General features: G+C 35.8%; 45 protein-coding genes, 7 tRNA genes, 1 rRNA gene and 1 pseudogene (1 of these 54 running past the window's edge). 13 read left to right on the top strand and 41 right to left on the bottom strand.

What is annotated here, in order from left to right; translation table 11 throughout:
- The 3 genes from AC3HD6_RS15150 to AC3HD6_RS15140 all read left to right on the top strand — a co-directional run.
- Positions 1–138, top strand: partial view of a DUF2461 domain-containing protein gene (locus AC3HD6_RS15150; RefSeq protein ID WP_488897100.1) — the end only. Its footprint begins 531 nt before the window's first position; the window shows 138 of its 669 coding nt (coding positions 532–669); the start codon falls outside the window, past its left edge; the stop codon is at positions 136–138.
- Positions 139–443: 305 nt separating this feature from the next.
- Positions 444–1,238 (top strand): FkbM family methyltransferase, encoded by a 795-nt coding sequence (locus AC3HD6_RS15145; RefSeq protein WP_488897099.1) that lies wholly within the window; start codon positions 444–446, stop codon positions 1,236–1,238.
- A 9-nt stretch (positions 1,239–1,247) separates the two neighbouring features.
- A complete protein-coding gene (locus tag AC3HD6_RS15140) occupies positions 1,248–2,726 on the top strand; it encodes a lipopolysaccharide biosynthesis protein (protein ID WP_488897098.1) in 1,479 nt (492 codons plus the stop codon).
- A gap of 36 nt (positions 2,727–2,762) precedes the next feature.
- Here the strand turns inward: AC3HD6_RS15140 and AC3HD6_RS15135 are convergent, their stop codons facing one another.
- The 4 genes from AC3HD6_RS15135 to AC3HD6_RS15120 all read right to left on the bottom strand — a co-directional run bounded on the left by AC3HD6_RS15135 (position 2,763) and on the right by AC3HD6_RS15120 (position 7,343).
- On the bottom strand, positions 2,763–3,809 hold the full coding sequence (locus tag AC3HD6_RS15135) for a hypothetical protein (RefSeq protein WP_488897097.1): 1,047 nt from the start codon (positions 3,807–3,809) through the stop codon (positions 2,763–2,765).
- A gap of 108 nt (positions 3,810–3,917) precedes the next feature.
- A complete protein-coding gene (locus AC3HD6_RS15130; RefSeq protein WP_488897096.1) occupies positions 3,918–4,772 on the bottom strand; it encodes a glycosyltransferase family 2 protein in 855 nt (284 codons plus the stop codon).
- A 72-nt stretch (positions 4,773–4,844) separates the two neighbouring features.
- Complete coding sequence (gene aspA, locus AC3HD6_RS15125) at positions 4,845–6,245, bottom strand: aspartate ammonia-lyase (RefSeq protein ID WP_068941568.1); 1,401 nt, start codon at positions 6,243–6,245, stop codon at positions 4,845–4,847.
- Positions 6,246–6,317: 72 nt separating this feature from the next.
- Positions 6,318–7,343, bottom strand: a complete 1,026-nt coding sequence (locus AC3HD6_RS15120; RefSeq protein WP_488897095.1) for an N-acetylmuramoyl-L-alanine amidase — start codon at positions 7,341–7,343, stop codon at positions 6,318–6,320.
- 136 nt (positions 7,344–7,479) lie between these two features.
- Here AC3HD6_RS15120 and AC3HD6_RS15115 point away from each other — a divergent pair.
- From AC3HD6_RS15115 to AC3HD6_RS15105, 3 genes are all read left to right on the top strand, one after another.
- A tRNA-Ser gene (locus AC3HD6_RS15115) sits at positions 7,480–7,564 on the top strand.
- A gap of 14 nt (positions 7,565–7,578) precedes the next feature.
- Positions 7,579–7,653, top strand: a tRNA-Pro gene (locus tag AC3HD6_RS15110).
- A gap of 42 nt (positions 7,654–7,695) precedes the next feature.
- Positions 7,696–7,769: transfer RNA gene (locus tag AC3HD6_RS15105), tRNA-Arg, on the top strand.
- A gap of 216 nt (positions 7,770–7,985) precedes the next feature.
- Here the strand turns inward: AC3HD6_RS15105 and AC3HD6_RS15100 are convergent.
- From AC3HD6_RS15100 to AC3HD6_RS15045, 12 genes are all read right to left on the bottom strand, one after another.
- A complete protein-coding gene (locus AC3HD6_RS15100) occupies positions 7,986–8,477 on the bottom strand; it encodes a hypothetical protein (protein ID WP_488897094.1) in 492 nt (163 codons plus the stop codon).
- Positions 8,478–8,481: 4 nt separating this feature from the next.
- Positions 8,482–9,306 (bottom strand): helix-turn-helix domain-containing protein, encoded by an 825-nt coding sequence (locus AC3HD6_RS15095; RefSeq protein WP_488897093.1) that lies wholly within the window; start codon positions 9,304–9,306, stop codon positions 8,482–8,484.
- 24 nt (positions 9,307–9,330) lie between these two features.
- A complete protein-coding gene (locus AC3HD6_RS15090) occupies positions 9,331–9,726 on the bottom strand; it encodes a GlcG/HbpS family heme-binding protein (RefSeq protein WP_488897092.1) in 396 nt (131 codons plus the stop codon).
- A 67-nt stretch (positions 9,727–9,793) separates the two neighbouring features.
- A complete protein-coding gene (locus AC3HD6_RS15085) occupies positions 9,794–10,585 on the bottom strand; it encodes an SDR family oxidoreductase (RefSeq protein WP_347216337.1) in 792 nt (263 codons plus the stop codon).
- Between the two features lie 147 nt (positions 10,586–10,732).
- Complete coding sequence (locus AC3HD6_RS15080) at positions 10,733–11,641, bottom strand: hypothetical protein (RefSeq protein WP_488897091.1); 909 nt, start codon at positions 11,639–11,641, stop codon at positions 10,733–10,735.
- A gap of 10 nt (positions 11,642–11,651) precedes the next feature.
- The gene (locus AC3HD6_RS15075) at positions 11,652–12,500 is read right to left on the bottom strand and encodes a hypothetical protein (protein ID WP_488897090.1); all 849 of its coding nucleotides are present in this window, start codon (positions 12,498–12,500) and stop codon (positions 11,652–11,654) included.
- A 13-nt stretch (positions 12,501–12,513) separates the two neighbouring features.
- Positions 12,514–13,419 carry a hypothetical protein gene (locus AC3HD6_RS15070; protein ID WP_488897089.1) on the bottom strand — a complete coding sequence of 302 codons (906 nt, stop codon included), beginning with the start codon at positions 13,417–13,419 and terminating at the stop codon, positions 12,514–12,516.
- A 63-nt stretch (positions 13,420–13,482) separates the two neighbouring features.
- Positions 13,483–13,806, bottom strand: coding sequence for a helix-turn-helix domain-containing protein (locus AC3HD6_RS15065; RefSeq protein ID WP_488897088.1), 324 nt, complete (start codon positions 13,804–13,806; stop codon positions 13,483–13,485).
- Positions 13,807–13,918: 112 nt separating this feature from the next.
- Complete coding sequence (locus AC3HD6_RS15060; protein WP_488897087.1) at positions 13,919–14,239, bottom strand: hypothetical protein; 321 nt, start codon at positions 14,237–14,239, stop codon at positions 13,919–13,921.
- An 811-nt stretch (positions 14,240–15,050) separates the two neighbouring features.
- Positions 15,051–16,364 carry a hypothetical protein gene (locus AC3HD6_RS15055; protein WP_488897086.1) on the bottom strand — a complete coding sequence of 438 codons (1,314 nt, stop codon included), beginning with the start codon at positions 16,362–16,364 and terminating at the stop codon, positions 15,051–15,053.
- Between the two features lie 147 nt (positions 16,365–16,511).
- The gene (locus AC3HD6_RS15050) at positions 16,512–17,036 is read right to left on the bottom strand and encodes a thermonuclease family protein (RefSeq protein WP_488897085.1); all 525 of its coding nucleotides are present in this window, start codon (positions 17,034–17,036) and stop codon (positions 16,512–16,514) included.
- 199 nt (positions 17,037–17,235) lie between these two features.
- Positions 17,236–17,733, bottom strand: coding sequence for a hypothetical protein (locus AC3HD6_RS15045; RefSeq protein ID WP_488897084.1), 498 nt, complete (start codon positions 17,731–17,733; stop codon positions 17,236–17,238).
- Between the two features lie 378 nt (positions 17,734–18,111).
- Between AC3HD6_RS15045 and AC3HD6_RS15040 the strand changes: the two genes are divergently transcribed.
- The 4 genes from AC3HD6_RS15040 to AC3HD6_RS15025 all read left to right on the top strand — a co-directional run bounded on the left by AC3HD6_RS15040 (position 18,112) and on the right by AC3HD6_RS15025 (position 18,540).
- Positions 18,112–18,186: transfer RNA gene (locus tag AC3HD6_RS15040), tRNA-Pro, on the top strand.
- 13 nt (positions 18,187–18,199) lie between these two features.
- Positions 18,200–18,273 (top strand) — tRNA-Arg (locus tag AC3HD6_RS15035).
- Positions 18,274–18,378: 105 nt separating this feature from the next.
- Positions 18,379–18,453: transfer RNA gene (locus AC3HD6_RS15030), tRNA-Pro, on the top strand.
- 13 nt (positions 18,454–18,466) lie between these two features.
- Positions 18,467–18,540: transfer RNA gene (locus tag AC3HD6_RS15025), tRNA-Arg, on the top strand.
- A 132-nt stretch (positions 18,541–18,672) separates the two neighbouring features.
- Here the strand turns inward: AC3HD6_RS15025 and AC3HD6_RS15020 are convergent.
- From AC3HD6_RS15020 to AC3HD6_RS15000, 5 genes and pseudogenes are all read right to left on the bottom strand, one after another.
- Complete coding sequence (locus AC3HD6_RS15020; protein ID WP_488897083.1) at positions 18,673–19,590, bottom strand: helix-turn-helix domain-containing protein; 918 nt, start codon at positions 19,588–19,590, stop codon at positions 18,673–18,675.
- A gap of 55 nt (positions 19,591–19,645) precedes the next feature.
- Positions 19,646–20,365, bottom strand: a pseudogene (locus tag AC3HD6_RS15015) (SDR family NAD(P)-dependent oxidoreductase).
- 48 nt (positions 20,366–20,413) lie between these two features.
- Positions 20,414–21,289: an SDR family oxidoreductase gene (locus tag AC3HD6_RS15010; RefSeq protein ID WP_488897082.1), complete on the bottom strand. Its 876-nt coding sequence runs from the start codon at positions 21,287–21,289 to the stop codon at positions 20,414–20,416.
- 752 nt (positions 21,290–22,041) lie between these two features.
- A complete protein-coding gene (locus AC3HD6_RS15005; RefSeq protein WP_488897081.1) occupies positions 22,042–22,725 on the bottom strand; it encodes an MBL fold metallo-hydrolase in 684 nt (227 codons plus the stop codon).
- 54 nt (positions 22,726–22,779) lie between these two features.
- Positions 22,780–23,367: a Crp/Fnr family transcriptional regulator gene (locus tag AC3HD6_RS15000; RefSeq protein WP_488897080.1), complete on the bottom strand. Its 588-nt coding sequence runs from the start codon at positions 23,365–23,367 to the stop codon at positions 22,780–22,782.
- Positions 23,368–23,530: 163 nt separating this feature from the next.
- Here AC3HD6_RS15000 and AC3HD6_RS14995 point away from each other — a divergent pair, with 163 nt between their 5' ends.
- Positions 23,531–24,355, top strand: coding sequence for a 5'-nucleotidase, lipoprotein e(P4) family (locus tag AC3HD6_RS14995; RefSeq protein ID WP_488897079.1), 825 nt, complete (start codon positions 23,531–23,533; stop codon positions 24,353–24,355).
- Positions 24,356–24,778: 423 nt separating this feature from the next.
- Here the strand turns inward: AC3HD6_RS14995 and AC3HD6_RS14990 are convergent, their stop codons facing one another.
- From AC3HD6_RS14990 to AC3HD6_RS14950, 9 genes are all read right to left on the bottom strand, one after another.
- On the bottom strand, positions 24,779–25,411 hold the full coding sequence (locus AC3HD6_RS14990; protein ID WP_488897078.1) for an MgtC/SapB family protein: 633 nt from the start codon (positions 25,409–25,411) through the stop codon (positions 24,779–24,781).
- Positions 25,412–25,527: 116 nt separating this feature from the next.
- A complete protein-coding gene (locus AC3HD6_RS14985; protein WP_488897077.1) occupies positions 25,528–26,373 on the bottom strand; it encodes an SH3 domain-containing protein in 846 nt (281 codons plus the stop codon).
- Positions 26,374–26,392: 19 nt separating this feature from the next.
- Positions 26,393–27,220: a 50S ribosomal protein L11 methyltransferase gene (gene prmA, locus AC3HD6_RS14980; RefSeq protein ID WP_488897076.1), complete on the bottom strand. Its 828-nt coding sequence runs from the start codon at positions 27,218–27,220 to the stop codon at positions 26,393–26,395.
- A 291-nt stretch (positions 27,221–27,511) separates the two neighbouring features.
- Positions 27,512–28,225, bottom strand: a complete 714-nt coding sequence (locus AC3HD6_RS14975) for a 3-ketoacyl-ACP reductase (RefSeq protein ID WP_488897075.1) — start codon at positions 28,223–28,225, stop codon at positions 27,512–27,514.
- Between the two features lie 325 nt (positions 28,226–28,550).
- Entirely contained in the window at positions 28,551–30,116 is a 1,566-nt protein-coding gene (locus AC3HD6_RS14970) for a calcineurin-like phosphoesterase C-terminal domain-containing protein (RefSeq protein WP_488897301.1), read from the bottom strand.
- Between the two features lie 49 nt (positions 30,117–30,165).
- Entirely contained in the window at positions 30,166–31,620 is a 1,455-nt protein-coding gene (locus AC3HD6_RS14965; protein WP_488897074.1) for a SusD/RagB family nutrient-binding outer membrane lipoprotein, read from the bottom strand.
- A gap of 11 nt (positions 31,621–31,631) precedes the next feature.
- On the bottom strand, positions 31,632–34,607 hold the full coding sequence (locus AC3HD6_RS14960) for a SusC/RagA family TonB-linked outer membrane protein (protein ID WP_488897073.1): 2,976 nt from the start codon (positions 34,605–34,607) through the stop codon (positions 31,632–31,634).
- A 1,131-nt stretch (positions 34,608–35,738) separates the two neighbouring features.
- Entirely contained in the window at positions 35,739–36,485 is a 747-nt protein-coding gene (locus AC3HD6_RS14955) for a glycerophosphodiester phosphodiesterase family protein (RefSeq protein ID WP_488897072.1), read from the bottom strand.
- Positions 36,486–36,652: 167 nt separating this feature from the next.
- Positions 36,653–39,748, bottom strand: a complete 3,096-nt coding sequence (locus tag AC3HD6_RS14950; protein WP_488897071.1) for a TonB-dependent receptor — start codon at positions 39,746–39,748, stop codon at positions 36,653–36,655.
- 436 nt (positions 39,749–40,184) lie between these two features.
- On the opposite strand from AC3HD6_RS14950, the gene ligA reads away from it, so the two are divergent.
- Entirely contained in the window at positions 40,185–42,191 is a 2,007-nt protein-coding gene (gene ligA / locus AC3HD6_RS14945; protein ID WP_488897070.1) for an NAD-dependent DNA ligase LigA, read from the top strand.
- 165 nt (positions 42,192–42,356) lie between these two features.
- Positions 42,357–44,672, top strand: coding sequence for a DUF7619 domain-containing protein (locus tag AC3HD6_RS14940; protein ID WP_488897069.1), 2,316 nt, complete (start codon positions 42,357–42,359; stop codon positions 44,670–44,672).
- Between the two features lie 74 nt (positions 44,673–44,746).
- Here AC3HD6_RS14940 and AC3HD6_RS14935 read toward each other — a convergent pair whose 3' ends face one another.
- The 11 genes from AC3HD6_RS14935 to rrf all read right to left on the bottom strand — a co-directional run bounded on the left by AC3HD6_RS14935 (position 44,747) and on the right by rrf (position 57,666).
- A complete protein-coding gene (locus AC3HD6_RS14935; protein ID WP_488897068.1) occupies positions 44,747–45,208 on the bottom strand; it encodes a hypothetical protein in 462 nt (153 codons plus the stop codon).
- Positions 45,209–45,259: 51 nt separating this feature from the next.
- On the bottom strand, positions 45,260–45,490 hold the full coding sequence (locus tag AC3HD6_RS14930; RefSeq protein ID WP_488897067.1) for a hypothetical protein: 231 nt from the start codon (positions 45,488–45,490) through the stop codon (positions 45,260–45,262).
- Positions 45,491–45,563: 73 nt separating this feature from the next.
- Entirely contained in the window at positions 45,564–46,070 is a 507-nt protein-coding gene (locus AC3HD6_RS14925) for an STM3941 family protein (protein ID WP_488897066.1), read from the bottom strand.
- A gap of 46 nt (positions 46,071–46,116) precedes the next feature.
- On the bottom strand, positions 46,117–47,832 hold the full coding sequence (locus AC3HD6_RS14920; RefSeq protein ID WP_488897065.1) for an ATP-binding protein: 1,716 nt from the start codon (positions 47,830–47,832) through the stop codon (positions 46,117–46,119).
- Positions 47,833–47,923: 91 nt separating this feature from the next.
- A complete protein-coding gene (locus tag AC3HD6_RS14915) occupies positions 47,924–49,033 on the bottom strand; it encodes a sensor protein KdpD (RefSeq protein WP_488897064.1) in 1,110 nt (369 codons plus the stop codon).
- A gap of 45 nt (positions 49,034–49,078) precedes the next feature.
- Positions 49,079–50,164: a porin gene (locus AC3HD6_RS14910; protein ID WP_488897063.1), complete on the bottom strand. Its 1,086-nt coding sequence runs from the start codon at positions 50,162–50,164 to the stop codon at positions 49,079–49,081.
- 278 nt (positions 50,165–50,442) lie between these two features.
- Positions 50,443–51,000 carry a K(+)-transporting ATPase subunit C gene (kdpC, locus tag AC3HD6_RS14905; protein WP_488897062.1) on the bottom strand — a complete coding sequence of 186 codons (558 nt, stop codon included), beginning with the start codon at positions 50,998–51,000 and terminating at the stop codon, positions 50,443–50,445.
- Between the two features lie 10 nt (positions 51,001–51,010).
- Positions 51,011–53,050 (bottom strand): potassium-transporting ATPase subunit KdpB, encoded by a 2,040-nt coding sequence (gene kdpB, locus AC3HD6_RS14900; protein WP_488897061.1) that lies wholly within the window; start codon positions 53,048–53,050, stop codon positions 51,011–51,013.
- 178 nt (positions 53,051–53,228) lie between these two features.
- Entirely contained in the window at positions 53,229–54,923 is a 1,695-nt protein-coding gene (gene kdpA, locus AC3HD6_RS14895) for a potassium-transporting ATPase subunit KdpA (RefSeq protein WP_488897060.1), read from the bottom strand.
- A gap of 438 nt (positions 54,924–55,361) precedes the next feature.
- Positions 55,362–56,687, bottom strand: a complete 1,326-nt coding sequence (locus AC3HD6_RS14890) for a sigma-54-dependent transcriptional regulator (protein WP_488897059.1) — start codon at positions 56,685–56,687, stop codon at positions 55,362–55,364.
- An 871-nt stretch (positions 56,688–57,558) separates the two neighbouring features.
- Positions 57,559–57,666: ribosomal RNA gene (gene rrf / locus AC3HD6_RS14885) — 5S ribosomal RNA — on the bottom strand.
- Positions 57,667–57,671 lie beyond the last annotated feature (5 nt).

The following is a 57,671-nucleotide window of genomic DNA, read 5'->3' as shown; positions in this document are numbered from 1 at the left end:
AAGCTTAAAAACTTTATTGTAGTATACCCGCTTAAAGATGAAGAGGTTTTAGATAAAAATGCGGTAAAGAATCTCACTAAGATTTTCAAGCTTATCAAACCATTTAATGATTTTCTAAATACGCCTTTCCAGGATTAAAGCTTGCTGAATAATATTCCCCACAGATTTTCAAGATATTCTTGGATGAAGAAAAGTAAGTTGTATTATTTGTGAAAAACATTAGTGTTTTAAATTCTGCTCAGTTCGCTGTTCTATTTAATACTTGCAATAAAAAGCCTACCCCATAAGGCGTTTCTGTTACAACCTCAAAATAGAGTACCACTCAGGTTCCTACAAAACAACACACAAAGTCTACCAATTGAAAATCAATCCATTATATTTAACATTTTTTAAGAAAAGTTTTACATTTTTGCTTATCTTTGCTGTTCGTCAAAAAGCTAAGGATGTCTTTATACCAAAAAATTGCAGAAAAGCTACAATATATAAGTCCGGATTTTTATAAAAAAAGATATTTTAAGACTCTAAACAATCTTAATAAAGATAATTTTTCGGAACGCAATGTAGAACCGGAACTGGTATGGATCAAAGAATACCTTCCCAAAAACGCTGTGATATTGGATATTGGTGCCAATGTAGGAACTTTTCTATATCAATTGGAGAACAAGTTGAATCATGAGCATATTTATGCTTTTGAGCCTAATAAAAAGCTTTATCTCAGGTTAAAAAGACTATTTCCAGGGATGCGTGTGCTTCCTTTAGCACTTTCTGACGAAAATACGATAGCGGAATTCAAAGTTCCTATTATCAACGGAAAAACCATTGCTTCCCGCGGTACTTTAAATACTTCTTATAAAGAAAAAGGCGAAGAGAAAAGCTATACTGAGAAGGTTAAGGTTATCAAACTAGACGAATGGGCAGCCATAGAACACTTCAGCAGACTGGATTTTATTAAGATAGATGTTGAAGGCAATGAAATAAAGACTCTTTCGGGAGCCAAAGAAACCATCAAACAATTTATGCCTACCTTAATGGTTGAGATGGAACAAAGGCATCACCAAACACCCATATGGAATGAAATCTCTGAAGTGAAAAGCTGGGGATATGAAGTAAAGTATTTGAACAGGAACAGCTTTACCCTGGAAAACCTTACAGAAGATATTCTATTACAAAATACAAACGACGAAAAAAATAAAACTCAGTACATCAACAATATTATTTTTATACCTAAAAACCCTTAAAACAACTTTATGAGTGTAGTAGCGAGACAAGGCTTCAAATATTCCATTATCGGCTATATTGGTTTTTTGCTGGGCACAGTTTCTGCAATTTTTATCTTTCCCAATGACTTTGAATTTTATGGAAAACTCCGCTACATTCTTCCTACTGCTGAAATGCTGGTTCCTTTTGTAGTTCTGGGAATCTCCTATTCCAATGTAAAGTTTTTTCACAAGGTAGAAAAAGATGGTAAAAAACAGAATATGCTTTCTCTGTCATTGCTTACTGTTTTTATCAATTTCCTTATTTTCACTGTTGTATTTTTTATACTTCCGTTTTTCTATCCTAAGTTCAGACATTCGGAAGCCTGGAAAATAAAGGAAATGATTCTTCCCTTAATTTTAATCCTTTCGTTTTGTGCCATTTTCAACAAATACACCTCCAATTACAAAAGGATTGTTGTTTCTAATATTTTTGATAATCTGCTTCCTAAAATTGCCAATCTGGGGGCCTTTTGTTTATTCTATTATTTTGCTTTATCCCAGAAAATCGCCTTTGCATTCTTCTTCGGAACCTTCACTTTAATGCTTTTTGGATATATTTATTACAGCAATAAACTGGAAAAGATCCAACTTGATTTTAATACGGACTATTTTAAAAAGAATGGTTTCTGGAAAGAGTTTTTCAACTATAGCTTCTTTGGTTTTTTAGGAACTTTTGGAAATTACCTGGCCATCAACAGCTTTATGATCGGAGAATTTATGGGAATGGAAGAGGTAGGAATCTACTCTGTTTTATACGCCTTAATTTCATTGATCTCTATTCCTCAATTGGGATTATTTAATATTTCTGCGCCTATCATCAATAAAACACTTGCTGACGGAGATATGGAAGAATTAGACCGATTCCATAAGAAAACTTCTCTATCACTCTATTTTCTAGGAGCTGTTTTATTTTCATGCATTATGGTAGGGTTCCCTTATCTTACAGAGTTTATGCCCAAAAACGGAACCATGCTTAGAGAATATGAACCTGTAATCTGGATCTGGGGCTCTGCAGTTTTAATTGATCTCGCAACAGGGTTTAATGGTAATATCATTTCACTTTCAAAATATTACAGATTCAACATTCTGGTTATGCTTTTATTAGCTGGATTAACAATCGGACTAAACTATTATTTCATTAAAAACACAGATTTGAAATTGATTGGTATTGCCTTATCGACGGCAATTTCACTCACGATCTACAATATCATTAAAATCGCATTCAATTATATTGTATTCAAAGTTTCACCATTAACCATTGAAATGATCTTCGTTTCAATTATCTGTACATTGGCTATTACTGTAGCTATTGTTCTTCCTAATTTCAACAGCAATTTTATCAACCTGGTTTATAAACCGGCTGTAGTTTTAGCATTAATCTATATTGGAAATTATTTCACAAAGATCTTTCCGATAGAGGATTATCTGAATGTGAAGTTTATTAAGAGTATTTTTAAGTTTAAATAGATTTAGAAGATAAAAACCATAGAAAGGTACCTCCTTTTACTTCGTAATAAGACTGTTTAATAACTGTTCTAATCTTTTTTGCACCTCTGTCCTACTGTATCTTTTTTGGAAATCAAAATGGGTATTTGCAAGTGCGTTCAACTGTTCAAGAATATTTTCTTTTTCAGGGAAAATGAAATCCAGTTTTGAGGGATAGTTGTTTGGAAAAATAGTGAGTTTGGCATAGGTAATTGCGTCTCCCAGATTTCCTGTCATCTTGGTTTTGCCATACACTTCTTTTAGGCTGAAAAATTCTGTTTCCTGCTGAATCGGGCACCAGAGTACATCTGCCCTCTGCATCCATTTCTCAAAATCTTCAACAGACGCTCTTTCTGAAAAATAGGTTACAGAAATATTTTCCGGTAAATTTGAAGACAACTGTTCAAGCTGTTTCAACTCATGATCCTTTGCTTTTCCAAGGAATATAAATTCACATGCTTTATCTGCATTCATCTCCCGAATCTTTTTAAAAAGGTGATGATAATCTCTCCTCTTCTGAGAAACTCCACCAGGAATAACAACTGTCAGGCATTTATTTTCTGTTTTATCAAAGTTTCTGGCATAAAAAAGAGGTAGAAACTTATATCTGTCGGAAATCAATGCTTCATCCAATACTACCAGTGATTTTGATTGTTGATATACTTTACCGGCATACAATAATCCTTCTTTCCACCACAGCTTTACTCTGTAAATGAAATCTCCTTTGAACACACTTTTTATTAAATCAAACCTTGATGCTTGGGTAAAATTGAGATTGTGTGTAATGACAGCCGTGTTGTATTTCTTTGTTATTACTAAAAACGTGTTGAAAAAACGATGAACAGTTCCGATAATCACAAGATCATATTCTTTGGCTTTCAGCTGATCTAAAATCATAGAACTATCAGACAGAAAAACTTTTGATCCAGTTTCATTGACCTGATCCTTAATTCTTTTTGAAAAATAATAATCTACATTGAAATGTTGGGATCCTTCCATGATATTCATGAAAGCCTGTGCTATTTCTGCATGGGTATCTATTTCTATGTAAGCTATTTTTTTCACTGACTGATTGGGGTATTTTAGGTTTTGGCTAAAGCCAATTGAATTTTTATTTTTTCATTGCAAATGGGCTAAAGCCCATCCCTATTGATGTTTATTGGGTGTATACCATTACATTTTCAACCATTTCTTCTTCAGCATTCTCCAGCGCTGATCATTGACAACTTTTTGTTCTTCCTTTGAAATTTTAAGTTCTAATTTTTTTGACTTACAATTTTCATAGGATTTCACAATATCAAAGAAAAATGATGGAGATTTGCTTTTCATGGCTTCCTTTGAAGAGGCAATATAAGCCAGGAATCTGTTTAATCCTAGAAAATAGAAATAACGGCCATAATAATCTGCCGGTCTTATGGTATAATCAGCTCCTTTTACTTTAATAAGCTTTACATGAAGCTCAGGCAGGACTATTTCTTTCCATCCTAAATGTTCTAACAAAATAGAATCAATATTGTCCCATCCTAATGTTTCCCTTAAGCCTCCCATCTGAATAAAGCATTCTTTCCGGTACGCTTTCATAGGGCCTCTTACATGATGCTTATTAGAATTCCCTTCATATACCCAGTTCCCGGCTTTCTCTACATAGAGTAAACCTCCTACCAATCCATAGTCAGGATTATTGATGAAAGCTTTTTCTACGGTTTTCAGATAGTTTTCAGGAAGAATAATATCGGCATCGAACTTACAAATGATATCAAATTCATCTGTTGATTGTGTTTGCAAGCCATTTTTAAAGGCATGAACCACCTTTGATCCCGGCTGATGTTCAGATTTTTGAAGATTAATGGCTTCAAAACGAGAATCAGCAGCTGTATATTTCCTGATAATGTCAGGCGTACTGTCTATGGAACCGTCATTAACGACTACCACTTTAAAATCCTTACTACTTTGCTGCTGTAAAGAATCCAGAGTGAATGAGAGGTTCTGCTCTTCGTTATGGGCAGGAATAATAATTAAAAACCTCACGGAGTAATTTATAGATGATGAATGATAAGTGATAAATGATGACGAGCATCATTTATCACTTATTGTATTATATTATTTATTGTGTGGCTTCAGCATGTTTTTCGGATCAAGGATTTCATCCAGTTTTTCCTGAGAAAGAATTCCTTTCTCTAAAACAAGATTATATACACTTTTTCCTGTCTCTAAAGCTTCTTTTGCAATCTGTGTAGATTGTTTGTAACCGATATAAGGGTTTAATGCTGTTACAATTCCGATGCTATGTTTTACCATGTTCAGACATACTTCTTTGTTGGCAGTAATTCCTACTACACACTTATCACGAAGAGTATCTAATGCATTGCAAAGGAAATTGATATTTTCCATGATCGCATGAGAAAGTACCGGCTCCATTACATTAAGCTGTAACTGTCCTGCTTCTGCGGCAAAAGTAACTGTTAAATCATTTCCAAATACTTTAAAGCAAACCTGGTTAACCACTTCCGGGATCACAGGATTTACTTTACCAGGCATAATAGATGATCCCGGCTGCATTGGTGGAAGGTTGATTTCAAAAAGTCCCGCTCTCGGCCCTGATGAAAGCAATCTTAAATCATTACAGATCTTTGATAATTTTACTGCAAGACGCTTCGTTGCCGAAGAATAGATCACATAAGATCCGGTATCCGGAGTAGCTTCTACCAAGTCAGGTGCTGAAACAATTGGAAATCCTGTGATCTGAGCTAAGTTTTTAGCACAAAGCGTAGCATATCCAACCGGAGCATTTAAACCTGTTCCAATGGCTGTAGCTCCCATATTTACTTCTACAAAAAGACTTGCATTATTGTTCAGTTTAGAAATATCTTCTTCCAGGGTAGCAGCATATGCCTCAAATTCCTGTCCTAGGGTCATAGGAACAGCATCCTGAAGCTGAGTACGTCCCATTTTGATCACATCATGAAACTCTTGTCCTTTGGCACGAAAAGCAGCTATAATTTTCTCCAGTCTTTCTACCAACCCGATATTCATCTGCAACAGTCCCATTTTAATGGCTGTAGGATAAGCATCGTTAGTTGATTGTGAAAGGTTGATATGATCATTTGGTGAACAAAATTCGTATTCGCCTTTGTTTTTTCCTAATTTTTCCAATACGATATTCGCAATCACTTCATTCGCATTCATGTTGATTGAAGTTCCTGCACCACCCTGGATCATATCTACCGGAAACTGGTCATGATATTTTCCTGCTACAATCTCATCACATGCTTCTGCTATCTTGAAATATAGGTTTTCGTCAAGAAGTCCTAATTCATAATTGGTCTTTGCGGCGGCTTTTTTTACGAAAGCCAGTCCCTTGATAAAATCCGGATATGAAGACAAAAGCTGTCCCGAGATTTTGAAGTTGTTGATTGCTCTTTGCGTCTGCACTCCATAATAAGCATCTAAAGGCACGTTCAATTCGCCTAATAGATCACTTTCTTTTCTGAAATTTTCCATTACAGATATTTTACTGTTTTTGATCGTTTAAAGATAGCAAAAACGCATCGATCCGATGCGCTTTAATTTGAATTATTTTGCTGAATATTTTAGGTTCAAAGCTTGCAGTATAGCCCATGTTTCGGCATCCATAATTCCGTCATAATTTTGTGGACGGAAATGATACTGGAAAGCTTCAATTGTTTTCTTTGTAGCATCATCCCATTTTCCGCTAGGATCTATTCCATATCCGAATTTCTGTAAAGCAGTCTGGATAGAAAAGATAAATGATGGGTCATTATATTTCACCACAATGGTTTCTTCTGCAACAGTCTGATAGTTTGATTTAAGGGCTTCATCATACCACATTCCTATCTGGTATTCATCATATAATTTTTTCCATGGGAACATAGGCCCAGGGTCTTGCTTTCTTGTAGGAGCAATATCTGCATGACCAATAACATTGGTTGCCGGAATCTGGTATCTTGTAACAATATCTTTCGCCAGCGCTGCTACTTTTCTTATCTGTGCATCACTGAAAGGAACAAAAACTCTTTTACCTGTAGAATCAGTAGTAAAGCCCGGATTCACAATTTCAATTCCTATAGAAGTATCATTAAGGTTTTTGTCTGCCCTCCATGAACTTACACCAGCATGATATGCTCTTTTGTTTTCATCTACTAATTGATAGATTTCATTATCTCCGGTATTATTTACCAAATAATGAGCACTTACTCCAGGCTGAGTAAGAACGGTAATAGACTTGTCATCAGGAAGCACTGTATAATGCATGATCAAATAACGCTGTCTGAAATTCTGTGCCATGGCTGGGAAATATGTTTTCACCACTTTATATCCTGCAGGTTTTGCGGATACAATAGAACCATAACTTGCCGTATTATCATTTTTTGCAGGGTCTGCTATATTAGTAGTAAAAAAGTCTACTCCATGATCGCTCACCACTTTTGGTTTTGGAGCTTCCGATGTTTGAGTTTTAGCTACTGGTTTTGGCTGTACCACGGGAGTTTTCGGTTGGTACGTATTTTTTTTCACATTTTTTTGAGGAGCACATGAAAAAACAAAAGCACTTAAGCCGATGATATATAATGTCTTACGCATCAGTTTGGTTTTTTATCAATTTATTAGCTCAAAAATACGTTAAAATTTTCTTGAATTTTATTTGGTAAATAAAGAAATCTGTTCTATATTTGCACTCGCAATAACGGAACAACGATCATTAAAAAATAAACAAAAAGGAGGGTTGCCGGAGTGGTTAACGGAGCAGTTTGCTAAACTGTCGACGCGAAAGTGTCGCAAGGGTTCGAATCCCTTACCCTCCGCTCTCTTATATATTCGGGGCGTAGCGTAGTCCGGTCATCGCGCCTGGTTTGGGACCAGGAGGTCGCAGGTTCGAATCCTGCCGCCCCGACTTTTTTAATGCGCTTATTATAAAGCGAGAATCAACTTCTAAGGGTGCGTAGCTCAGCTGGATAGAGCATCTGCCTTCTAAGCAGACGGTCAAAGGTTCGAATCCTTTCGCGCTCACAAAAACCTCATCATTTTTATGGTGAGGTTTTTTGTTTTTATTCCCATTTTTTAATTTTAAGATTTAGATTATCAAGAATAGAGCATCCCGATTTTTTTAATCGGGACGGTCAAAGGTTCGAATCCTTTTGAATTCACAAAACCTTATCATTTTTATAGTGAGGTTTTTTGTTTTTATTTTTCTTTCTAATTAACCTTCCTAAGAAAATAAAAAACTCAAGTTATCATACTTTGTAAATCTGAAATATAAAGCGACAGACGATAGTGCAGAAAGGTATCAATACACAATAAGCCAAAGAATAAACCCGTAAATCCTAATGACAACCCCCTATAATAATCTGCTGTAAAAATGAAAAAGAGAATGATAGAAATAACGATGAGTATAGTCCATACAATCCTAAATACAGTGTAAGACTTTTCATCATTTTTTATTTTACTATATTCTGCTGCAATTGTTTTCGGGGCATCCTTTTTAAACTGTTGGTTTATTTCTTCTGCGTATTTCATCCTGTTCGTTACAAGGTATGTACCATAACCGGTATTCAATACCAACAACAATGAAATTGGGATCAGCATACCACGTAAGACTGTATTTTCACTCCTTACAATCAAAATAATAACCAGAAGGAGTAATACTGAAACTGAAAGCATCCATTTTCCTTGCTCAGCATCTCCTTTTGCCCAAGCTTGCAGTTGAATAAAATCCATAATATTAGGTTTTAGAATATTGTACTTCGGTAGTTGTTTTGCCAAATTTTTGTTTGAAAGAGTAGTAGAAATGTGATAAGTTTTCAAAACCAAGGTCTAAATAAAAATCTGTTGGCTTTTTTCGCTTGTATTTGATTAAATAATAAGCTTCTTCCAAACGTTTTTCTCTAAGCCATTGTTGTGGCGGGCAGTTGAAAACTTTCCCAAAATCTCGCTTAAACCCAGAAATGCTTCGTCCTGTCAGTTTAGCAAATGCGTCTATACTGATATTAAACATGAAATTATTATTCATGAATTCTTTGAGATCAACAAGGTGGGGTTTGGCGAAATCAAATAAAACATATTTAAGATCCGGATTGCTATCCAACAGAAGTTCTATAGCTTCTCTGATCTTCAACTCCGCCAGCTTTGGGGTTGCCTCTTTAGTTTTGTTGATATATGGAGCCAACGAAATAAAATAGCTGTGTAAGAATTCATTAGGTTCAAAAAAAAGTTTCTGTTTTCCCTGATAACCTTCCTTGATCTTAATTTTATTTTCTAAAGCATAATGCTGGAGTGTCTTACTATCCAATGTAATAGCAATAAACTTATAGTTGCCGGATTTTGAAGGATACTTTATTGTGCGGATCAGCTGGTTTCTCTTGACTAATACTACGGTATTTTCCTTAATAACTGTATTGGTATTATTATCATAAAAAGCGTGAGTCTCTCCAGCCAGCTGAAATCCTAAAAAATGATCAGGATAATATTCTTCGGCTCCTCTCTGCATTTCAAAAATGCAAGAGTATACCAGCTTATCAAATATTATTTCATACACAGGTTCCATCATATGAATTGTAAAGAATTAAATATTTTATTTATCAGCTCCCGCAGCAGCAATTTCTTTATCCTGCTCTGCTGTTCCGCCCGAGCAGCCAATAGCGCCTATCATATTCCCCTCCTTATTCTTTAGGACTACTCCTCCCGGAATGGTAAGCAGACCATCATTAGAATTAATCATCCCGTAGGCATGCATCTCAGCACCAGAGATAATAGATCCCATGATATCGCTGTCAACGCCGAACATCGCTGCTGTTCTGGCTTTTTTTAAAGCAAAGTCTATCACTCCATATAAACTATCCAACCTTGCAAAGGCAACCAGATGCCCGCCTGTATCTACAACTGCTATACTAACTGCTATTCCTAAATGCTTAGCCTTTTCTATCGATGCTTCTAATGCCTGAGTCGCCTCATTATATGTAATATTCATGTTATTTTTTTAAATTTTAAATAAAAGAAGCATGGGCAGGAAATTGCCCATGCTGTTATAAAACCAATTAGCTTTTTGCTGTCCAAGCTTCTGCCTGCAGCTGCTTAACAAAATCCTCAGTTTCTTTAGGATGTACATTTCTAAAGTTGGAATTATCGTCCAAAGCTACATTTACAATACAATCAGCCATTGATTGTGGATCTAGCTGATGTTTTAAAGATTCTGCGGCTCCATCAAAAGCAGACGACGGAGTGAAATTTGTCTCAGGATTATACCATCTGAAAATTGAATCTACACCACGATCATTAAAACCTGTGCCAAAAACACCAGGGTTGCAGGTTGCAATCTTGATATTAAAATCAGCAAGTTCTGTTCTCAGCCCCTCAGCAATAGCCCCCATGGCGTGTTTTGATGAGCAATAAGCTGCCACATATGGAACAGTCCATAATTCTCCCATAGAAGTTGTAAACACAATCTTTGCCGCTTTCTTCTGCTCCACCCATTTCTTAATGAAACCCTGAGCCAGCTCCAGACCTCCGAAAACATTCACATCAAACATGGAACGAATAAGTTCTAAAGGCTGTTCAGCAATTGGCCCTCCTTCCATAATTCCTGCATTGCTTATCAGAATATCTACATCGTACTTGTCTACAACGTATTTGATATCGCGAGAATTGGAGACGTCTAACTTATCAGCGATCAATTCAACACCCAATTCCTTTGCTTCACGGATAAGGTCACTCATTTGGGGATAGACCTGTGCCGTAGCAATTACTTTATACCCTTTTCGGGCTAGATCAAATGCAGCGATTTTTCCAAAACCACTTGCAGCTCCTGTAATTAAAATTGTCTTGCTCATTTAATGTTTGTTTAAATTCTATAACAAAGTTGCTTAAATTATGCAAAGCCAATATTGCCCTACAGCTCTATTTTATATTGTCTGAAAGTCCAATACCATAGATGAATTATTTAATATTTAAAAAGTATAAAGTTTAGTTAAAAGAGATTACTGTTCCACAATGGTAAGTGAATTATAAGCTCCGCTATCTGAAATATCGAATTGGCTGATTGTGCCATCAAATGCTACGGTAACCCATGTAAATGGTCTTAATTTATCTCCTTTATTTAAGTAAACACTCACTGTACATGCTGAACCAACAGGTACTGCATTTGGAGCAGCACCTGTATCGGACGCGTATCCATTATTTGTTTTTACTCTCTGAGTAATGGTACCTGCCTGATTTCTAACCTCCCAGATCGCTTCTGTTTGATTATTTCCTCCCGTGTTGACCTGGCTGGATTGTAATGCAAATGTAAAAGTGGCAAAGTATACGCCGGTTCGGGGAGCGATAAACTCACCAGTGACTGGGTTAAAGTTATCGGTGGGAACACCTGAATCAGAATCTAGCTTTTCTCCCCAATTGGTCAGATATGAGGATCTCCTTTGCATAATGCCAGATTTAGGACCAATCTCTGAAGGGGTACCACTTTCAAATACATACGTATCCTGACTGGTCTTACTCGCCATTACAATAATACGCGGTTTTCCTTTTGGAAAAAAACTAACCCAATTGGTCCCATCTGAAAATTCTAAATAACCTTTCACACCTATAGCAGGGCTTGCAACATATCTTAATGCTCCAGCACCAGCCTGCACCGCCGTTTTATTGGTATTTCCCACTGCCACTGCTCCATTATTTCCGCTGCGTAAATCTACGGCAACTTTTGGGTTGGCAACCAAAACACCAAGCTTTCCGGTGTTATCAACAATAATCTTCCCAGCATCAGTTTTAATTTCAACAGGGTTGGTAGGATTTTCTATTCCTAACCCTATTTGTGCATTGCCCTGCCCTGCCCAGAAAAGCATTAGTACGGATACTCTGATTAAATTCTTTATATTATTTTGCATCATCATTATTTGTTTTTTATAGTTCACTAATACTTAGGTTATTTAGTTTACCATCATTTAAGGTATTTCTTTCGGAACTTATATTGTGCTTTACACTGAATTTAATAGTGTTGCCTGTTTTAAGATTAAAAATAGCATTGCAATTTCCACTTATATAATTACTTACAGCTCCAGCCTGAAATGCAGGGTAAGAATTGATTGTTTTGAATGTTTGAATATTCTCAACATTCCGGCTGCTTTCTATTGCTGTCTCTATATAAGTGTTCTTTGGAATATTGCCATTAGCTAAGGTAATATTGAAAGATACCAGATAAAATCCGTCACGGGGAGCTGTAAAAACACCTGTAGAAGGATCAAAATCACCATTCGGAGTAGTACCCAGATCTACCGTTTCAGTCCATCCGGATATATAGGTTGTACTATTAGCTCCTATACTTTGGGCAGAACTTTTATTGGCGTTGACAAGTGCTTTGGTAGGCGGGTTAAGAGGCAAGGCGATCCATTGTTCACCATCAGAATATTCCAAAAAGCCGCCTGTATTATAGCGTATGGCCCCTGCACCTGCTTCAGCGGGTGTTTGTGTACCGGTTCCTAGACCAATAAGCCCCTTATTGTCCGTTGAACGAAGATCTACTTTGGTTATAGGATTTAAAACACCAATTCCCAAATTACCATTAGCATCTACAACTACGTCATTGGAAAGCTTTGCTGCATCAGGATTTGCCCCATTGTCTTTTGCTGCATCTATTTGTAAAGGCTGTGAGGGGCTAGAGGTAAAAAATCCTACTTGTGCAGCTGTCTTAGATGAGTAAAAAAATAGAATACAGGCAAGTACCTGATATACAATATTGATTTTATTCTTCATAGTAATCTATCTTTTAATGTTCTATAATGGTTAAGTTATTGAATCCGTCATCCGGATTAGTTGGATCTGCAGAATTACTGGTCACTCTGAGCGCTATCGCACCACTTGAAACCAGATTGTGCCATAGTCTTGTTACAACCGTTGTACCAGCGGTCAAAGTAAGTGTAACTGTACTAGAGCCTCCGGCCTGTGTAGATCGGGTAGAATTCGCATCATCTGAAGTCCCTGTCATGGATTGCCCGAAGGTTTTGTAAACACTCGCCAGCACCGTGTTGGTTGTTGTATTATAAAATTGAGATTCTACTCTGCTGCCATCATTAATCACAGCTCCATTAAAATTAAAGGTTAGCAAAAAAGTATATGTACCATTACGGGGAGCAGTGAACACCCCTGTTGTTCCATCAAAATTACTGCTCATATCACGTACCACATTCCAATTGCTGATATTGGTAGCTGTATTTTGCGTTATTGACTGGCTGCTCACTTTACGGGCAACAATCACCACTTTTTGAGGAGCTATATATGCTTTGTGCCATACCGAACCATCTGACACTTCAATTTTTGCTCCTATAGGAACATTTACTACATCATACCTTACAGCTCCGGCACCCGCACCAGCTGCAGTCATGGTAGTAGTACTGAGACCTAAGGCATTTTCTGTTCCCTGTGATCTCATGTCAAGTTTTACAAGAGGTTTTAAAACTCCTACTCCAATAAAACCTGTTGTTTTGTTCACCACAACATCATTGGATATCTGTACTGCAGATAATGTTTCACTGGTTGAATTGTCTTTAGCTCCATCTATATGTAAAGCTGCCTGAGGATTAGATGTCCCTATCCCAATTTGGGCATTCACAAGGTCAGTACATGGATAAATTACTCCTAAGACGAGTATTAGAAAACGAATTTTCTTTTTCATTTGTATAATTGGATTGAATTTTATAAAAATTCAGGTGATTGACTGAAGTAAGATTGGAGTTCTTTACAACAGAACCTGGCTTTTCCATTTGGTTATGGTATTTCTGCTTAACTTAAAATGTTTAGCAAGCTGAGAATTATTTAGCTGATGTTTTTTCTGATAATCCAACATATGAGATATTGTTGATACATCATAAAAACGGTGTCTTTGGTTGAATTGAGTACTTTCTCTGGAATTGGTATTAAACAGAACTTTATTGATGTGTATAACATCCAATACCGATAAATTTTCTTTAGATAAAAAAATCTTACATACCTCTTCTTTTTCAGGATACTTTATATTGATAATATCACTGTATATTTTTTTATAATCAGGTGTGTTTTTCATAATTTTTTTCACATAATTCTGCGGTCAAAAATACTGCATTTACAAGATATAAAGCGACTTAGCGCCATAGATATAATTCGATAACCGAAATGTATTTTCTCTGTATATAAGACTATCTATTGGCTTTTTTTGCTTGTTGATATTTGTTTTGCCATTTATAGAGTGTAGATTTAGGAATTCTGTATTCTTCTATAATTTGTACTTTTGTTTTATTCCCATTTTCGATCTGTTCAAGAATAAAATCCACCAATTCGCGTGTATAAATGTTTTTTCTGTATTGAGGAAGCTTGCTTTTTGTGTTTTCATTACGGATATAATCAGCTCTGGCTGGCGGGGCATAAAGAATCAAATATTGGGAATAGAGCCGAAAAAAATCATACTCCAGCAATATGCTAAATTTCAATAGTATTTCAGTATCTAAGTTCTTTTTCAAAAGCATTGAATTCAATTCATCTTTAGTACATTTTAAAAAATTGCAGATTCTAAATACTTCCATCTTACATTCTTCAATACGTAAACTAATCAAAGAGCCAATATGTATATTTTTTAGATCAACATTCATAGATTAAGCTCATTTTACGGTTATCTTTTTTCATCACTTGTGTTTTTTATTATGTTTTTATCAATAGTTTGACCTTAAGTATTCTTCGGAGTTTTTATCAAAAATTCTATATTTGATTCCTTAATTTCTTTTCGTTATATAAATTTTGTTTTTAGCGTAATATTAAAGTCTTTCTTTGCTTAAAGTGGCCATTCCTGAAATTAGAATCATCATCAAAACAATATTGTACAGTATAGATAATTACTGACTATGCATTTTATTGATGGTATGAAGAGTATAATGTGTGTTTGGATGCAGGCATTACCTCTATGATTACAATTGTTTTACTCATTTCGTTTTTAATTTGTTGACAAATTTGCTTCAAATACCCAAAACCAATATTGCCATAAGGTTTTATTTTATATTTCTGAAAGGTTCATAAGCAATTAAACAGCCTTATCTATTAGCTCAACAGCAAGGTAATCCCGATAAGATTGCTAATGCTTTCATTATCCTTAAAAATACATCCTATCCTTCTATACATATTTTCTTAAGAATTGATGCCTAATAAAACCACTCAACAAACAGAGGAAATGGAGGTATGGAAAAACCTCTCAGAATCAACATATTTTTAGTCTGTTTTTAAGTTTAATTCAAAAAACTCACCATAAAAATGATGAGTTTTTCGTTTATAGATTGCAGTTTATTTCTTCTGAAGATCTTTCTTTTTTACCAGCATAAAGTTAGCATTTGCTTCATTTTTCTCGATGCTATATCTCTCAGTCAATTCCAGGATCCAGCCATCACCTGATATTTTTCCCTCTTCTATCTTTATAGGATTAGAAATTGAGATCTTATCCCAGTTTGAACTCATCAATGCTCCATTTTCAACAGTCAGAATTCCCCATTGATCTGTGACTCTGATATTAGGATAAACGGTTCCTTTATCTTCAATTGGTACTATATTTCTCGGATCAAAAGAGACATTCATCTTTTCGAACTTTATTTCAAGATGAGGCTGGTCAATAAATTTGGATTTATATTCAGCAATACGTTTTTTGGTTTTTTCTTCTCTTTTTGTTTCTTCTTCAATGATTGTTGAACCGTTGTAATGATCAGTTAATCTGCTTACCATTTCTTTTAAATCAGAAGAGAGTTTAATATTGAATGCTTTACTAAAATAATCTGTCAAATCAGTTTTTCCCGTGATTTTTTTATTCCAGCTTTTATCTTTATTATAAAGTAAATACCCATAAACAGGTACTGTGTGGTAAGCAAATGAGCGCACAAATGTTGCATTCTTAAAAAAATCATTAATCCCCTCTACTAAAAAAGCAGCTGTTTGTGTCTTATTTCTACCACTCACTATCACTCCGGTAAATTCCGCCATACCTTCATTAAGTTCCAAAAGGTTTTCACTGCCTTGAGAACCATCATAAATGCTATGTCTGTATTTCCTGAAAGTAAGTGCATTCGTAAGGTGTTCCTGTAATTCTTTTTTTGAAACAGATTGTACTGCTTTTTTCAAGGCTTCAAGTTCTAAACGAAGATAAATTCTACCTTCTTTCTGATCCAGATGATTGTTTTCAACATTGTTTAATTCAAAACCTAATGATGGCTGTATACGATGAAAAGACTCATGGGCCAGTAAACCGATTCTGCTATATTTATTTTTAGGAAGCGGCAGCATAATCATCGCCCACCGTTTCCCATTACAGTCTACAGCGGTATTTGCAATATTAATTTTATCAGGTAAAACTCCCATATAGACATTTCTATCTGCTTTTAAAACATCATTGACATCAGATTCATTGGCAAAAATCTCTCTTGTCTTTGAATCAATTAAAAGGATTGGGCCATAGAGATCTTTATTCCAAAGTCCTATATTCTTTTCAGACTCTGTTTTAAATTCATTATAAAAAGTTGAAATACTATCAATAGAAATCCTCTTTACCTGCCCAGCTAAACTTTGTATACAAAAAAAGAACGATAGGATGAAAATAGCAGTCTGTCTCATGGTTTAATTTTTCAATTGTACAGATCACCAATCTATTAAGTATTATAAGTATCTGTGTCACAAATATAATAAATTAGACTTGTGTTCAGTTCAGCTATTTTATGAACATAAAAAAGCCTCAGAATAATTTCCAAGGCCATTTCTATTTTAAACTGTTTCTTTTATTTTTGATTGGGTTTTAGCAGCTTGTATCTTTTTATTTTTCGATTGCTCCCGTTTCATTTTTCTGTATTCCCAAGGAGCAACGGCTTTTACATCCTGCCAAAGCCCAATCTTATTTTGTTGAGCCTTTTCCTGCAATTTCCCTAAAGAATCATCTTTGGAGTAAGAAAAGTACCACCACCCCATTCCAGCTTTGATAACCTCTTTGGAAAGGTATTTATCATTATCATAATAAATTTTGGCAATAGAACGCCCGTAACGGTCTGTACTGGTCTCTTTGAACTTAACCGTTTTTCCAAATACCTGTGAAGAGGTGAATTGCTTGGCATTTTTTCCAAAGGCCTGCCCGTTTTCCGGACAATCTACTTCTGCCAATCTAAGTTTCTTTTGTGTATTGCCTTTTAAAAGTACTGTAATGGTATCTCCATCTGAGATTTTGATTACTTTTCCGCTTGTTTGTGAAAATAGGATTGCCGGGAAAAGCAAGTTCATCAACATTAATCGTTTCATGTGGCAAATATAGGGATTAAAGGGAAAGTATTGAGACTTTATCAGGAATCTAAATTAAGATTTGATTGAAGCCAACAGATTTTTCTAGCAAAATTAAAACCCCTCGTTATTGAGGGGTTTGGTTTATTTATCATATGATAAAATAGTGCGGGAGAGGAAAAACTAAAACTAATTAGACTCCTCTTAATTTTTTATAAATTTAAAATCCGGAAATCCATAACAAATTGTTTAAAGTAAACCGTCCCACTATAAAATCATCCGGATAATTTTTAAATCCATCTTTCTTTTTACAATTATTAACAGCATCATTTGCGTGGTTTTCATCTAAAAAAACACCAATAATCCTCTCATCATCTAAAAAAGTATTGATAGTATAAGTATGACTAACTTGAAAAATATATTGTAAATTCAATTCTTTTATTGATTTACTCTCTTCATTAATTACATCTTCTTCATTTAAATAATCCCGTCCAATTTCTCCGACAACGCTATTAAAGCCATTTTGCCAATGAATTTTATTTAATTCATATTTTCTAATAGTAAGTCCATCAGGATATTTTCTAAATCCAGGTAAAGTTAACGCTTTTTCTTTTGCTTTTTCGAGCAGTTCTGTATCATCAAAATATCCTAGAAATTTACAAGCTGCGTGAGCTTCATCTGTATAAATATGCTCAAGTGCATATACAAAGTAATTCATATAATTATTAAGTTTTTTTTAAAAAATATGGCATCAATTTATTCCTTCTGTTTCTTTATAAATTTCATAGTTGATGTCACCATTTTAAAATACTTTTTCAAGAATGGAAAGATCTATTTTATGAAAATCATGAGTTCTTATATTTTTAAATTTTAAAAATTATAATGACAAAATTTGTGGATACGCTATTGAACCATAAAAAAATGTAAAATTCCTCTGACAACCTAAATCCATGGTTATTAATCAAGTAAAGTTAACAAAAAAAATTCTGAGAAATTTAATTAAAAATTATCCTGAAATTTATTTTTTTATTTCAAAAAGTATTGTACCTTTGCAACCGCAAAAACGAAGTAAAACTCGTTAATGATGATCTTTAATCGGGGCGTAGCGTAGTCCGGTCATCGCGCCTGGTTTGGGACCAGGAGGTCGCAGGTTCGAATCCTGCCGCCCCGACTTTTTAAACTAAGGGTGCGTAGCTCAGCTGGATAGAGCATCTGCCTTCTAAGCAGACGGTCAAAGGTTCGAATCCTTTCGCGCTCACAAAAAGACTCATAATTTATGTGGGTTTATTAATTTTAATTCCTGAAAGCATTTTGCTTTTTTCAATTAAAACAATGAAGTAAAATTCATTAAAGATGACCTTATCGGGGCGTAGCGTAGTCCGGTCATCGCGCCTGGTTTGGGACCAGGAGGTCGCAGGTTCGAATCCTGCCGCCCCGACTTTTTAAACTAAGGGTGCGTAGCTCAGCTGGATAGAGCATCTGCCTTCTAAGCAGACGGTCAAAGGTTCGAATCCTTTCGCGCTCACTTAAAGAGACAGCTTTTAAAAAGTTGTCTCTTTTTTTATACCCATGAAAGTATATAACCCAAACTTTTACACCTTAGATATTTAGAGTTCATTTGAATACTAATTTTAATGATTAAGTTATGATAAAACAATCAGTTGAAACTTCCTCTGAATTCCAGCGGACTTTGGGCTGTCTTGCTTTTAAACAACTTGCTGAATGACTGAGAATGTTCAAATCCCATTTCATAAGCAATTTCACTGACAGATAAATTTGTGGTGGATAATTTTTCTTTGGCTACTTCTATCAATTTGTTGTGTATATGCTGTTGTGTATTTTGTCCAGTAAGTGTTTTCAGTAAAGTGCTTAAATATTTAGGGGAAATATTGAGCTCATCTGCAATAAACTGTACTGAAAGCAATCCTTTCTCTGCAATCTTATGTTCAAAATATTCATCAAGTAGTTTCTCTAGCTTTTCAAGAATCTGATGATTGCTTTTTTCCCTTGTTATGAACTGACGATTGTAAAATCTTTCTGAATAATTAAGCAGGCTTTCAATCTGTGAAATGATAATCTGCTTACTGAACCGGTCTATATTCGTTTGATATTCCTGTTTAATGTTATCAATAATGCTATTCAACGTTTTTTGTTCCTTTTCGGAAAGAAACAGTGCTTCATTCACTGAATAATCAAAATACTCATATCTCCTGATGCCTTTAGCAAGTGCCGTATTCCACAAAAAATCAGGATGAATAAGCAACAGCCAGCCTGAACGCTCTTCTTTGCTGGTAGGATCAGATTGAATTCTGAAAACCTGGTTGGGCTCCATAAATGCCATGAGCCCGTCATCAAAATCAAACTCCTGTTGTCCATAAAACATTTTACCACCAATTCCTCTCTTTAAGGAAATCATATAGAAATCTAAAATCAGATTTACTTCATCAATGTTAGCGGGCCTTTTGATAGAAGAATAATCAATAATACTGACAAGCGGATGCTCAGGATTTGGTAAACCACGCAATCTGTGGAATTCGCTAATTGTTTTTATTCTTTGTGTCTCTCTTTGCTCCATAACACAAATTTAATTTTATTTTTCTTGTTAATTGCTTATACATTCAATGTTTGTTCTACCAAGGCAATTCATCTCCATTTCTGTCAAAAAATTTACCGGTTGGTACGTCAGATAAAGTGGAAAATTTCACAATTATACCTGCTGCCTGTTCTGCTGTTTGTGTCCCCTGATACTGATTAAGGTTAGTGGCTGTGTAGCCTGGTTCAACGCTTAATATTTTAAAATGGGTATCTTGAAATTCTTTGGCCAGCAACAGGGTAAAAGCATTCAATGCTGTTTTAGAAGAGCTGTATGCATCGTATATCCTATAATTAAGATTTTGAGAATTGCTTTGAACGGACAGGGAACCTAAAGGACTTGAAACATTAATAATCCGTGGTTCATCTGACTTTTCCAGCAAATCAATAAACTGTTGGGTGGTCTGCACAGCACCAAAAAAATTGGTTTCGAAAACATTTCTTAAATTATTGAGATTATTTGCAGACATATTCTGCGGCTGTTCGCCTACAATAGCCGCATTGTTGATCAACACATCCTACTGCTGTTCTTTAGCCTCCAGTTTTTCTTTGGCAGATCTTACCGAATCAATATCCGTAACATCCAATTGAATAAACTCTACATTATCCAATCCCAGTTCGTTTAATTTATCCCGGGCTTCAATTCCATTGGCTTCATTACGGCTTCCGAGATAGACATAATAGCCTAATTGTGCTAACTGTTTGGCGGTTTCAAAACCAATCCCCTGATTAGCTCCTGTAATAAGTACTTTTTTCATTTTTTGATTTTTAAAATGGTTCCACATTGCTCCGACACGCGCAAATGGTTAAAAATAATTTTGTTTCATGTCATCCATAAGTCCGACATGTTCAGGTTTCCAGCCCAAGAGTTCCTTCGTTTTAAAATGGGTTGCAGGGCTGTCAAAAGCTATAAATCTACTCAGCCATTCAAAATGCTTTGCTGTTTCTTCTTCAGACAGGGATGCAACAGGTAAATTCAGTTCTGAGCCAATCAGTTCAGCAATTTCTTTCATTTTAATTCCTGTTTCACTCACACCATTATATACTGCTCCTTTGATTCCTTTTTCAAATGCCAGACGGAATAATCTTGCTGCATCCAAACGATGAACAGCCGTCCACCGATTCAATCCTTCACCAGGGTAGCCTGATAAGCTGTTGATACGAGCCTGCCCGATTATAAACGGAACAAAACCTTTGTCACCCTTATCATGAACCGACGGTGCTAAGCGGATAACGGAAGCATTTACGCCTTTTTCAGCCAATGCCAAAGCTGTAGTTTCGGAAGATCTCGGAAAACCAGCTGAAAGGCTCTCCTCTGTAATATTTCCTTCAATAAGGGGTAATCCTAAGATTCCTGCTGTTACTACAATAGGTTTGTCTGTTCCTATCAATGCCTCTCCCATTGCATTGATCGCATTTTTGTCAATTTCCGCAGCCTTTGCAAATTGAGTAAAATCATGGAAAAAACCCGCGTGAATAATACCGTCTGAATCTTTGGCACCCTGCTTTAAAACTTCCCAGTCTTCAAGATTTCCCCTTAACACTTCTGCACCTTCCTTGCGAATTACTTCTGCTGATTGTTCTGAACGTGCCAGGCCTACGACCTGATGTCCTGAAGCCATTAATTCTTTAACAATCGCAGAACCAATGAAGCCCGAAGCTCCTGTTACAAATACTTTCATTTTATGATTATTTTTATTAGTACAAAGTTCCAGCGAATAAAAAAAACAGGTGTAATCAAATGTCAGATTATTGTATCCAAAAAGGAAAAACTCATAAAATGTAATAGATTTTCATTGATGATATTGTGCAAAAATCTCAAGACAAAAAACAATACCATACAATATTTCAATTAGTTACCATACTCTGATATTTTTATTCCAGATAAAAATCCAACTTCGTTCGTCTAATATGAGGGTTAATAACAAGAGGTTTTCTTACAATAATTATAAAAAGTATCAAGGAACCGATATGTTTGACAATAATTAATGCAATTCCTTATAACTTAATACGGCAGACCAATAATCCGCAGTATTCTAATTTATCAATTGAGTTCATTGTCATACTATATATCTTCGGTGAAAATAAAAACTCAAAAATCTAAAACTTATAAAATCTGCTCTAAAAAGGGCTCATTTTACCCATACATATGATAATCAATAAAATACTAGTAAAATCCAATTAAGATCAACAACCAAAGAGTTCGAAGATAATCCTGCCAAGTTCCCAAAGACCTCGTCATTTTATGGTGAGGTTTTTTGTTTTATTACATTCCGCTTACTTAATTCTAAAACTTAAATCAATAAGGATAGAGTATCCCGATTTTTTTATCGGGATGACAAAGGTTCGAATCCTTCTGCGGTCACAAAGTCTATAGTTCAAGAAAAGTATAAAATATTTCTTCTTTTAAGCATAATTACTCTAAGGTCAAATTTTAAATAATATCACTGCATTTAGCTACAAATCTTTCAAACTTCTGATCTGTATTTTTCAATACGGGTCCGTGACCGAAACAAATAACGGAAGGGTTCAACTCTGCCAGCTTCTTGAGTGATTTGATATTGCGTTGCTGATCCGAGGTAAACATATTTGGAGGAAGCCTCAGGCCTGTTACTGTAGTAAGAATATTCATATTGGTTGCCGCATCTCCGATAATCAGCACTCCATCCCATTCACGAAATAAAGAGATATGCCCAGCCGAATGTCCGGGAGTTTCTATTACCCGAAAATTTCCGATCCTATCATTTTCTGCAATTGTCCTGTCAACTTTATGTCCCTGCCCTGCCCAATACTTTTGCTGAAGCATTGCTACCCAATGTTCCGGGACTGGATAGTCATGAGTTACCATACCTGTTTCGGTCCTAAAAACTTCGTTGGGATGACAGAGTAAAGGAATGTCGAACTCCGTGCATATCTGATCGCTGCACCCCTGGTGATCTGCATGAGCATGCGTCAACACATGCTGATAAACGGGGATTTTCTGGAGAACTTTCTTTATAGTGGTATATGAACTCCTTATTCCGGAGTCAACCAGTACACCTTCAATAATATAGCTGTTGATACTGTTTCGCGGCATCAGTGGAATCTGAAATACTTCAGGAGCAATTTGACGTAACATAGTTTTTTTGTGCAAATCTACAGCACCGATCAGGACGACATAAGGACATTTGTCCTATAACACGTTAGGTTTATGGATTTGTCCCTTAGCCCGTGTAAGTGATCGCTGCGTGATGCCCAAATACGATGCCAGATCCTGCGTTGTTACACGCTGAACAAGCATTGGCTCATCAGAAAGGACGTGACGATATTTATCTACAGCCGATCTATTATTGTAATTCAGCAGATAAAGTTCTTTTTGAATATACTCCTTTTCCATCACCAATTTTATAACTTCATTCCATGCACCCACCTTATCCAGTAAATGTTGATAATCCGGGAAATTTATTCTATAGACTATACTATCTTCTATAGCCCTGATACATCTTCTGGACTTCTCCTGCTTCACAAACTCCTGAAATGAGGTGACAAATTCATTTTCAAACTTAAAGCAGGTTATATTTTCATTTCCTTCTTTATCAATAGCATATGCTTTTACAGCCCCGCCAGCTATAAATCCTATATAACGACAAGGTTCATCTTCTTGAATAAAAAATTCTCCTTTTTTTAGGCGGATTAGCTTAAAGAACTGCGCAGAAAAATTAATTTCTTCTGCTGATAATCTATTTGTTAAGGATAGATAATTTTCAAATATATCGGTCATTTTGCAATTTTTCCGTTTTTTTATTTCTCTTAGCCATCAATGAATCTTATATAAATCCAATATCCAAATCTAATGATTATTATACCTTCTAAAAAAGCAAACGTGAGAAATAGTTGTCACACCAATCAAATTGTTATAATTTTGTTTTCTCTATTTTAATTCAATGAAAAATTTTAAGTTCATTATCGCAAGCTGTGCCTTTGCTTTGACACTGTCATGCAAAACAGCGACTCCCGTTACAACAAGTTCAATTCAGGATGCACCTTATCAGAATCTTGGACGTGACGGAAAAATATATGCTGCGTTTTATCAGCAAAGAGCAGCAGAATATGAAGCATTATGCCTACAGGCTTATAATATTGCAAAACTTCGTCTGGATGAAGCTTTAGCACAAAAATCGGATAAACCATTAGCCATTGTTTCGGATATTGACGAGACCTTTTTAGATAATTCCTATTATGCTGTTGAGCGTTCAAAAATGGGAAAAGATTATGATCAAAAAACATGGGAAGAATGGACGGCTAAAGGGATCGCAACGCCACTTACCGGTTCTCAGGATTTCTATCAATATGCCGCCAGTAAAGGAGTGCAAGTATTTTATGTTACCAATCGTGTAGAACAGGAACGTGCAGGAACTTTGAAGAATCTCAAAAAATACAATTATCCTATTCAAAGTGAAAGCCATCTTATTCTTCGATCTAAAGAAAGCAGTAAAGAAAACAGACGATTAGATATCTCCAAAAATTATAATATCGTTCTTCTGCTAGGTGATAATCTTGCCGATTTCTCTACTCTATTTGATAAAAAAACAGAAGCAGAACGATCTGCTGCTGTGAAAAATTCCGCGAATGAGTTTGGTAAAAAATTCATTATTATTCCTAATGTTGGATATGGAGACTGGGAATCCTCATTCTATCAGTACAAGTATGATTATACCCATCAGAAAAAAGATTCAATGATGTATAATGCAGTAAAAGCAACTCCATAATCTAAGAAACTGTATCTAATCAATTCAAAAGAATATCCAAACCCTCACAATTTTTATTGTGAGGGTTTGGATTACTTTCTAATCAAGAATGTCATACGCTTCACTGGATGAAAATTACGTTTCACCAGCTTATTTTGCAGAATGGGCTTAACTTTTCTCATGATGAACTTCAATTCGTGGTATTTTTACAGGGTAAGCTTTAATCGGGAGACCCTTATAAAAGTTAGTTTTAATTATTATTTAAAGAAACATTGATTAAGCATCAATAAAAATCTTTTTGTGCAAATATTCCTTGTAGCCATTTATGGCTAAACTATACACTTAATCATGTTTGGGTAGGACTGGGTTTTCCAGTCCTATTTTATTTTGTATACTTTAATGTTAAAATAAAGCCCTTACACTGATGTAAAGGCTATTTTATTTTTAAAACTTGAATTCATCTATTCCCGGATCATTCAGAAGAAGTTTTGTACAAACTTTATGATTTCTTGCTGCACCCTGTACCCGCCAGATTGCTGTATATTTATCTCCACTTCTCACCTGCTTTCCCCTGATTGATTTTAAGCCGTTTTCTTTAAAGATATTTTCATATTTTTCTGTTACACCATCTTCATACGTAAGGGTAATCTGATAGATATAGCGGGTACTAATCCTATCGATAATATCCTGAACATATTTGAACATGATAAGTAATAGAAAAACAACAATGGAGCCTATGGTAGCCTCTTGGTAATATCCCGCTCCTATTGTCATCCCCAAAGCAGCACAGATCCAAATGGTAACAGCCGTTGTAAGGCCTGAAACTCTATTATCTTCCTTAAAGATGACCCCAGCTCCCACAAAACCTATTCCTGTGATAATATTGGCTGCAATACGGTCCGGACTTCCTGTCTCTCCCAGATTCATAGAAAGCATGGTAAAAATACAGGCTCCCAATGTCACCAGTATCATGGTTCGAAGCCCTGCTGACTTCAATTGATATTCTCTTTCAATCCCAATAATTCCACCAACAATCACCGAAAATAAAATAGGAAGGATATCATCTAACACGTTCATTGGCTCTGTTTTTTATATGGATAAATGTATTTGATTTTTTTCAATTGGGAAAGAGACATTTTGAACAAAAAAACCGCTGTATAATGACAACGGTTTCATTTATTTTAATCAAAAGATTATTTAAGTTTATAAGAGCTCCCATTCCAAAGATAGGTTTTGGAAGATCGTTTTTTCTTCTCACGGTCTTTATCATCAGTTTCCATATCCTCTACTTTCAGGATAAATGTATTAGGAATTCCTCCTTTATCATTTGGAAAAACATACTCTTCACTATGGTAGTAAGCTCCGGCATCTCCTACATTCATCAATTGTGGAAGCAAAATAAGTTTCTTATCTTTATAGAGAACATATTGATCATAGGCTGCAATACCGCATGCTTCACCAGAAACCATTGCTTTTAAAGTAAATTCTACATCCTGCAACTTATGGCTGCTTTCAATAGCAAAAGAAGCTGTGCTTAACTCTTCTCCTTTACCCGTATCAAAGGTAACCTCATCAATCAAAACATTTCCTTCCATTACTTTTATTCCGGCAATATTCTGTTTATCGAATTCATTCAAATCCTTGATTTTTTTATTTACCGTCTTTGATAATCCGAAAAGAAAATCATATCCATTTTTATTACGATAGCCTACACAAAGATTAGCTCCCCAGACATAGCCTTCAGCAACTGCATCTCCTTTCTGATAGGAGATTTTATACCAATTGGCATTTCTTTCTCCCAATTTCAGGACCGGAATCTCTTCTTCTTTTTTAAGGATCATAATCTGCTGATTAGTCTGTAGTGAATCCAAAATTGGAGCATTAACAGCCGGTTCTTTTCTTACTCTTGTCCAATCTGTAAAGATCTTCTGATTCTTGTTTTCAGTAAAATTAAAAACACCATCTGCATATACTTCATTTTCCTGAGCAGCCAAAAGCTGCATTGTCAGAAAAAATAAAGCAGTCAATAAAGTTTTCATATTTTGTTATTTCGTTTTTTTATTTTTCAAGCAGTAAGCTTACCCATTCTTCTCTCTGCAGCTGCTTCTTCAGGGTAAGACCACTTTCTTTGCATACTTCCAGAATATCATCTACATCAAAGAAACAAAGTCCGGAAAGCAATAATTTCCCACCTTCATTCAATACAGACACATATGTTGGAATATCTGAAATCAGGATATTTCTGTTGATATTAGCCAAAATGATATCGAAATTCTCACTTCCTAAGTTTTCTGCTGTTCCCTGCTCAATATCTAATTCTACACTGTTTCTAACTGCATTTTCTTTTGAGTTTTCTACAGACCATTCATCAATATCAATCGCTTTGGTATCTCCGGCTCCCTGTTGTTTTGCATAGATTGCCAATACAGAAGTTCCACATCCCATGTCTAACACTTTCTTTCCATTGAAATCAATATCCATCATCTGCTGGATCATCAGGTGTGTGGTAGGGTGATGCCCTGTTCCGAATGACATTTTAGGCTGAATGATAATTTCGTGCATTCCCGGTACAGACTCGTGGAATTCTGCTCTGATCAATACTTTATCATCAATGTTAATGGGTGAGAAGTTTTTTTCCCACTCTTCATTCCAGTTGATGTTGGGCATTTCTTCAAAAGAATATTCAATTTGTACATTTTCATTTTCAAAGATCGGAAGTGCTTTAAGCTGATCTTCATTAAATAAATCGGTCTGGATATATCCTAAAATTCCGTGAATTTCCTCTGTAAAGCTGTCAAAACCTATTTCTATAAGCTCTGCCATTAATATCTCGTTCCAAGGTTGCAATGGAGAAATCTTGAAATTGAATTCTAAATAATTTTGCATGTGAATAATTTGCTGCAAAAATACTAATGTTATTACGGTTAAAAAAATAGAAAGGGTAAGTTTTGGATAAAGTGAAAGGATTTTGTGCTGTATTGAAAGGCTAAAGCTCGCTTCAATTCATTTTTATCTCTCGCGGATTTCGCTGATAACGCAGATTTTTAGGCTTTGGCTAAAACCGTTGGAATGGCAACATTATTAAGAAAGCGGGCTAAAGCCCGCTCCTATTGAATTTTTAACTATCATTTAAAATTGAAACAGTTGTATTATGACAGCTTTAAACCTTAAACTATCTTATGGATTCGTAGAGAAAATAGAACCATTAGCGATTAATGCTCTTCTGTTCATTTTCAGGATATCTCTTACCCATTCTGCAAAGTCTTCAGGTTGTAATACTTTATCGGGATTTCCATCTGTAAGTCCACCTTGGATGCTCATATCAGAAGCAATCGTGCTTGGCGTCAATGTAATGACACGGATGTTTTGTTTTCTCCATTCTGCCATCATAGACTGAGATAAAGAAACTACTGCTGCTTTTGAAGCAGCATATGCTGACATATTCGGACCTCCTTTTAATCCTGCAGTAGAAGCAACGTTTATAATATCTCCTTCTCCTTTAGCTTTCATAAATGGATGAACAGCTTTAGCAGCATAATAAACTCCAAATAAATTGGTTTTGATCACCTGTTCCCAAGTTTCAGACGGCATCTCTTCAATCGTACCGAAATCTCCGATTCCTGCATTATTGACAAGGATATCTACTCCGCCTAATTGCTCAGCTAAAGTTTCAATTCCTGTTTTTACAGCGGCTTCGTCATCAATAGAGAATATCGCATACGCTGATTTTACTCCTAGTTTCTGAATTTCTTCAACTGTATTTTTAAGATTTTCTTCGTTTCTTCCTGTAATGGCAACGTTCACTCCTTCATTAGCTAAAGCTAGTGCTACAGCTTTTCCCAGTCCTCTTCCACCACCTGTTACAATGGCATTTTTTCCGTTTATATTCATAGTGTAATACTTTTCGTAGGACAAAGTTACGAAAGAACATTTTTATGGAATGGAAAGAAAGGATATTTAATAGTTTTTTAATGGTTTGGATAGATATTGCTCCTTTTGACTTCTACCAACTTAATGAAAAAGGATAAGTTTAGGCTAAAGCCTTTGGAATGTGGTATTATTAAGAAAGCGGGCTAAAGCCCGCTTCTATTGAATTTTTACTTAAAACATATATTCAGGTATTTTTTAACAACTTTAAACCTCAGCAAAAAAATAAAACCGGCTCATCATGAGCCGGTTTATCAATCTAAAAAAAGTATAGTAAAAAATGAAAGGCTTAAGGAATCTGGATGGCGTTCTGTACTTCAAATTCTTCTGAAGCTGAGAACTGATTTCCATACATATCAACCGCTCTAACCTCAACTTTATGTTTTCCTAAGGCTAATTTTTTAGGGAAATCTGCTTCCCAGATGTGTTTTGACATTTCAGGATTGGAAGGTCTTCTTCCCTGTAAAATTTTCTCTGTGGTATCCCATTTGAAAACGGAAAGAGCAAAGTTTGGATCTATGGTTTCATCATATTCCATTTCTTCCCATTTCCCATTGTCTATTCTGTACTCTACTTTGTCTTTTTTACTTCCCATAAAGAAGTTGGCCAAGACTTTTGCAGAGGTTTTTGATGGGAACGGAATCACTTTCGGAACGTATAATTTGATCTGATAATCTTCCGGTTTTCCGGCTGTTTTGTATTTTACTTTGTATTGATTATCAGCAAAACTGATGAAAGAATAGCCTTTTGCTGTTCCGTCTCTCATAGTTGAAGTAGGAAGTCCTGCTTCATCAGCGGTTCCGGAGTACCAGTCTCCACAAGTGGTTCCTACGTTGTATTCATGCAATTCTTTAATGCCATTCCAACCTGCTTTTTTTCCATAGAAAATCTGCTGTTGGATATGGGTATGCGCCGATAAAAGCAATACATTCTGGAAAGGATTCAGGAAATCGAATAATTTCTGACGGTCTGCATTTCTAAAGCTGTCTTCGTTGTTATGCTCCAACGGAATATGAAAAGAAACTACGATCAGTTTGTTTTTATCAACCAATTTCAGATCGTTTTCAATAAACTGAAGCTGATCTTCACGGAACCCGCCCCAATATCCTTTTCCATCTCTTGGATCGGGATAAAGAATATCATCAAGGATGATGAAGTGTACATTTCCGTAGTTGAATGAGTAATTGGCAGGTCCGAAATTAGATTCAAAGGTTTCATCTGAAAGCTTATCGTCTTTGGCATCGTAATTCATGTCATGGTTTCCCATCACATTATACCAAGGCAATCCTACTTCTTTCATTACATCAGCATAAGGTTTTTGAAGGCTTAGATTATCTCCAACCAAGTCTCCCAAACTGATTCCCAACACCGCATTTTTCTTGGTATTTTTCACTTCATTAACAATTCCTCTTTTGAAATAATCCAGTTCTTTCTCTGTATAAGGCTGAGGATCTCCAAAAACCAGAATATCAAAATTTTTGTTTTCGTTCTGCTGGTAAAGTGGAAAATTCAATTCTTTGGGAAGTTCACCTGTTGGAGCAACTCCTTTATATTTAAAATCAGCCGGAGAACCTTTTGGTTTATGGTGATAGTAAAACTGTGGCAGGTTATTACTGTTTAAAGCAGTTTGATATCCTGATGGTTTGATGACAAAAATAGTCTGATCCTCCTGAACCGGCAGGCTGTAACGCCCGTTTTTATCTGTTAATACCACCTGAACACCATTAGAAACCGCCACTCCTTCAATTCCTTTTTCCCGGTTTTCTTTCTTTTGGTTTTTGTTACTGTCTTCATATACATATCCTGAAACGGAAGACTGAGAAAAAGCCATTGCTGAAACCAACATGCACGGCATTAAAAGTTTTATATTGATACTCATCTTTTTATTTTTTTCTTGATTATACTTATTTACTCCACCAAACTTTTACATTGATATCATCTCCGCCCATCTGTTGAACTGCAGCCTGGTAATTATCTTTATTCAATACTCTTGTATTGGTTGGATACATTAATCTTTGAGGAAGCTTTCCATCATTTAAAAGTCCGCCATTATTAGGAAGTTCCGGGAAACCTGTTCTTCTTTTTTCAAACCATTGCTGTTGATCTACAAAGAATAATGAGATGTATTTCTGAAGCATAATTTTCTTCATATCTCCGGTTCCGAATGCTACTACCGGGTTGTCAAAATAGTTGGCAGGCACTACCGCTCCCCATTGTTCAATGGCTGATTTTACTCCATTTTCATAATAGGTTTTCGCACTTCCCTGGATAACTCCTTTAAATGCTAATTCTGCTAAAGTAAACTGAAGTTCAGCATATGGATAGACGAAAATTTTCAAAGGTGCTTTTGCCAGGTTTTGATTAAGATTGGAAGGCTGATAATTGAATACAGTTCCAAATTTATATCCTGTTGGAGCTCCTATATATCCGATATTAGCATTTGTTTTCAGGTCTTTTGCCTGAGAGAAAAACATGGCCATACGCGGATCATTGTTTGCTTTCAACGTTTCTACAAAGAATTCTGAAGCAGCTCTTCCTGTGGTAAAATCCTGAGGTCTTGCAATAGGAGTCATTAATGGAAAAATTCCTGTAATATCTACCTTTACGCCATCTGCATTACTTTGGAAAATAGGATATACTGTTGGATTATTAATAATTTCCTGGATTCTTGCTTTTACATTCACTTCTCCATCTTTATTCAGAATTCTTGTCAGTAATCTCAGAGAAAGAGAATTACAGAATTTTTTCCAACCGAGAATTCCGTTGGCAGCATCAGAATCGGCTTTAAAGAATAAATCACCCCCGGTAAGCGCTTTCGTATTTACAAAAAGAGAGTTGGCTGTTTTCAAATCATCCAATAACTTGATATAAATATCTTTTTGCCTGTCAAATTTCGGGTACATAATCTTATCATCCAGCTGTGATGCTTCAGAAAAGGGTACATCTCCATAGGTATCGGTAAGATTGGAATAGATCCATGCATTCAGGACCATTGCAATAGCCTGATAGTTTTTATCCCCTTCAGAAATTGCTGCTTTTTTAAGATCATCTACCTGTTTTAACCATCGGTAAGAGTTATCCCAGAAGCCATTTCCTGTTTTTTCTGTTAAATAGTAACGGCTTAATGAATTTCCTTCATTTGGGAAATCAAGAGAAACCTGCATAAGATCAAAATTAAGATCGTTAGCTCTGTTATATCCTACCGCAGACATATTATACTGGATAGGAACCAGTAGAGCACTGGCAACGGGTACATTAATTCTACTGGTGTCTTTATTAATCTCATCAAGACTTCTGTCACATGAAACAGTACTGCTCATAAGAGCAAGGAATGAAGATATATAGATTAACTTTTTCATTTTTTCTGATTTTAAAATTTAACATTTAACTGGAATCCTATTGTTCTTGCCTGAGGCAGCTGTCCCATCTCAACTCCTGGTGTAATAGTGGAATCATCCAATGTGGCGGCTTCCGGATCAAATAATGGGAACTTGGTCCACATCCAAAGGTTTCTTCCGAATACCGCAAGGGTAATGTCTGTAAGCTTTAAAGGTTCTACAATTGATTTCGGGAAGGAATAAGAGATTCTGGCATCTCTCAGCTTAAGGAAAGAGGTGTCAAATGAGTTAGTCTCTACGTTTGCTCTTCTATAGTAATCTCCGTAATAGGCAGAAACCGGAATGCCTTTGGTATTGGGAGAAAAGGTTCCGTCAGGATTCTGAACAACGCCCTGACCCACAATTAAACCTCCCGGATTGTCTCTTCCTACAAGCGTATGGGCAAGCTTCCCCTGTTCAGACATTTTGTGATGTGAGTGGGAGTAAGCAATTCCTTTGTACTGACCGTCAAATGAGAAACTCACGGTAATATTTTTATATCTGAATTCGTTCTGAAGACCTGCTCTCCACTTTGGATATGCATTTCCAATCTTTTTCATTTCTGTAGACTTTGCCGTTAAGCCGTCTTTAGCATCATAAACTACCTGTCCGTCCGACGAATACACCAATCCTGCTCCATACATATCTCCCAAAGAGCCTCCAACTACAGCATCATAAAACACTACACCACCTATACTTCCCATCGTATAAGGTTTTCCATTATACTCTTCCGGAAGGGAAAGGATTTTGTTTCTGTTCATTGACCAGTTAGCATTTACGCTCCATGAGAAGTTTTTATTTTTAATCGGATAAGCATTTAAAGTCATTTCAATCCCTCTGTTTCTCAACTCACCGGCATTGATGATCCTCTTATTATATCCCGTTTCATATAACATCGGAATAATAATCGACTGATCTTTGGAATTGTTCTGATACGCTGTGAAGTTGAATGTCAGTCTGTTTTTCAGTAATGTAAAATCCATCCCTCCTTCAATATTGGTAATCATTTCCGGCTTCAGGTTTGGATTCGGATAAAGTAACGGAGATTCCACAGATCCTACAAAGCCACTGTTTTCATAATATTTATCAAGCATGTAGGTATACGTATCATTTCCTACTTTGGACCATGATAATCTCAGTTTCCAGAAGTTTAAATTGTCTGATTTTAATTTAAAGATATCTGATAATATGAAAGATGATGATACAGATGGGTAAAAATAAGACCTGTTATGAGCCGGAAGCGTACTGCTCCAGTCATTTCTTGCCGTTACATCCAAGAAGATCATGTCTTTATAACTGAAGTTTGCCAGTGCATATACACTGTTCACCTGATTATCATTAGGTTTTGGCAGCTTATATTCTACCTGCATGGCATTAGAAAGCTGATACAATCCTGCTTTATTAAGACCATTTCCTCTGTAATCATTCATAGTATATTCATGATACCTGATATTTCCTCCGGCCGAAGCTGTTAACCCGATATTTCCGAATTTATTTTTATAAGTGAATAAGACATCATTATTAAGGTCCATATATCGGATATACTGTTCTCTGTAATATCCTTTGGCATAGTTGGCAGAACTCCATGGCCTTCTTTGAGTACGGAATTCATTATTCCATTCCAAACCGGTTTTATAGGCTACGTCAAAGTTTTTGGCTATCTGATAGCTGATATTGATATTTCCGGTAATTGTTTTTTTATTGGTTCCATTCAGGTTCTCATAGGCAATCAGATAAGGATTATCAATATAAGAACTGAAAGGGTGAATCTGATCTACCTGATCCTGCCCTTTCTTCCAAATAGGTCTGTACCAGGCAAGATCGACGTTTGGATTCTGGAAAATCATGAAATAAGAGATGGACTGGTTGTTATATCCTGTTGCAGGAAGGTTGTCACTTTTCGTCTGACTAAAGTTCACTTTAGTTCCTATTTTTAATCTGCTGCTTAGTTTATGATCTAAGGATAAAGCCACGTTGAACCTGTCTAAGCCTGTATTAGGCATCATCCATTCATTTTTCAGATAGCTAAGGGATGTCCTGAATGCCGTAGTTTCATTGGAATGCTCTACGGATAAACTGTTTGAATAGTTAGATCCTACCTGCCAGAAGTCTTTAATATTATTTTTATAAGGTCTCCAAAGCTGTCTTTCCAGGCTTTGTCCTTCTACATTGGGATCATATTGAAAGTAGTACTGCCCGTCAAATTTCGGTCCGAAGGCACTACTCGTAGAACCTGTATTCACTCCATCAGCTGAAGCTCCGTACGAGTAATAATAATTTCCGTTTTTATCTTTCTGCTGAGTTCCCTGTCCATATTCATATTGATAATCCGGCCATTTTAGTACGGAATCATAACTTGAATAAGAATTGAAGGCTACCTGAACTTTTCCTTTTTTGCTTTTACCGGATTTAGTGGTAATCATAATAGCTCCTCTTGAACCTCTTGAACCATATAATGCGGATGCTGTAGGCCCTTTAAGGATAGAAATGGATTCTATATCATCAGGATTAATGCTGTTAAAACTATCCCCATAATCAATAGGTAAATCACCACCTGAGCCCGCTCCATACGCTGCAGTTCCGGTTCCTGTTTTTTTTCCACTCAAAGGGACGCCATCCACAACAATCAAAGCATCATTATTCCCCATATTCATGGAGATGTCTCCACGCAGGGTGATACGGCTTGTGCCTAAAGGTCCTGCTCCGGCAGTCTGAATCTTTAACCCGGCTACTTTCCCTTCTAAAGCCTGTGCCCAGTTATTATTCTGAGTTCTTAGAATTTCCTCAGAGTTAACAGTCTGGGTAGAGTATCCTAAAGACTTGTCATGCCTTTTGATACCCAAAGCGGTCACTACTACTTCGTCGAGTCCTTTAACCGTATCTTTTTTTGCTTTCTGCTGAGCCGTTAGATTGGCACTGAATAGTCCTAACAGTGACAAAACCAACAACTTTTGTGTCTCTTTACGCATATCCTTTTTGTTTGCGCAAAATTAAACCGACATTATGAGTATAATTTTAATAACATTTTAACGTTTATTAAATGTTTATTGAATACTATATTAAGTATTCCTTAACAACATTAGATAACATACTTTATAACAATCACTTAAGAAATTAAGAATTTTTAACACTATTTTAAGGTTCTGTTTATTTGTGTATCTTTATTGTCTTGCCCTGAGATAATAGTAGAAAATCTCAGGAAAAAAGATCTAAGCTATATGAGTTAAGTTTAAGAATAATAGACTGGAAATCTTTTTTAATTATTGTATGGATACCACTACACAATTAAAATGCAGTTTTGAACTATTAAGTTTTAACGCAACGCTCGCTAAGATTTTATAAGATACTGGGTGATTTTTAAGAACGCAAAGGCGTTTCACTCAGCAATTACTGAGTAAATGTCCTTAGCTGAATGTAGTGCCTTTGCGAACGAAATGAGCGTAGTCAAAAAGATATCTTTGCCCTTTCTGCGTTTACAAAAAACACTTATTTTTTACCACTAATGCTCAAACTATTATTAATCTGGTTTCAGAATTTTATGTCCAGTTTGGATGTTAAACCTTAACGCAACGCTCACTAAGATTTTATAAGATACTAGGTGATTTTTAAGAACGCAAAGGCGTTTCACTCAGCAATCATTGAGTAAGTGTCCTTAGCTGAATGTAGTGCCTTTGCGAACGAAATGAGCGTAGTCAAAAAGATATCTTTGCCCTTTCTGCGTTTACAAAAAACACTTATTTTTTACCACTAATGCTCGAACTATTATTAATCTGGTTTCAGAATTTTATGTCCAGTTTGGATGTTAAACCTTAACGCAACGCTCACTAAGATTTTATAAGATACTAGGTGATTTTTAAGAACGCAAAGGCGTTTCACTCAGCAATCATTGAGTAAGTGTCCTTAGCTGAACGTAGTGCCTTTGCGAACGAAAATGAGCGTAGTCAAAAAGATGTCTTTGCGCTCTCTGCGTTTACAAAAGACACTTATTTTTTACCACTAATGCTCGACTATTATTAATCTGGTTTCAGAATTTTATAAAACAAAAGTCCGTCCTTGAAAGGACAGACTTTGGAAAATTATGGGTTCTTGTTTGCTTGCTATTATTTATTTTTAAGCTGTTCAGGAATGTTTGTGGTTACAAAGCCTATTCCTTGCTTTTTCAATTCATCATATACAGCAGCATCATTTACGGTCCATGAATTGGTGATCAATCCTAACGTTTTCGCTTCAGAAATCCAGGTTGGGTTTTTCTGGAAAACGCTGTAGTGGTAATCCATACCATCCAGTCCTTCTTTTTTGATCTGCTCTGGTGACAACTCTCCGTTCAGATACTGAACTTTAAATGCTGGAGCTATTTTTTTTATTTCCTTGCAGATATTCAGGCTGAAAGAAATAAATTCACTTTGAGATTCCAGCTTCATATCTTTAATCATCTTAATAGTCTTCTGGGTAATCTCATTTTCGATTTCAGGAGTTTTTGCCGGCTTGATCTCCACGATCAGTTTTACAGAAGTATCTTTTTTTCCTTGCTTCAGATAATCTTTTAAAGTAGGAAACTTTTCCCCGTTTGATAATTTCAAAGCTTCCAATTCCTTGAATGATGTTTCAGAGATTTCCATCTTTCCATGGTGCTCATCATGATTGATAACCAATACTCCGTCTTTGGTCATTCTCACATCAAATTCGGAACCGTAAACTTTTAATTTCTGAGCATTTTCTAATGATTGAATAGAATTTTCAGTTGTAGGGGGCTGAGCCTGGAAATATCCTCTATGGGCAATGATCTGGGTTTGTGCTTTCATTAAAACTGTACTTAAAACTGCTAACCCTAAGATAAAATTTTTCATAATATAATTTAGATAATTAAAACAAAGTCCTCAAACTTTTGATAAAGGTAATTATTATGGGACTTATTAGGAAATATAAAACCACAAAAGAAAGGTCTTACTAGTGTATTTTAATATACTGTCTCTTAAAAACTCTGTCTTTTGTGGCTACTAACTATAACTATTGATTAAAAACTGTATTTCGCTCCAATCTGAATCTGGTATGGATTCCCTGATAAAGGGGCTAAACCGTTACCGCTTACATTTTTTGTATATTCAAATCTTTTGGTCACAGGATCAAAACTTTTGATTCTGTACATTGATACATTTCCATACGATTCATTCACGCCCCATTCTTTATTAAGCAAATTGGCTACATTGAAGATATCTACGGAAAGTTCAAATGCTCCGATTTTATCAAATTTTATTTTCTTGGCAATACGTAAATCCCAAACTCCATAAAATCCGTTCTTACCCCCGTTACGTTCTGCAATTTTACCGTTGTATTCACTCACATAATCTTTCAATGCTTTTCCTACATTAGGATCATCTATTATAGATTGAGCGATATTCGGGAAGATATACGCAAGGTCATTGCTATCCACAAAATCTCCGTTAATATTTCCTCCTGCTGTCATAGAGAAACGTGTTCCTCCGATTCCTGAATATCTGATTCCTAATGTAAATCCGGCAATGGTAGGTGAGTTACCATAGATAACTACTTTATTTCGGAACTGGTTATCAGAATATGACATTCTTAAATCTCTCGGATCTCCCTGAACCATGGTAGATAGCGTTGCTGAATTGGCTACGTTTCCGTTGTATGAAGTATTGTCTTTAATATCAGACCATGTATAACTTGCCGTGATCTCTCCATCTTTCCAATAACGGTAGCTGGTATCCAATACAAACGAGAACTGGTTTACTTTACCATCACTTACCAACTCCAATACTCTTCCGAAGTTCTTATTGATTCGTCCTTCTTTCCAGTCAATTTTTGCACCATTTATCGCTGAGGTAGGAACATACACCCCTCTTCCTCCTTCATTATCCAATGTAAAGAATGGGTTAGCAACCATGTTTCTATCATAATAATAGTAGTTATTCCTACCTAAAGCCATGTAGGCTGCCAATCCGGCTCTGAATCTATCATTAAAGAAGTGGGTATAGGAAATATTCGCCTTATAAACGATTGGGATTTTAGCATCTTTACCCGTATAATTGATGGTTGGAACCTGCTCCTTAGCAAGCGTAGGAATTGAACCGTAATTATTTCTATAATTATTAAAATCCGGTGTTAGCCCAACAGTGGCAGGATCTACATCTACTGTAGCAAGGTGTTTTCCATCAAATACAAGATTATTAATAATCATATAATTGTTGATATCTGAAGAGAATACTCCTGCTCCAAATTTCAGGAAGTCTTTATTTTGTTCGTTGATATTCCATTCAAACTGGAATCTTGGCTGGATAACGAAAGATTTGATTTTATTATCTGTTCTGATCCCCATTTCATCAAGTAATTTCTGGTTGAGCTCTGCTTTTGGATACCCACCATAATCTAACCTCAAACCAGCCATTAAATCTAATCCTTTGGCTATTTTAGTCTGAAACTGTCCATAAACACCAATATTCCAGATGTTAGATCTTACTGACGGATCATCCATTAAAGGAACTTCCCTATAATACCTGTAAGGTTTAAGATTATCAAAATTATCAAGGCTGCTTATCTTTTTATCCGGATCATCCTTGAAATGAAATCTTCCGTTCACCTCACTTCCATACATCGATTTTGAAGTGGTAAACATAAGATCAGCACCGAAAGTATATTTTACTTTGTCCGTATTGTAATATAAGTTATCTACGATCTGGAATACATTATTTCTAAAACTTTCCTGGGCAAAACGGTGTCCGCCGATCTGGATATTTGTAGATCCTGCACTAGATGCCACTCCTTCTACAATAGCTCTTGGTACAGGTCTTCCTAATTCATCATTTTGATAACTGTTTTGGAAGGTATACAAATACTGAGCTTTCAATTCATTGGTTAAATTAGGCTTTAGGTTTGACCTTAGAGTCAATAATAAGCTATTGTCAAGGTTTTTATCATTCCCGTAAGATTCAAAGAAATTGATACTGGTATTATCTCCTAAACCATTTTTATTAAGATCATAAGTGAAATTATTTCTCAATGTCAACAAATGCTTTTCACTGATCTGCCAGTCTAAACGTAAAAATGCAGCATCAGAGTTTCTTACTTTATCAAAGCTTCCAAACTGAGGCGTATTTCCTACTCCATACTTATCCCTTGCAATGTCTAAAAACTTATTAAGCGTTTCTGTTGTCGTATTAAATCTCTTTTCATCCTCCTTAGACCTGATATCTGCAATAATCAAAGGTCTTGAATCTAACTGATGATCCCATGCTACGAAAAAGTGCAATTTATTTTTGATAACCGGTCCACCCAAAGAGAATCCGAACTGAGAAGTAGAGAAATCATTCTGTCTTTTGTTTCCTCTGATGTCATAAGGGCTGGAAAGCCAGTTGGCTCTTAAGTATTCCCAGGCACTTCCTGAAAATTTGTTTGTCCCTGATTTGGTTACAGCACTTACCGTTCCGCCACCGCTTCTCCCCAAGGTTACATCATATTGGTTGGTCGTAATTTTAAATTCACGTACTGCTTCAATGGAGATAGAGAAAGGAGCCCCGCTTCGACTGGTTGTAGATCCTGCAGAAGTTGGGTTTTTAGCCGTCATTCCGTCAATAGTAAAGTTAGTAGAAGATCCCAGCTGCCCGGAAAGATTTCCTCCTTTTCCACTTAGAGGAGACAGTTCCGTAAGATTGGTAAAGTTTCTTCCATTCACAGGGAGGATACCAATATTCTTTGCAGAGATCGCTGTAGCAGCCCCCAGGTTTCCGATCTTGTTCTTCAGGTTTCCGGTAATTCTTACTTCTTCAATATGCTTTTCATTACCCAAATCCATGTTTACAGTCACCTGATCACCAAAGTTTACATTGAACCCTTCTTTCTTATCTTCATTTACAATAACTGTATATGGCCCGCCAAGAGGGATCTCCTTAAAGATATATTCCCCTTTTGAGTTCGTTTCTGTTTCCGTTCTAAACCCTGTAGATTCATTGACGATGGTCACTTTCACTTTTTCCTGAGCGGAACTTCCCGGTCCGGTTACTTTTCCTACGATGGAAGCCTGCGTAGTCTGTGCATAAGCCATTGTTCCTAATCCTAAAAACAATAACCCGAGTACAATCTTTACTTTTCTCATGACATTAAATTAGATGTGCAAAGGTATTTTGACTTTAAGAGGCTTCTGTTTAAGGGAGTTTTAACATTTTTTTAATTAAATCGGAACGTTATGTTAAATAATTTTAAACAACTGTTTTATTTTATACAGGATCAGCAGATTGAAGCATGTTACGGATTATTAATTTTCCAGTACTATTTAATTCCGTTATTTTTTAAATGAAATTATTTCATGGTTCTGAGTTTTTATATTTTTAACGGAGAATTCGCAAAGGCTTTTATTTTGATGAGTTGTATACGTTCGCAATGGCGTTAATACTCAGCTAAAGGAGCTACAATATATATCCCTATAAAGCCGAGAATTCTATTTAAAAATGCTTGTGTATTCTTTTCCATTTAAAATTTTCGCTTCAAATTCCCGCTACTTTAGTTATTTTTGCTCAAAAGATATAAATCTGATGTCTGAAAACATTCAACAAAAAATAGAACAGCTCCGCAAAGAGCTGCACCAGCATAACGAAAGCTATTATCTTCTGGATACTCCTACCATTACAGATTACGAATTTGATATGTTACTGGAGCAGCTTCAGGATCTGGAAGCCAAACACCCTGAGTTTTATGATGAAAACTCTCCTTCAATGCGTGTAGGAGGTGGTATTACCAAGGTATTTCCTACAATCCAGCATAAATTCAGAATGTATTCTCTGGATAATTCTTATGATTTTGATGATCTGGAAGACTGGGAAAAAAGGATTATTAAAACCATTGATGACCCTGTAGAATTTGTGGCAGAACTGAAATATGATGGTGCCTCTATTTCCATTCTTTATGAAAACGGGAAGCTTACCCAAGCTGTGACTCGTGGTGATGGTTTTCAAGGAGATGAAATCACTCCAAATGTACGTACCATATCGGATATCCCATTGACGTTAAAAGGGGATTTCCCTTCACAATTCTTTATGCGCGGTGAGATTTATTTAACAAGAAGGAATTTTGATAAGCTTAATCAACTTCGTGAAGAGGAAGGATTAGATCCATTCATGAATCCTAGAAATACAGCAAGTGGAAGTTTAAAAATGCAGGACAGTGCTGAGGTAAGAAAACGTTCTCTTTCTTCTGTATTATATCAGTATATTTCTGATGAAACTCCTGCGGAAACTCATTGGGAACTATTGCAAAAGGCGCAAAGCTGGGGATTCAAAACCTCACAACAGGCAAAACTTTGCAAAACATTAGATGAGGTAAAGGAATTTATTACATTCTGGGATACCGAACGTCACAATCTACCTTTCGAGATTGATGGAATTGTATTAAAGGTTAATTCTTTACAACAACAAAGACAGCTTGGATATACTGCTAAATCTCCGCGTTGGGCTATGGCCTATAAATTCAAAGCTGAAAAGGTAGAAACTGAACTTCAAAGTGTTTCTTACCAAGTGGGAAGAACCGGTGCCATTACTCCTGTTGCCAATTTAAAACCTGTTCTGTTAGCCGGAACGATTGTAAAAAGAGCATCCCTGCACAATGAAGACATCATCAAAAAGCTTGACCTTCATGAAAATGATTTTGTCTATGTAGAAAAAGGAGGTGAAATCATTCCCAAGATTGTTGGGGTAAATACAGATAAAAGAACTGATGAAAGCAGGGAAATAGAATATATCAAACACTGTCCGGAATGTGGAACTGAACTGGTAAAAATTGAAGACCAGGCCATCCATTTCTGCCCGAACGAACTTCATTGCCCACCACAGGTGGTAGGAAGAATGATTCATTACGTTTCTAGAAAGGCTTTGAACATTGATAATCTCGGAAGTGAAACCATCGAACAGTTATACAGAGAAAAACTGATTGAAAATCCAGCTGACTTTTATGTGTTAACTAAAGAACAACTTCTTCCGTTGGAAAGAATGGCAGAAAAATCTGCTCAGAACATCATCACAGGAATTGAAAAATCAAAGGAAATTCCATTTGAAAAGGTATTGTACGGAATTGGGATCAAGCATGTAGGAGAAACTGTTGCTAAAAAACTGGTGAAAAACTTCCCTACGATTGAGGAATTAAAGAATGCTTCTGTAGAAGAACTTTGCCAGGTAGAAGACATCGGAACTAAGATCGCAGTGAGTATTGAAGAGTTTTTCAAAAACACTGAAAACCTATTGATGATTGAGCGCCTGAAATCTTACGGAGTACAGCTTGAAAAAGGAGAAAGCACCAATGAAGTATTATCTAATGTTTTAGAAGGAAAGACTTTCCTTTTCACCGGAAAATTATCTCTATTTACCAGAGAAGCTGCCGAAGAAATGGTAGAAAAACATGGTGGAAAAAATATTTCTGCGGTTTCTAAAAACCTTAACTATCTTGTGGTGGGAGAAAAAGCGGGAAGCAAGCTGAAAAAAGCACAGGATATCGGAACTATTGAAATCCTGGATGAACAACAGTTTCTGGATTTGATTGAGAAACAGTAAAGAATTTACATCCAACTTATATGATAACAGGCTGCGAATAGTTTTCGCAGCCTTTATTATTTTAAAAGCCTATAAAACACTCAATATCAAATAGAAAAACAGCATTAAAAAAAATATCAAAGTAATTCTTTAAAAGTTTACATTTGTTGAAAATTAAACTAACCCATGAAAAAAATTTACTTAGTCCTTCTCATGACTATGTTTTCCGCTCTGCAAGCGCAGATTGTTAATATTCCTGATGCCAATTTCAAAAGTATTCTGCTATCTAATGTACCTAATGCTTTTTTGGCCTATGATCTTATGAATAGTCCCACTATCATTGATAAAAACCATGATGGAGAAATTCAATTATCTGAAGCAGCCAATATTACAAAACTGAACATCCAAGTAATTAATTTTCCGGCTAATTATTCTCAACTGTTCAACAACCTCGTTTCAATGGAAGGAATACAAAGCTTTACCAATCTGACTTCTCTTGATATAGATGGTCTTCCATTATTACAAACCTTAGATTTGAGTAATAATACCCTATTATATAACCTGGAAGTTAGCAGATGCTATGTTCTTTCATCATTAAACCTTCAAGGGTGCAGCCAGCTACATGATATGGATATCTTTTACAGTAAGATAGCTTCCATTAATTTATCCGGACTAACCAACTTATATCAAGTGAATATGTCGCTATGTCAACTTGAGAATATCTATTTGAATAATAATACGAATCTCAACTCCTTAAACTTAGCAGTGAATAATCTGCAGACAATACCTATAAATCAAACCCCTAATTTAAAATTTCTGACCCTTACACAAAACCAAATCAACACACTTGATTTCAGTGGTTTTCCAAAGTTAGAAGCCTTGGGGGTAGGTACCAATAAGTTTACCACCATTGATTTGTCACAAAATAAAAATCTTACGAGCTTTTATTGTGAGAAGAATCCTTTTCTTCAATCATTGTTCATTAAAAATGGAATTCATAACTTCGATTCTACTTCTATTAATACTTCAAGCTTCGCAGATACTCCAAACCTTGTTTACATCTGTGCTGATGATTTTGAAATTCCTAACATTATTTCTTTATTACCATCTGCAAATACGTGTGTTGTCAACTCATACTGTTCATTTACTCCTGGAGGTACATTTTACAACATCCAGGGAAATACAAAAGTAGATGCCAATAATAATGGCTGTGATGCCAATGATGCCAACAAAGCTTTCCAAAAGTTCAGCATAACAGGAGGTGGAATTACAGGAACTATGATTGCCAATACATCCGGAGATTTTTCTCTTTCAGTACAGCCAGGCAGCCATACAATGACTCCTATTCTTGAAAATCCTGCGTACTTTACTATTTCCCCTTCAAGCATTACTGCCACTTTCCCTCAACAGACAAGTCCATTTATTCAAAATTTCTGTATAACTCCGAATGGTGTTCACAATGATTTAGAAACAGTAATTGTACCTGTAACTGCAGCTTCACCTGGCTTTGAATCAAAATATAAGATTATTTACAAAAACAAAGGGAATACCACACAATCAGGTACTCTTGTATTTAATTATAATGAGAATATTACTGATTATATAAGTGCTACGCTTTCACCCACCTCTCAATCCTCCGGAACATTGAACTGGAATTTCACCAATCTTCTTCCTTTTGAAACAAGAGAAATCACAGTTACTCTAAAATTAAATACACCTACACAAACTCCTGCAGTGAATGGTGGAGATATTCTGCATTATACAGCACAAATCAACGGGGCTACAGATGAAACGCCAGCTGACAATAATTTTTCTTTAAACCAAACGGTTGTCAATTCTTTTGATCCTAATGATAAAACCTGTCTTGAAGGAACTTCTATTGCAAAAACTCAGGTTGGAGATTATGTTCATTACTTAATCCGATTTGAAAATACAGGAACAGCCAATGCCAGAAATATTGTAGTAAAAGATGAAATTGACACTTCAAAGTTTGACATTTCTTCTTTAGTTTTGTTAAACGGAAGTCACAGCTATACCACAAGAGTAACAAATCCCAATACTATAGAATTTATTTTTGAGAATATTCAGCTGCCTTTTGATGATGCTAATAATGATGGATATGTAGCTTTCAAAATAAAGACAAAATCCACTTTGAATACTGGAGATTCTTTCAGTAACACGGCTAAAATCTATTTTGATTACAATGCTCCTATTGTTACCAATACCTATACAACAACTATTGCAGGTACATTGGCTACTTTGGAGGTCCAAAATGATAAGACTACTGTAAGTATTTATCCTAATCCGGTAAAAGATATATTGTATATCAAATCTACAGATGAAGTCATTAAAGCTGAAATTTACGATGTAGCTGGCAGAGTTATTAACTCTATGGGGGCAAAAGGAAATTCTATAAATATTTCAGACCTCTCTAAAGGAAATTATCTGATTAAGCTATTCTTAAAAGATAAGATTTCTGTTCAGAAATTCATTAAAGAGTAAACTTATAAAAACTTCTATATAATAAAGGCTGTGAATAATTTTTCACAGCCTTTTATATTGTATAGAAAATCTGTTTATTTAAAAACAAGAATCGTATAAGGATTGTTATCGCCTGTTTTAGGAGTAACTAATCTGATGTGTTCTTTATTCTTATAATAGTCTACATAAGAATCTTTGGTAATCGTCTTCCCTTTTTCAATCTCTTTGAATCCGGACTTCAGAATGATTGTCATATATTCATCATATTCTTTTTTAGTTTTGAACTCATATTCAATCCTATCATCAGATTTGTCTTCATATTCAAACTTTCCGATTTTGGATTGGTAATCCGCTGATTCATATTCAGCCAACACAAATCCTAGACCTTCTGTTTTATCATAAAATTTGTAGTTAAGACTTTTCATTTCCTTTTTAAAATCAGCCATTCCCAATTTGTTGAGTGCTTTTAACTGTTCTAAAGTAAAGGTTTGTGCAGAAAGTTGAAGGCTTAAAGTTATACAGAATAATACAGCTAATAAACTTACGATTTTCTTCATTTTGTTAATTTGGTCACAAATATAAGAAATAACACACCTTTCAATTTATTTTTAGCCTAGCCATTCTTCTATATCTTGATTGGCTTTATCTTCGGTAAGGTATGATCGATTCTTATATTCTTCCCTTGCTTCTGCTATCCTATCTTTTTGGGCAGCATTAAGAACATATTCGTTCTGATCTAATTCAAAATCTAAAAGATTCTGAATTTCTTCAACGATTCTGACTTCTTTTAATTGAGCAATGCGATTGATTAAATCAAGTTTTAAGTCTGACGTGTTCATCATAAATGAATTGATAACCAAATTTATAAAATTTTATTCAGCCTCTCTTAAGATTTTTAAATTTTCCGTTAACCTACAGATTATAAGGACTTATTCTGCTATTCAACAGCTCCAGTAGAACCTTTGCTTTCACATTCAGCATATCAGTCTGAATACTATAGCGAACTCCTTTAAACTGCGGAAATACTGTTAAAGCCATCTTGTCTATGACATTCTCATTTTCTTTAGGCTTCTTCATGATCACATAAATATATTCTGAAGTTTTAATCCCATAATGCCGAACATCTGATATAAAAAACAAGGCAACATCGTCAAAACGGATCAACGTAGGTTTTCTTAATACATTATAAACAATAATCTGCTTATCCGTTACTGTAAGTAGAGGTTCTGTTCGCACCAACAGTAATATAGAATACAGTATTCCAAATGAGAAAAGAGTAATCCCAAGAGAAAGCATGACGATTACAAAGAGACTTTCATTTTCGAAGTTAATTTGAGAAAGGCCTATCGTAAAAACAGATGAAATAATCAGCAGAATAATGCTTTTAATTTTATTGGAATAAAAATGATGCTCTTTCATATGCTTTCTCGTTTCTATATTTGAGATAATTCAAATATAGAAAACTTTAAGCAATGGGAAGTCTGAAATAAAATGTACTTCCATTATTCAAAGCGCTGCTTACTCCAATTTCACCATTCTGTTTTTCAATAAAATTTTTAGAGATAGCCAATCCAAGACCGGTTCCGTTCTGATGTTCACCTGGAACCTGAAAATAGCGGTCAAAGATCTGACGGTGATACTTTTCATCAATTCCACTTCCTGTGTCAATAATATTAAACTGGATAAAATCTTCTACTCTTTGTACAAGAACTTTAATTTCTTCATCCTGAAAAGAATGTTTTACGGCATTGGTCAGGAAGTTATTCATTACCCAGACGGTTTTGTCAAAATCAGCGGTTACAAAATCAGTATCTTCCAACTGGTATTCTGTGTTAATTGATATATTCTTTTGTTCCGCCAGTTTTTCCACGTTTTTCACGGCGGTCTGTACAATTTCCTTAGGGGAACATTTATCAACGGTAAGCCTGATATTTCCGGATTCTACCTGTGAAAGATTAAGAAGTTCACCAGTGATATCCAATAAACGCTGTCCATCTTCATTGATGCTCTTCAATAGTTCCTGCTGTTGTTCATTCAACTCACCGAATTTCTGATTTCCAAGCAGCTGTACACCCATTTTTATAGCAGAAATCGGAGTTTTCAACTCATGGGAAATGGTGGCAATGAAATTGGTTTTAGCAAAATCAAGTTCTTTAAAAGGAGTAATATTTCGCAGTAAAATTACTTTCCCAATATATTTTTTCTCCTTCTCCCCTGTTTTTACAATATTGATGGGAACAATATCCTGTTCAAAGTAGTTTTCCTTATTGTCTCTCACAATCTTAATGGGATCCTTTACCGGATGATCGATATTTTTCAGGAGTTCCCGCATCAAATCGTTATTAATGGCAACTTCATGGGCTGTTTTTCCAATAATATCTTCTTTGTGAAGATTGGTGATCTTTAGAGCTTCATCATTAATCATATAGATAAAATGATTTTCATCCAGACCAATCACAGCATCATGCATATTATTTACCAAAGTTTCGATCCGCTTTTTCTCCATCAGCTGTTTGGAAAGATTACTGCTTTCATATTCCTGAAGCTTTTCTGCCATCACATTAAAAGAATCTGCAAGGCTGTTGAATTCTTCACTTCCTTTAAAATGAACCCTTTCACTATAATTTTTATCTGCAATCTGTCTGATACTGAATGTTAACTGATTGATAGGCTCGGCAATGGTTTGAGGCAGATTAAACAATAAAATAAAAGCAATCAGAAAGCAAACCGTTCCAAGACTTACGATCCAGAAAGTGGCATTTCCGGCTGTAATAATAGCAATATCGCTTTTACGCTCAATGCCTTTCATATTCAAAGACATGATCCTGGCCAGATCTTCCCGAATCAGCTTTTCTTTATTGGTTGTAGGTTCTTTTAAATAGCTGTTGAAATGCAAATTAAGGTTCTGGGTAGCTTCTTTTTCTCCAAATTCGGTAAGATTTTTTTCCTGTAACTTATTGTTCTTTTTAAAATCTGCTATGGCCACCACACTGTCTGTGCTGATATGATCCAATGCCAGAAGCATATTCTTAGAAAATTCAAGGCTGTTATAATTGGCTGTAAGAATCTTTTCTGTATCAGATTTCAGTTTATTAATATATACAGAACCTATTACGGAAAGCAGAACAATCAGTAAAAATAAAAGGCCAACGCCTAGAGTAAGTTTCGTTTTAAGTTTCATATGAAGATCCTTATTGTTTTTTAAAAGACATATGCAATCGCGTCATCTTTATCTGTGCTTGTGTTTCCTAATCATTGCGATTTCATTACTTTTAAGATAAAATAATAATATCTACCTGTCTTTCGTTCAGTCTGTTCATCAAAGTGTAGATCCAGCTGTACCCGAACAGACGCTGCCAGAGTTTTGCATGCGGTTTCCCGATACAGACTGTGGTAATATTATGGGCAATCACATATTCCAGAATTCCGTTATGAACACTGCTTTCTTTGATCCTTACAACCTTGGCTCCCAATTCCTGTGCTAAATTAAAATTATTAATCAAAAAACGCTGCTTGTCCAGTGCTATTTTTTCAGGGTTTTCAGAAGGTTTCTGAATATAGAGAACCGTCCACGGGCTGTTATAATAACTCGCCAGTCTTGCCGTTTTCCGGATGATGGTTTTAGCAATCTTCTCATTGCTGCTGATACAGGCCAGGAATTTGATGGGTTTGAAATTCTCAGTCTTAATTTCAGTTTCCACCTTCCTTTCCACGTGTGTTGCCACTTCTTTTAATGCAAGCTCACGAAGCTGAAGAATATGCCCGCTTTGGAAAAAGTTACTGAGGGCAGTATGAATTTTTTCTTTTTTATAAATTTTCCCTTCTTTCAAACGGGTAAGTAATTCATCCGCAGTAAGGTCAATATTTACAACTTCATCAGCCAGCGCCAGAATTTTATCCGGAACACGTTCCGCAACTTCAACTCCTGTTATTTTCTTTACTTCTTCATTAAGACTTTCAATATGCTGAATGTTCATCGCACTGATGACATTGATTCCGTTATCCAGAATTTCCAGTACATCCTGCCATCTCTTTTTATTTTTAGAACCTTCCACATTGGTATGGGCCAGTTCATCTACAAGAACCACCTCCGGATGTTCATTGATAATAGCCTGGAGGTCCATTTCCTCCAGGTTTTTGCCTTTATAAAAGACTGATTTTCTTTCAATTTCCGGAATACCGTCTACCAAAGCTACCGTTTCTTCACGGCCATGGGTTTCTATATAACCAATCTTTACATCAATGCCGTTTCGTAAGAGAGCATGGGCCTCTTGCAACATTCGGAAGGTCTTTCCAACACCTGCACTCATCCCTATATAAATTTTGAACTTCCCTTTTCGGGACTTTTGGATGAGTTCTAAAAAATGTTTTGCTGATGACATTGATTTTATTCTTTTTAGTTTTATTTTAAACACTTTTGACTAGGGTTAAAACCACACTGCTAAACTTGTTGTAACAAAGAAATTTCCCTTTCTGAAATCATCATTTTTCGCAAAAATGGCATCCTTTGAGGTAAAACCTCTTGCTTCTGTACGGAAAACAACATTTTTAAATATAGCATAATCTACGTTCAGTGAATATCCGAAGGTTTGAAAACCATTAGGAGTTCCTGTACTGATAATCACTCCATTTTTATCATTGTAATATTCCAATCTTCCTGCCAATGCCCATTTACTGTCCACCTGATATTTCGCCTGTATATTGGGGCTGTACCAGATATTATACTGTTCACTTCCTTTGATCTTCTGTTCAGCACCGATATCAAATCCTAATAAAGCTGAAAACTTTTCTGTCAGCTGAAAACTTCCATACAAATCATGGAAATAACGCATTCTTTTCTCGTCTTTAGCTTTATCATTTCCTATGAATGAGCTACTGTTCAAAGTTATTTTATCATTGGGTTTGTATGTTACCTGATGTCCAAAAGAAATACTTTGGTTCCCTTTCACTTTGGCAATGCGCTGCCAGCCATTCAATACCAATCCGCTTACAAACCATTTTCCGTTATCTGAAGTATAGGAAATCTTAGCTCCGGTTTCAAAATAAGGCGAATTTTCAGCAGCGAAGCTTCTTGTCAGGTTAATATTATCTTTTCCAATGGCACTTTCCCAACCAATATGAGAAGGCATAATCCCGGCATCAATCCATAGGTTTTTATTTTTGGATATTTTGATTCCTACGTTGGCTTCATTAATATATCGTAAAGCCTCCTGTTCCGCCGCCATATTATCCTGTGCATAAGTTCCGCCCATTAATGCAAGATTGGCTCGGATATTCTCACTCTGATAATTGGCTTTTATCAATCCTAAATTAAGATTTACCTCATTATGCCTGTTGTACGAGTATAAAAAGTTCTGACGGAGATGATTTCCAGGTTCATTAAAATCATAAGTATAAAAGAGTTCCGCATAAGCAGAAAATGTAACTTTAGGTTCTGTCTTTAATGAATCTGATGTTTGCGCTTTTGAGAAGAAAACGCCCAATAGCAATCCTATAATAGTATATTTTTTCACGTTAATTTAGAATTATTTGAATACAGGACAGAAAGTATATTCCTCTGATAAAGTTAACCATTAAGAAAGAATTAAGAAATTAAGAAGAAATGGATTATAAGCGAATGATAAGTGGTAATATTTTGAAATTTTAGATTTTCTTGCTTATACTTAATTCTTTCAATATTCTTAATGGTTCAATGTATCTAACAATATTTTATAAATTCTGCCGTACAATTATTTTAATTGTACCATGTCAAGGTTTAAAACCTTGACATGGTTAGTTCAAGATTATTAGATTATTTTAATTGATCTAAAGCGATGTTAAGCTTTAAGACATTCACCTTTGAAGGTCCAAAAAGTCGTAAAAATGGTTTTTCAGTTTGATTTTTAATTAAATTATTGATCTGTTCAACGGAAAGGCTTCTCATTTTAGCAATTCTCTTTGCCTGGTATAAGGCTCCTTCTTCTGAAATATCAGGATCCAACCCGCTTCCGCTTGCTGTAACCAGTTCTACGGGTACTTTAACACTTCCCATTTCAGGATTCTGTAGCTTTAATGTATCTATTCTTTTCTGTACAGTTTCCAGGTATTCTTCATTGCTTGGACCTTTGTTACTTCCTCCACTTCCTGCTGCATTGTAGTTTACTGAAGATGGACGGCCATGGAAATATTTTTCAGATTTAAATTCCTGCCCGACATTAGCATAGAATTTTTGTCCTTTATAATTAATGATCTCTGCATTTCCCTGATTAGGCAGCACTTTTGATCCTGCGTATACAACAATCAGATAAATTCCTACAACAACTAACATGACAAGGCTTAATCTGAATGCTGAAACAATATGATTTTTCATTTTTTAAATTTTAATAGAATAAACTAATCACTACATCAATAATTTTGATTCCGATGAAAGGAACAATAACCCCTCCCAAACCATAGATCAAAAGATTTCTTCTCAATAATGCACTGGCACCAATTGGCTTGTACGCGACTCCTTTTAAAGCTAATGGAATCAGGAAAGGAATAATCACTGCATTGAAAATAACTGCCGATAAGATGGCTGTTTCCGGACTGTGAAGATTCATGATATTTAATTTCTGAAGTGATGGAATAAAGGTGATAAACAGTGCCGGAATAATGGCGAAATACTTTGCAACGTCATTCGCAATACTGAAGGTTGTCAACGTTCCACGGGTCATCAGCAACTGTTTTCCGATCTCTACAATCTCAATCAGTTTGGTAGGATCATTATCAAGGTCTACCATGTTTCCAGCTTCTTTCGCTGCCTGCGTCCCACTGTTCATCGCAACACCTACATCAGCCTGAGCCAATGCCGGAGCATCATTCGTTCCATCTCCCATCATCGCTACCAGCTTTCCTTCCTGCTGTTCCTTTTTGATGTAATTCATTTTATCTTCCGGTTTGGCTTCAGCGATAAAATCATCTACTCCAGCTTTTTCTGCGATAAATTTTGCAGTTAAAGGGTTGTCTCCGGTTACCATTACCGTTTTTACTCCCATTTTTCTCAGCCTCTGAAAACGTTCCTGGATTCCTGTTTTAATAATATCCTGAAGTTCAATAACTCCCCAAACCTTTTCATTAACGGAAACTACCAAAGGTGTCCCTCCATTTTCAGAAATTTTGGTAACAGCATCCTGCGTTTCCTGTGGGAAAAGATTCCCGGCTTTTTCAGTCAGTTTCTTTATAGTATCGTAAGCTCCTTTTCGGATCCTTGTCTCTTCAAAATCTATCCCTGAAGTTCTGGTTTCAGCGGTAAAATCAATATACGTTGGATTAGGAACCAGTAAATCTTCGGATTTCAATGCACTAAGTTCAATGATGGATTTTCCTTCCGGTGTTTCATCAGCTACAGAGCTCAATGCAGAAGCTTTAATAAAATCTTCAAGTTTAATTCCGTTGGTAGGATGAAATTGAGTCGCTTTACGGTTACCGATAGTAATTGTTCCTGTTTTATCAAGCAACAACACATCAATATCACCTGCAGTTTCTACAGCTTTTCCACTTTTTGTGATAACATTGGCTCTTAATGCTCTATCCATTCCGGCAATCCCGATTGCAGAAAGCAGACCTCCAATAGTTGTCGGAATAAGACAGACGAAAAGTGAGATAAATGCCGCAATCGTAATGGGAGTCTGCGCGTAGTCTGCAAAAGGCTTTAAGGTTAGGGTTACAATAATAAAAGTAAGGGTAAACCCTGCTAATAATATAGTTAATGCGATTTCGTTAGGTGTTTTCTGTCTTGATGCTCCTTCTACAAGGGCAATCATTTTATCCAAAAAGGATTCTCCCGGTTTGGTGGTCACTTTTACCTTGATTCTATCTGAAAGCACTTTTGTACCTCCGGTCACTGAGCTTTTGTCTCCACCCGCTTCACGGATCACCGGTGCACTTTCTCCGGTAATGGCAGACTCGTCAATGGTTGCCAGTCCTTCAATAATTTCTCCATCCATCGGAATCTGATCTCCGGCTTCACAAAGAAAAATATCTCCAAGCTTCATTTCAGCAGACATTTTTAAAGCAGTTTCTACCTGAAATCCGGGCTTGTTATCAACAACCAGCTTAGCAGGAGTTTCCTCACGGGTTTTTCTAAGCGTATCAGCCTGCGCTTTTCCTCTTGCCTCCGCAATAGCTTCTGCAAAGTTCGCAAACAGAACAGTGAAAAATAAAATAATAAATACTAAAAAGTTATAGGAAAAGCTTCCCTGGGTTTTATCACCAGTTAAGCTGAACATGCTTACTACAAACATGACCACTGTTCCGATCTCCACCAGGAACATCACTGGATTTTTAAACATAATTTTCGGATTCAGTTTAACGAAAGACTGTTTAATCGCTTCGTTTACCAAATCCCTTTGAAACAATGTTTGTGATTGATTTTTCATTTTTTTGAAAGAGTTTATATCATTAAATCAATAATAACCATCAAGAGAAACCAAATTATAGGGTATAGGATTGGATAATATTATGTAGTGAACGTTTCGGTAAGTTTTAAATAAGTTCCCTAAACGATTCAGCTTCCTTAATGGTTGACTATTGATTTTAATTTTTAATGTTCACAATTTATTTAGAGAAATATTGTATCTGCTCTGCAATAGGTCCAAGAGTTAATGCAGGGAAGAACGACAATGCTGCAATAAGCAGGATAACTGCCAGGGTCATAAAACCAAATGTTGCCGTATCTGTTTTCAATGTTCCTGAACTTTCCGGAATAAATTTTTTCTGAGCAAGTAATCCTGCAATGGCTATAGGGCCTATGATTGGGATAAATCTTGATAATAGTAATACAATTCCTGTTGAGATATTCCACCAAGGGGTATTATCTCCCAACCCTTCGAATCCTGATCCGTTATTGGCTGAAGAAGAAGTAAATTCATACAGCATTTCACTGAAGCCATGGAATCCCGGATTGTTTAATGTCTTCGCTCCAAATTCTGGCAAATAAGCTGTTAAAGCCGTTCCTACAAGGATTAAGAATGGATGGAATAAAGCTACGATCATCGCAATCTTCATTTCTTTAGCTTCAATCTTTTTCCCCATAAATTCCGGGGTTCTACCTACCATCAATCCACTGATAAACACCGCGAGAATGATGAAAATAAAGTAATTAAGAATCCCTACTCCACAACCTCCATAGAAGCAGTTAATCATCATCGCCAGAAGTTCATTCATTCCTGAAAGAGGCATCGTGCTGTCGTGCATAGAGTTTACAGATCCTGTAGAAATTACCGTAGTAGCAATACTCCAATACGCTGATGCAGCGCTTCCAAAACGGATCTCTTTTCCTTCCATCGCTCCAAGGCTGCTGTCGGCTCCCATTTTTGTAATTAATGGGTTTCCACCTGTTTCATTAACAATATTAGGAATGGTAAGGGCTAAGAATCCTACTGTCATCACGGTAAATATAACCCATGATAATTTTCTTTTCTTTAAATAGAAACCTAACGCAAAAACCAATGCAAAAGGAATAATCATCTGAGTGACCATCTCCGTCATATTCGTTATATAATTAGGGTTTTCAAGCGGATGGGCTGAATTGGCTCCAAAGAAACCACCTCCATTGGTTCCCAGATGTTTAATCGCTACAAAAGCGGCTACAGGACCTCTGGAAACATCTATTTTATTTCCTTCAAGGGTTGTAATATGATCTTTTCCTTCAAAAGTCATTGGGCTTCCGTTGATAGAAAGGATTAAAGCAACCAATACACTGATGGGAAGTAAAATTCTAATCATTGACTTGGTAAAGTAGTCATAAAAGTTACCCAATTCTGTAGCTGTTTTTTCTTTGAAAGCTTTAAAAAGGACAGCCATAGCAGCCATTCCCGTTGCAGCTGTTACAAACTGTAAAAACATCAGATAAAGCTGGCTCAGGTAACTTACTCCTGTTTCTCCCGAATAGTGCTGTAGATTACAGTTTACTAAAAATGAGATGGTAGTATTAAAAGCAAGATCAGGAGACATATTCGGGTTTCCATCCGGATTTAAAGGCAGCCAGGCTTGGGTGAGTAAGAGAATAAATCCTATAATAAACCAAACCAGGTTAATCGTCAGCATCGCATACATATTCTGCTTCCAGTTCATCTGGCGGTTGGGATTGATTCCCGATATTTTATAAATAAACTTTTCAATCGGCTGAAAAACCGGATCTAAAAAGGTTTTCTTGTATCCATAAACATTAGCTATGTATTTACCTAAAAATATTCCGATAACTAATGTGATAGCAAATAGGGCTATAATGCCTAAAATTTCTGTATTCATTGTCTTTTAAAATTTTTCAGGTTTCATTAAAACATAACAGATATACACAAAGGCAAGTACTGAAAGAAAAAATAAACTCCACATAATTTTATATCTTATCAAAAAATTCAACTGATTTATATAAAAGCCAGAACAATACTGCAAAGAGCAGAATTAAACTTATCAGCATCATATCTTTATTATTAGAGTTAAAAGAGTAAACAATACGTACGATACAATCAGCAGACTAAAAGTAGAATGCTCCCGTTTTTTCAACGTTTTTCTTGAAATTGTCATTTTTAAATATTTTATTCAGACACTATATGCCAAAAGAAAGTCCAAACCACAAACAAACAAAATAAAACATTGAAATACAATACATTAACCCTGTGCCATAAATTATATAAAAACAGAAAAGCCTATCAAAATGATAGGCTCTTTATTAAAATGATAAAAGACTTATTTCAGTCCGTATTCGTCGAGTTTGCGATATAGCGTAGCAATTCCAATTTCAAGGAGTCTGGCCGCTTCTGCCTTATTCCCTTTCGTGTATTGCAATACCTTTTGGATATGAATTTTTTCAAGTGATCTCATGCTTAAAGAATCACTCTCCGGAACTGCCTTTTCTGAGTAATGAGGAAGACTTTCCGCATCCAGAATATTATCATTCATAAGGATAAGACTGCGTTCTACAGCATTTCTAAGTTCTCTGATATTTCCTTTCCAGTCATTCTTCTCAAGCATTTTATAATACTCCGGTAAAACCTGAATAGATGTCAGATGCAGTTTATTTGAAAATAGATCAACAAAATTCTTTGCCAGCATTTTCAGATCTTCTTTTCTTTCTCTTAAAGCTGGAAGGGTAATTTCAAAAACATTCAGTCGGAAATACAGATCTTCTCTGAAGTTCCCCTGTCTTATTTCTTCTTCAAGATTTCTATTGGTAGCAGCAATCAGCCTGAAATCGGACTTTGAAACCTTAGTTTCTCCCATTTTGATAAACTCACCTGTCTCAAGGACCCTAAGCAGTTTAGCCTGAAGTTCAATTGGCATTTCCCCAATTTCATCCAGAAATAATGTACCACCATTAGCTTCCTCTATCAATCCTTTCTTATCTTTCAAAGCTCCAGTAAAAGCCCCTTGTTTATGACCGAAGAGTTCGCTTTCCAGAATTTCTTTGCTAAAAGCAGAACAGTTAATCGCTACAAAAGTATTTTTCTTTCTTTCACTTCCTTCATGAATAGCATTCGCAAAAACTTCTTTTCCTGTTCCGGTTTCTCCCGTTAAAAGTACCGCAGCATCCGTTAATGCAACCTTTTCAGCCAATTTCTTAGCATGCAGTATTAATGGAGAATTACCAATGATTTGTCCAAAGCCTTTTGATACTCCAGTGGGTTGAACAATTCTTGTTTTATTATCTTTAACCTTCTCCAAAGCTTTATATACCAAAGGAATAATCTTTTCATTATCATCCCCTTTTACCAGATAATCATAAGCACCATTTTTCATCGCCTGCACAGCATCAGTAATATTCCCGAATGCTGTCATCAAAACAATTTCCAGATGTGGATATTTTGTTTTAATAGATTTTACAAGATCTACCCCAAAGGCATCAGGAAGCCTGACATCGCTTAATACAACATCAAAATCATACTGCTCCAGCATCGTCATAGCAGATCGGGCTGTAGAAGCTTCTTTCACGTTAAAATTCTCTTGGGAAAGGATCATACCTAATAACTTAAGGAGCTTGATCTCATCATCGATAATCAGAATGTTTCCTGACATTATAATACTTTTTGGAAGATACAAACTTATTGAAATTATTTGAGGAAAGGTCTCTTATTAAGGAAATTAATTTCATCTCTCTCTTTATTTCAGGAGCATTCTCCCGCTATCCACTCATACTCCTCGCGCCTTCCCCTCTCCAACGCTCACCCTACTACGCTCTGACCTATGCTGCGGGGTAACCGTTACTATCGGGGCTAGGGAGGTTTCTATGAATGATGAATGTTAATGATAAGTGATAAAAGATGATTATTTGCCTACAAAATGAATTCAAACCACTTTATGATGAGTAACCTGCAATGGGTAATGAGTGATGAATAATAAATGATAGATATTTGTATAATACTTTAATTTGTAACCAAATACGATTCATTGCCATTCCTCAGAAACTTAGACAGTGTTATCCACAATTATTTCCATATTCATTTTTTCCATCCTGCATTTAGATCCTTCCAGGATGACAAAAGTGGTGGGACTATCAGAAGTAATGATACCAGGAATTATCCGTGATAAAAGAAAAAGGAAAATTAAAAAACTGATATGAAAAATATAAAATAAACCTACATTCTTATTATAAACATTAAGCATTCAATAGGGACGGGCTTTAGCCCGTTCAAATAAAAAATAATTTTCATCAGGCTTTAGCCAAAACTTAAAGACAAAGTTGTAATAATCCTTTCTTTGAGAGCAGCTTCATCCATTACTCATTACTTATTATTAATTACTCATGTATTGAGTTAGTGGTAGTAGTAGTAGTAGTAGTAGTAGTAGTAGTAGTAGTGGTTATATTGCCTGAGTATTGCGCTTTGGGTATAAAGCAAAAAAAAAGTCTCACACATTGCTGTATGAGACTTTTAAAAAATAAAATAAAAACTGGCGGCGGCCTACTCTCCCGCGTTAGCAGTACCATCGGCGCTGGTGGGCTTAACTTCTGTGTTCGGAATGGGAACAGGTGAGCCCCACCGCTAAAACCACCCTAAAGGT

Source organism: Chryseobacterium sp. II3a, from assembly GCF_057815135.1.
The sequence above is the reverse complement of the archived record's forward strand: the minus strand, read 5'-3'. Positions and strand labels throughout refer to the sequence as shown.

Bases quoted from the DNA above. Each gene is read 5' to 3' on its own strand.
- AC3HD6_RS15065 (WP_488897088.1), bottom strand. From the start codon at position 13,806: ATGAAAAACACACCTGATTATAAAAAAATATACAGTGATATTATCAAT.
- AC3HD6_RS15010 (WP_488897082.1), bottom strand. From the start codon at position 21,289: ATGAAAGTATTTGTAACAGGAGCTTCGGGCTTCATTGGTTCTGCGATT.
- AC3HD6_RS14940 (WP_488897069.1), top strand. From the start codon at position 42,357: ATGAAAAAAATTTACTTAGTCCTTCTCATGACTATGTTTTCCGCTCTG.
- AC3HD6_RS15140 (WP_488897098.1), top strand. From the start codon at position 1,248: ATGAGTGTAGTAGCGAGACAAGGCTTCAAATATTCCATTATCGGCTAT.
- AC3HD6_RS14915 (WP_488897064.1), bottom strand. From the start codon at position 49,033: ATGTCATCAGCAAAACATTTTTTAGAACTCATCCAAAAGTCCCGAAAA.
- AC3HD6_RS14935 (WP_488897068.1), bottom strand. From the start codon at position 45,208: ATGAAGAAAATCGTAAGTTTATTAGCTGTATTATTCTGTATAACTTTA.
- kdpC (WP_488897062.1), bottom strand. From the start codon at position 51,000: ATGAAAAATCATATTGTTTCAGCATTCAGATTAAGCCTTGTCATGTTA.
- AC3HD6_RS14930 (WP_488897067.1), bottom strand. From the start codon at position 45,490: ATGAACACGTCAGACTTAAAACTTGATTTAATCAATCGCATTGCTCAA.
- AC3HD6_RS15100 (WP_488897094.1), bottom strand. From the start codon at position 8,477: ATGGATTTTATTCAACTGCAAGCTTGGGCAAAAGGAGATGCTGAGCAA.
- AC3HD6_RS15090 (WP_488897092.1), bottom strand. From the start codon at position 9,726: ATGAATATTACATATAATGAGGCGACTCAGGCATTAGAAGCATCGATA.
- AC3HD6_RS14990 (WP_488897078.1), bottom strand. From the start codon at position 25,411: ATGAACGTGTTAGATGATATCCTTCCTATTTTATTTTCGGTGATTGTT.
- AC3HD6_RS14985 (WP_488897077.1), bottom strand. From the start codon at position 26,373: ATGAAAACTTTATTGACTGCTTTATTTTTTCTGACAATGCAGCTTTTG.
- AC3HD6_RS15080 (WP_488897091.1), bottom strand. From the start codon at position 11,641: ATGATGATGCAAAATAATATAAAGAATTTAATCAGAGTATCCGTACTA.
- AC3HD6_RS14890 (WP_488897059.1), bottom strand. From the start codon at position 56,687: ATGTCAGGAAACATTCTGATTATCGATGATGAGATCAAGCTCCTTAAG.
- AC3HD6_RS14975 (WP_488897075.1), bottom strand. From the start codon at position 28,225: ATGAATATAAACGGAAAAAATGCCATTGTAACAGGTGGTGGAAGAGGA.
- AC3HD6_RS15070 (WP_488897089.1), bottom strand. From the start codon at position 13,419: ATGAAAAAGAAAATTCGTTTTCTAATACTCGTCTTAGGAGTAATTTAT.
- AC3HD6_RS14920 (WP_488897065.1), bottom strand. From the start codon at position 47,832: ATGAAACTTAAAACGAAACTTACTCTAGGCGTTGGCCTTTTATTTTTA.
- AC3HD6_RS15145 (WP_488897099.1), top strand. From the start codon at position 444: ATGTCTTTATACCAAAAAATTGCAGAAAAGCTACAATATATAAGTCCG.
- AC3HD6_RS15005 (WP_488897081.1), bottom strand. From the start codon at position 22,725: ATGTTACGTCAAATTGCTCCTGAAGTATTTCAGATTCCACTGATGCCG.
- AC3HD6_RS15120 (WP_488897095.1), bottom strand. From the start codon at position 7,343: ATGCGTAAGACATTATATATCATCGGCTTAAGTGCTTTTGTTTTTTCA.
- kdpB (WP_488897061.1), bottom strand. From the start codon at position 53,050: ATGAAAAATCAATCACAAACATTGTTTCAAAGGGATTTGGTAAACGAA.
- AC3HD6_RS14925 (WP_488897066.1), bottom strand. From the start codon at position 46,070: ATGAAAGAGCATCATTTTTATTCCAATAAAATTAAAAGCATTATTCTG.
- AC3HD6_RS14950 (WP_488897071.1), bottom strand. From the start codon at position 39,748: ATGAGAAAAGTAAAGATTGTACTCGGGTTATTGTTTTTAGGATTAGGA.
- AC3HD6_RS15050 (WP_488897085.1), bottom strand. From the start codon at position 17,036: ATGAAACGATTAATGTTGATGAACTTGCTTTTCCCGGCAATCCTATTT.
- AC3HD6_RS14995 (WP_488897079.1), top strand. From the start codon at position 23,531: ATGAAAAATTTTAAGTTCATTATCGCAAGCTGTGCCTTTGCTTTGACA.
- kdpA (WP_488897060.1), bottom strand. From the start codon at position 54,923: ATGAATACAGAAATTTTAGGCATTATAGCCCTATTTGCTATCACATTA.
- aspA (WP_068941568.1), bottom strand. From the start codon at position 6,245: ATGGAAAATTTCAGAAAAGAAAGTGATCTATTAGGCGAATTGAACGTG.
- AC3HD6_RS15095 (WP_488897093.1), bottom strand. From the start codon at position 9,306: ATGATGGAACCTGTGTATGAAATAATATTTGATAAGCTGGTATACTCT.
- AC3HD6_RS15020 (WP_488897083.1), bottom strand. From the start codon at position 19,590: ATGGAGCAAAGAGAGACACAAAGAATAAAAACAATTAGCGAATTCCAC.
- AC3HD6_RS15000 (WP_488897080.1), bottom strand. From the start codon at position 23,367: ATGACCGATATATTTGAAAATTATCTATCCTTAACAAATAGATTATCA.
- AC3HD6_RS15055 (WP_488897086.1), bottom strand. From the start codon at position 16,364: ATGAGACAGACTGCTATTTTCATCCTATCGTTCTTTTTTTGTATACAA.
- ligA (WP_488897070.1), top strand. From the start codon at position 40,185: ATGTCTGAAAACATTCAACAAAAAATAGAACAGCTCCGCAAAGAGCTG.
- AC3HD6_RS15075 (WP_488897090.1), bottom strand. From the start codon at position 12,500: ATGAAGAATAAAATCAATATTGTATATCAGGTACTTGCCTGTATTCTA.
- AC3HD6_RS14960 (WP_488897073.1), bottom strand. From the start codon at position 34,607: ATGCGTAAAGAGACACAAAAGTTGTTGGTTTTGTCACTGTTAGGACTA.
- AC3HD6_RS14955 (WP_488897072.1), bottom strand. From the start codon at position 36,485: ATGAAAAATTTTATCTTAGGGTTAGCAGTTTTAAGTACAGTTTTAATG.
- prmA (WP_488897076.1), bottom strand. From the start codon at position 27,220: ATGCAAAATTATTTAGAATTCAATTTCAAGATTTCTCCATTGCAACCT.
- AC3HD6_RS15085 (WP_347216337.1), bottom strand. From the start codon at position 10,585: ATGAGCAAGACAATTTTAATTACAGGAGCTGCAAGTGGTTTTGGAAAA.
- AC3HD6_RS15045 (WP_488897084.1), bottom strand. From the start codon at position 17,733: ATGAATTACTTTGTATATGCACTTGAGCATATTTATACAGATGAAGCT.
- AC3HD6_RS14965 (WP_488897074.1), bottom strand. From the start codon at position 31,620: ATGAAAAAGTTAATCTATATATCTTCATTCCTTGCTCTTATGAGCAGT.
- AC3HD6_RS14970 (WP_488897301.1), bottom strand. From the start codon at position 30,116: ATGCCGTGCATGTTGGTTTCAGCAATGGCTTTTTCTCAGTCTTCCGTT.